Annotated in this window: 52 protein-coding genes (1 of these 52 running past the window's edge); 45 read left to right on the top strand and 7 right to left on the bottom strand. The window is 33.6% G+C overall.

The window, feature by feature from the left end; translation table 11 throughout:
• Together cydB and QO182_RS04520 are read right to left on the bottom strand one after the other, a co-directional pair.
• Nucleotides 1-986, bottom strand: the 5' portion of a protein-coding gene (gene cydB / locus QO182_RS04525; RefSeq protein WP_371560141.1) for a cytochrome d ubiquinol oxidase subunit II. Its footprint begins 91 nt before the window's first position; only the first 986 of its 1,077 coding nucleotides appear in the window; it begins with the start codon at nt 984-986; the stop codon falls past the left edge of the window.
• A gap of 6 nt (nt 987-992) precedes the next feature.
• Nucleotides 993-2,324 (bottom strand): cytochrome ubiquinol oxidase subunit I, encoded by a 1,332-nt coding sequence (locus QO182_RS04520; RefSeq protein ID WP_371560139.1) that lies wholly within the window; start codon nt 2,322-2,324, stop codon nt 993-995.
• 226 nt (nt 2,325-2,550) lie between these two features.
• On the opposite strand from QO182_RS04520, the gene QO182_RS04515 reads away from it, so the two are divergent.
• The 16 genes from QO182_RS04515 to QO182_RS04440 all read left to right on the top strand — a co-directional run bounded on the left by QO182_RS04515 (nt 2,551) and on the right by QO182_RS04440 (nt 14,190).
• On the top strand, nt 2,551-3,963 hold the full coding sequence (locus QO182_RS04515; RefSeq protein ID WP_371560137.1) for a rhodanese-like domain-containing protein: 1,413 nt from the start codon (nt 2,551-2,553) through the stop codon (nt 3,961-3,963).
• Between the two features lie 97 nt (nt 3,964-4,060).
• Nucleotides 4,061-4,264: a DUF2892 domain-containing protein gene (locus tag QO182_RS04510; protein WP_371560135.1), complete on the top strand. Its 204-nt coding sequence runs from the start codon at nt 4,061-4,063 to the stop codon at nt 4,262-4,264.
• Nucleotides 4,265-4,291: 27 nt separating this feature from the next.
• Nucleotides 4,292-5,128, top strand: a complete 837-nt coding sequence (locus QO182_RS04505) for a methyltransferase domain-containing protein (protein ID WP_371560133.1) — start codon at nt 4,292-4,294, stop codon at nt 5,126-5,128.
• The gene (locus tag QO182_RS04500; RefSeq protein WP_371560131.1) at nt 5,125-5,331 is read left to right on the top strand and encodes a hypothetical protein; all 207 of its coding nucleotides are present in this window, start codon (nt 5,125-5,127) and stop codon (nt 5,329-5,331) included. The genes QO182_RS04505 and QO182_RS04500 overlap by 4 nt, the downstream gene beginning before the upstream one ends.
• Complete coding sequence (gene trxA, locus QO182_RS04495) at nt 5,324-5,629, top strand: thioredoxin (RefSeq protein ID WP_371560129.1); 306 nt, start codon at nt 5,324-5,326, stop codon at nt 5,627-5,629. The genes QO182_RS04500 and trxA overlap by 8 nt, the downstream gene beginning before the upstream one ends.
• Nucleotides 5,626-5,820: a hypothetical protein gene (locus QO182_RS04490; protein ID WP_371560127.1), complete on the top strand. Its 195-nt coding sequence runs from the start codon at nt 5,626-5,628 to the stop codon at nt 5,818-5,820. Before trxA ends, QO182_RS04490 begins: the two co-directional genes overlap by 4 nt.
• Nucleotides 5,821-5,882: 62 nt before the next feature.
• Entirely contained in the window at nt 5,883-6,476 is a 594-nt protein-coding gene (locus QO182_RS04485) for a TetR/AcrR family transcriptional regulator (protein ID WP_371536254.1), read from the top strand.
• Nucleotides 6,473-7,729, top strand: a complete 1,257-nt coding sequence (locus QO182_RS04480; protein ID WP_371560125.1) for a TolC family protein — start codon at nt 6,473-6,475, stop codon at nt 7,727-7,729. Before QO182_RS04485 ends, QO182_RS04480 begins: the two co-directional genes overlap by 4 nt.
• A 46-nt stretch (nt 7,730-7,775) precedes the next feature.
• Nucleotides 7,776-8,651 carry an HlyD family secretion protein gene (locus QO182_RS04475; protein ID WP_371560123.1) on the top strand — a complete coding sequence of 292 codons (876 nt, stop codon included), beginning with the start codon at nt 7,776-7,778 and terminating at the stop codon, nt 8,649-8,651.
• 86 nt (nt 8,652-8,737) lie between these two features.
• Nucleotides 8,738-9,343, top strand: coding sequence for a DUF2202 domain-containing protein (locus QO182_RS04470; protein ID WP_371560121.1), 606 nt, complete (start codon nt 8,738-8,740; stop codon nt 9,341-9,343).
• An 8-nt stretch (nt 9,344-9,351) separates the two neighbouring features.
• A complete protein-coding gene (locus QO182_RS04465; protein ID WP_371560119.1) occupies nt 9,352-9,840 on the top strand; it encodes a c-type cytochrome in 489 nt (162 codons plus the stop codon).
• 11 nt (nt 9,841-9,851) lie between these two features.
• On the top strand, nt 9,852-10,139 hold the full coding sequence (locus QO182_RS04460; RefSeq protein ID WP_371560117.1) for a hypothetical protein: 288 nt from the start codon (nt 9,852-9,854) through the stop codon (nt 10,137-10,139).
• Nucleotides 10,139-11,050, top strand: coding sequence for an ABC transporter ATP-binding protein (locus QO182_RS04455; protein WP_371560115.1), 912 nt, complete (start codon nt 10,139-10,141; stop codon nt 11,048-11,050). The genes QO182_RS04460 and QO182_RS04455 overlap by 1 nt, the downstream gene beginning before the upstream one ends.
• 3 nt (nt 11,051-11,053) lie before the next feature.
• Complete coding sequence (locus QO182_RS04450; RefSeq protein ID WP_371560113.1) at nt 11,054-11,788, top strand: ABC transporter ATP-binding protein; 735 nt, start codon at nt 11,054-11,056, stop codon at nt 11,786-11,788.
• A gap of 75 nt (nt 11,789-11,863) precedes the next feature.
• The gene (locus QO182_RS04445) at nt 11,864-12,970 is read left to right on the top strand and encodes an ABC transporter permease (protein ID WP_371560111.1); all 1,107 of its coding nucleotides are present in this window, start codon (nt 11,864-11,866) and stop codon (nt 12,968-12,970) included.
• Between the two features lie 95 nt (nt 12,971-13,065).
• Nucleotides 13,066-14,190: an ABC transporter permease gene (locus tag QO182_RS04440; protein WP_371536233.1), complete on the top strand. Its 1,125-nt coding sequence runs from the start codon at nt 13,066-13,068 to the stop codon at nt 14,188-14,190.
• Between the two features lie 30 nt (nt 14,191-14,220).
• Here the strand turns inward: QO182_RS04440 and QO182_RS04435 are convergent, their stop codons facing one another.
• Nucleotides 14,221-16,365, bottom strand: a complete 2,145-nt coding sequence (locus tag QO182_RS04435) for a response regulator (protein ID WP_371536232.1) — start codon at nt 16,363-16,365, stop codon at nt 14,221-14,223.
• An 81-nt stretch (nt 16,366-16,446) separates the two neighbouring features.
• Nucleotides 16,447-19,782: a chemotaxis protein CheB gene (locus tag QO182_RS04430; RefSeq protein ID WP_371560108.1), complete on the bottom strand. Its 3,336-nt coding sequence runs from the start codon at nt 19,780-19,782 to the stop codon at nt 16,447-16,449.
• A gap of 193 nt (nt 19,783-19,975) precedes the next feature.
• Here QO182_RS04430 and QO182_RS04425 point away from each other — a divergent pair, with 193 nt between their 5' ends.
• Nucleotides 19,976-20,143 carry a hypothetical protein gene (locus QO182_RS04425; protein WP_371536228.1) on the top strand — a complete coding sequence of 56 codons (168 nt, stop codon included), beginning with the start codon at nt 19,976-19,978 and terminating at the stop codon, nt 20,141-20,143.
• Nucleotides 20,144-20,378: 235 nt separating this feature from the next.
• On the opposite strand, the gene QO182_RS04420 is transcribed toward QO182_RS04425, so the two are convergent.
• Entirely contained in the window at nt 20,379-22,103 is a 1,725-nt protein-coding gene (locus QO182_RS04420; protein ID WP_371536225.1) for a response regulator, read from the bottom strand.
• Nucleotides 22,104-22,236: 133 nt separating this feature from the next.
• Entirely contained in the window at nt 22,237-28,644 is a 6,408-nt protein-coding gene (locus QO182_RS04415) for a PAS domain S-box protein (protein ID WP_371560106.1), read from the bottom strand.
• 514 nt (nt 28,645-29,158) lie between these two features.
• On the opposite strand from QO182_RS04415, the gene QO182_RS04410 reads away from it, so the two are divergent.
• The 18 genes from QO182_RS04410 to QO182_RS04325 all read left to right on the top strand — a co-directional run bounded on the left by QO182_RS04410 (nt 29,159) and on the right by QO182_RS04325 (nt 46,564).
• Nucleotides 29,159-29,842 carry a DUF6799 domain-containing protein gene (locus QO182_RS04410; protein WP_371536219.1) on the top strand — a complete coding sequence of 228 codons (684 nt, stop codon included), beginning with the start codon at nt 29,159-29,161 and terminating at the stop codon, nt 29,840-29,842.
• Nucleotides 29,843-29,925: 83 nt separating this feature from the next.
• Nucleotides 29,926-30,813, top strand: a complete 888-nt coding sequence (locus tag QO182_RS04405; protein WP_371536217.1) for a hypothetical protein — start codon at nt 29,926-29,928, stop codon at nt 30,811-30,813.
• A 46-nt stretch (nt 30,814-30,859) separates the two neighbouring features.
• Nucleotides 30,860-32,320 (top strand): NAD(P)/FAD-dependent oxidoreductase, encoded by a 1,461-nt coding sequence (locus QO182_RS04400; RefSeq protein WP_371536214.1) that lies wholly within the window; start codon nt 30,860-30,862, stop codon nt 32,318-32,320.
• A 47-nt stretch (nt 32,321-32,367) separates the two neighbouring features.
• Nucleotides 32,368-32,499: a hypothetical protein gene (locus QO182_RS04395; protein ID WP_371536211.1), complete on the top strand. Its 132-nt coding sequence runs from the start codon at nt 32,368-32,370 to the stop codon at nt 32,497-32,499.
• Nucleotides 32,500-32,662: 163 nt separating this feature from the next.
• A complete protein-coding gene (locus QO182_RS04390; protein WP_371536208.1) occupies nt 32,663-33,976 on the top strand; it encodes a TolC family protein in 1,314 nt (437 codons plus the stop codon).
• A 52-nt stretch (nt 33,977-34,028) separates the two neighbouring features.
• Nucleotides 34,029-35,108, top strand: a complete 1,080-nt coding sequence (locus tag QO182_RS04385) for an efflux RND transporter periplasmic adaptor subunit (RefSeq protein ID WP_371536205.1) — start codon at nt 34,029-34,031, stop codon at nt 35,106-35,108.
• Between the two features lie 182 nt (nt 35,109-35,290).
• The gene (locus tag QO182_RS04380; protein WP_371536203.1) at nt 35,291-38,482 is read left to right on the top strand and encodes an efflux RND transporter permease subunit; all 3,192 of its coding nucleotides are present in this window, start codon (nt 35,291-35,293) and stop codon (nt 38,480-38,482) included.
• A 74-nt stretch (nt 38,483-38,556) separates the two neighbouring features.
• Complete coding sequence (locus tag QO182_RS04375; protein ID WP_371560104.1) at nt 38,557-38,862, top strand: hypothetical protein; 306 nt, start codon at nt 38,557-38,559, stop codon at nt 38,860-38,862.
• Nucleotides 38,863-38,877: 15 nt separating this feature from the next.
• Complete coding sequence (locus tag QO182_RS04370; protein WP_371536198.1) at nt 38,878-39,063, top strand: DUF2892 domain-containing protein; 186 nt, start codon at nt 38,878-38,880, stop codon at nt 39,061-39,063.
• A 234-nt stretch (nt 39,064-39,297) separates the two neighbouring features.
• Nucleotides 39,298-41,439 (top strand): P-loop NTPase fold protein, encoded by a 2,142-nt coding sequence (locus tag QO182_RS04365; RefSeq protein ID WP_371560102.1) that lies wholly within the window; start codon nt 39,298-39,300, stop codon nt 41,437-41,439.
• Between the two features lie 213 nt (nt 41,440-41,652).
• A complete protein-coding gene (locus QO182_RS04360) occupies nt 41,653-42,162 on the top strand; it encodes a hypothetical protein (protein WP_371536195.1) in 510 nt (169 codons plus the stop codon).
• A gap of 175 nt (nt 42,163-42,337) precedes the next feature.
• A complete protein-coding gene (locus tag QO182_RS04355; protein WP_371536192.1) occupies nt 42,338-42,532 on the top strand; it encodes a hypothetical protein in 195 nt (64 codons plus the stop codon).
• Between the two features lie 73 nt (nt 42,533-42,605).
• On the top strand, nt 42,606-42,998 hold the full coding sequence (locus QO182_RS04350) for a hypothetical protein (RefSeq protein ID WP_371560100.1): 393 nt from the start codon (nt 42,606-42,608) through the stop codon (nt 42,996-42,998).
• A gap of 333 nt (nt 42,999-43,331) precedes the next feature.
• Entirely contained in the window at nt 43,332-43,763 is a 432-nt protein-coding gene (locus QO182_RS04345; RefSeq protein WP_371560098.1) for a hypothetical protein, read from the top strand.
• A gap of 1 nt (nt 43,764) precedes the next feature.
• Nucleotides 43,765-44,223 carry a MarR family winged helix-turn-helix transcriptional regulator gene (locus QO182_RS04340; RefSeq protein WP_371536184.1) on the top strand — a complete coding sequence of 153 codons (459 nt, stop codon included), beginning with the start codon at nt 43,765-43,767 and terminating at the stop codon, nt 44,221-44,223.
• A gap of 24 nt (nt 44,224-44,247) precedes the next feature.
• A complete protein-coding gene (locus QO182_RS04335) occupies nt 44,248-44,880 on the top strand; it encodes a nitroreductase family protein (protein WP_371560096.1) in 633 nt (210 codons plus the stop codon).
• A 257-nt stretch (nt 44,881-45,137) separates the two neighbouring features.
• On the top strand, nt 45,138-45,677 hold the full coding sequence (locus QO182_RS04330) for a GNAT family N-acetyltransferase (protein WP_371560094.1): 540 nt from the start codon (nt 45,138-45,140) through the stop codon (nt 45,675-45,677).
• A gap of 83 nt (nt 45,678-45,760) precedes the next feature.
• Nucleotides 45,761-46,564: an O-methyltransferase gene (locus QO182_RS04325; protein WP_371560092.1), complete on the top strand. Its 804-nt coding sequence runs from the start codon at nt 45,761-45,763 to the stop codon at nt 46,562-46,564.
• A gap of 58 nt (nt 46,565-46,622) precedes the next feature.
• On the opposite strand, the gene QO182_RS04320 is transcribed toward QO182_RS04325, so the two are convergent.
• Nucleotides 46,623-47,282 carry a hypothetical protein gene (locus QO182_RS04320; protein WP_371536173.1) on the bottom strand — a complete coding sequence of 220 codons (660 nt, stop codon included), beginning with the start codon at nt 47,280-47,282 and terminating at the stop codon, nt 46,623-46,625.
• A gap of 418 nt (nt 47,283-47,700) precedes the next feature.
• Here QO182_RS04320 and QO182_RS04315 point away from each other — a divergent pair, with 418 nt between their 5' ends.
• From QO182_RS04315 to QO182_RS04270, 10 genes are all read left to right on the top strand, one after another.
• Nucleotides 47,701-48,387, top strand: a complete 687-nt coding sequence (locus tag QO182_RS04315; RefSeq protein WP_371536171.1) for an ABC transporter ATP-binding protein — start codon at nt 47,701-47,703, stop codon at nt 48,385-48,387.
• A 147-nt stretch (nt 48,388-48,534) separates the two neighbouring features.
• Nucleotides 48,535-49,392 carry a RimK family alpha-L-glutamate ligase gene (locus QO182_RS04310; RefSeq protein ID WP_371560090.1) on the top strand — a complete coding sequence of 286 codons (858 nt, stop codon included), beginning with the start codon at nt 48,535-48,537 and terminating at the stop codon, nt 49,390-49,392.
• Between the two features lie 54 nt (nt 49,393-49,446).
• Nucleotides 49,447-50,016, top strand: a complete 570-nt coding sequence (locus tag QO182_RS04305) for a cob(I)yrinic acid a,c-diamide adenosyltransferase (RefSeq protein WP_371536166.1) — start codon at nt 49,447-49,449, stop codon at nt 50,014-50,016.
• Between the two features lie 163 nt (nt 50,017-50,179).
• Nucleotides 50,180-50,401, top strand: coding sequence for a DUF2795 domain-containing protein (locus QO182_RS04300; RefSeq protein WP_007138072.1), 222 nt, complete (start codon nt 50,180-50,182; stop codon nt 50,399-50,401).
• Between the two features lie 84 nt (nt 50,402-50,485).
• Complete coding sequence (gene secA / locus QO182_RS04295) at nt 50,486-53,833, top strand: preprotein translocase subunit SecA (protein ID WP_371560088.1); 3,348 nt, start codon at nt 50,486-50,488, stop codon at nt 53,831-53,833.
• Between the two features lie 695 nt (nt 53,834-54,528).
• On the top strand, nt 54,529-54,963 hold the full coding sequence (locus QO182_RS04290) for a hypothetical protein (RefSeq protein ID WP_371560087.1): 435 nt from the start codon (nt 54,529-54,531) through the stop codon (nt 54,961-54,963).
• A gap of 177 nt (nt 54,964-55,140) precedes the next feature.
• On the top strand, nt 55,141-55,743 hold the full coding sequence (locus tag QO182_RS04285) for a transposase (protein WP_371560085.1): 603 nt from the start codon (nt 55,141-55,143) through the stop codon (nt 55,741-55,743).
• A 482-nt stretch (nt 55,744-56,225) separates the two neighbouring features.
• On the top strand, nt 56,226-56,420 hold the full coding sequence (locus QO182_RS04280; RefSeq protein ID WP_371560083.1) for a hypothetical protein: 195 nt from the start codon (nt 56,226-56,228) through the stop codon (nt 56,418-56,420).
• A gap of 292 nt (nt 56,421-56,712) precedes the next feature.
• Complete coding sequence (locus QO182_RS04275; RefSeq protein ID WP_371560081.1) at nt 56,713-57,027, top strand: hypothetical protein; 315 nt, start codon at nt 56,713-56,715, stop codon at nt 57,025-57,027.
• 239 nt (nt 57,028-57,266) lie between these two features.
• Nucleotides 57,267-57,461, top strand: a complete 195-nt coding sequence (locus QO182_RS04270; protein ID WP_371560079.1) for a hypothetical protein — start codon at nt 57,267-57,269, stop codon at nt 57,459-57,461.
• The last annotated feature ends 210 nt before the right edge of the window (nt 57,462-57,671 follow it).

Here is a 57,671-nt window from a genome sequence, read left to right as displayed (position 1 = left end):
ACAAACCAATAAACACCTACTGATAACCCATAATCACCTGCAGCAGCATTATAAATAGTTAAGGAAGGATTAACGCTATTTGTAGAAGGCAGAACATTAGGGAAAATTGATGCTGCAGTTGATGTAAACCCTCCTACTAAGAATAAGCTTGAAAACAAAAATCCAGCACCATCATGTTTAAAACTCTTTACTTTAAATAAACCAAAAATTCCTGTAAAACACAACAATGGAAAAACCCAAAGTATAGGATTATCTATATAATTATGGAAAGGCTGTGGCTCAATATTATGCCAAATTAATAATGAAATTATCACTAACGCCAGCAATACAAAATTGAGTTTAAATACCACCTGTTTTAACTTCGGATTCAAATCTGAATTAGTTTTGTAGATAATCCAATTGGCGCCATGAATCATCAAAGCGACCACACTTACCACCCCTAAAAATAAGGTAAACCAATCGATAATTCCTAATTGATCGGCTTTAGGACTAAATGTAGGGTTCCATAAAGGTAAAAAGAAAAAGTGCGCTTCCTGAGTAGAAACTCCGTTAGTCACCATTCCAAGATTTACGCCGCGAACCACATTTCCTAAGGCCACCCCAAAGAATAGTGCCAATAGTAAACTTGCTATTCCAAAGGCTTTATCCCATACTGCTTCCCACATCGGATGATGTATTTGTCCACGCAATTCTAAACCAATGGCTCGAAAAATGAGTAACCATAAAATCATCATTAAAGGCAAGTAAAAGCCACTAAAAGAAGAAGCATATAGCGTAGGAAAAGCAAAAAACAACACTCCTCCTGCAGCAATTAACCAAACTTCATTAGCGTCCCAAAAAGGACCAATGGCATTAGTTATTGCCTTTTTATCTTTCTCCGTTTCGGCAAAAAATAGATGAATAATTCCTGCCCCAAAATCATAGCCATCCAAAACGACATAAACCGCTAAAATTCCCATTAAAACAACATACCAAAAGAACTCCATAATTATTTATTTTTTTACAGTTTCAGGGCCATTTTTAATAACTTTTCCAACCAAGAGTAGAAACAACAAACCTAATAATAAATACAAACCAACAAATCCTAATAAGGTAAACAAGGTGTTCCCTGAAGAAACCGTAGGCGATATACCTTCTGATGTTCGTAATAAATTGTATACCAACCAAGGCTGCCTCCCCAGTTCTGAGGTGTACCATCCTGTTGTATTGGCGATATAAGGAAATGGCATCATGAAGAATAAAGCCCATAAAATCCATTTAGTTCCAAATAGTTTTTTTCTAAATAATTGTAAAACCGCCAAAGACATTAAACCAATAAATAGCGTTCCTAAACCTACCATAATATGATAAGCATAATACAGCGCTGAAATATTAGTAGGGTGTGTATTTTCATCAAATTGATCTAATCCCTTTACAGTAGTATTCCAATTCCCATAAGTCAAGAAACTTAAAACATTAGGCACTGCAATCTTATTATCCAGTTTTTTCTCTTTTACGTCAGGCTGGCCTATTAAAACAATCTCGGCTCCTTTTTGTTCAGTATGAAAAATTCCCTCCATTGCCGCAAAAGTAACGGGTTGGTATTTTACCACATTTTTAGCTAATAAATCTCCCGTAGGCACTGCTACAATTATACTGGATATTAATCCGAAAATCACCCCAGTTTTTAGAAATAACTTACCGTATTCCTCATTGCGCTTACTCAAAATATACAGAGCACCAATACCCGCTACTACAAAAGAGCTGGTTACCAGAGAAGCTGCCTGATTGTGCAAATAAGAGGGCCATAGCCAAGGATTTGTAAATAAAGCGCTGAAATTAGTAAGCACAAATTTACCGTTAGCCAAAATTTCATATCCTACAGGATTTTGCATCCAGGAATGGGTGGCAATAATTAGAAAACCACTCGCCCACGATCCTAAGAAAATGAGGAATCCCGTTACAAAATGCCATTTATGTCCGATAATTTTTTCTCCAAAGAGAAACATACCTAAAAAAGAAGATTCTAAAAAGAAGGAAAACATGCCTTCCATTGCTAATGTCTGCCCAATAATCCCTCCTGTCAACTCTGAAAATTTAGCCCAATTTGTTCCAAACTGAAACTCCATTGGAATTCCCGTGACCACACCCATAGCAAAATTTAAAGCGAAAATCTTCATCCAAAAATGAGTCGCTTTATTGTATTTTATATCGTCTGTTTTTAGAAACTTCCACTTAAAATAAACAATAATTAGGGACAAGCCCATTGTTAATTGAGGAAAAAGATAATGAAAAGTAATCGTGAATGCGAATTGCATTCTATCATAAAAAAGCATTTCTTCCATAATGAAGGTTTTTTGTAAAGATACCCGTAAATTTAAGCTGTTTAAGTAATCTAAGTCACATAAATTCTAATTTTCTCCCCTGATATTTATCATAGTTTTCAACAACTAGCATTAATAACTTTGATATGAGTAGTTTAGACTAACAAACATATATTATGTAACATTAGTCACTGTTAATTAGAAATACAAGAATTACCTTTGTATAAGAATCTTAAAAAACACGATCATGCAAATAGAACAAATATATACAGGATGTTTAGCACAAGGTGCTTACTATATAACTTCAAATGGTGAAGCGGCTATCATTGATCCGCTTCGTGAAGTACAACCCTATCTTGATAGATTAGAACGTGATAACGTAAAGCTTAAATATATTTTCGAGACGCATTTTCATGCTGATTTTGTTTCAGGACATCTCGATTTAAGCAAGGAGACTGGAGCGCCAATTGTATATGGACCTACAGCTAAACCAATATTTGAAGCAACTATAGCAACTGATGGTCAAGAATTTGCTCTTGGAAACATCAAAATAAAAGCATTGCACACTCCTGGGCATACCATGGAAAGCACTACTTATTTATTGATTGATGAAAATGGTAAAGATTATGCTATTTTCTCTGGAGACACTTTGTTTATTGGCGATGTAGGAAGACCTGATTTAGCACAAAAAGCAGCTTCTATGACGCAGGAACAATTAGCAGGAATATTATTTCATTCCCTAAGAGATAAAATCATGACTCTGCCTGACGAGGTTATTGTGTATCCAGCTCACGGTGCTGGTAGTGCTTGTGGTAAAAACATGAGTAAAGAAACAGTTTCAACCATTGGCAATCAAAAAGCGACTAATTATGCTTTGAGAGCAGATATGACTGAGGCTGAATTCATCAAAGAAGTTACAGATGGTTTGTTGCCACCCCCAGCCTATTTTGGTATGAATGTGGCCATGAATAAAGAAGGATATGAAAGTTTTGAGACTGTTTTAAACAATGGTATGAGAGCCATTGAAGTAAAAGATTTTGAAGCAGTAGTAGAAGAGACTGGAGCACTTATTTTAGATACCCGTAAAAATGGGGCTTTCGCCAAAGGATTTATTCCGCAATCGATAAACATAGGAATAGAAGGTGATTTTGCTCCATGGGTAGGCGCCTTAATTGGTGACGTAAAACAACCTATTATTCTAGTTACAGAAATTGGCCAGGAAGAAGAATCGGTAACCCGTTTAAGTCGTGTAGGATTTGACAACTTAATAGGTCATCTAGATGGTGGTTTTGAAGCTTGGAAAAAAGCAGCCAAAGAAATTGATACTATTGACAGAATCACCGCAGAAGAGTTTGCCAAAGAAGTAAAAATAGGAAAAAGTAACGTTATTGATATCCGTAAAGACAGTGAATATAGCGCAGAACATGTTGAAGATGCCTTTAGTAAACCATTAGCCTCTATAAATGATTGGATCAAAGACATCAACCCTAAAGAGCCGTTTTTCCTACATTGTGCAGGTGGATATCGCAGTATGATTGCCGCTTCTATCTTGCAGGCTCGTGGCTTTAGAAATTTTAAAGAAATTGAAGGTGGATTTAACGCTATTGCAAAAACAGAATTACCTAAAACCGATTTTGTTTGTCAAAGTAAAATTTTATAACCAACGTTTACTACAATAAATTTTAAGCAAATAATTGATTTTAAGCAAATTAAATAGTAGTTTTACTATTAGGTCATAATCATTTAAATTTCACACAATGAAAAAAAACATGGGTCAAGCCGATAAAATCTTTAGAGGTCTAATTGCTGCCGTTATAGCATTATTGTATTTAACTAATGTTATTAGCGGTACAGTTGCCATAGTTCTAGGCGCTCTTGCTGTCATATTTTTGATTACAAGCCTTGTTAGTTTTTGCCCGCTGTATGCGCCTTTCGGGATAAATACACGTTCAAAGAAATAAGAAACCCAGATTATAAATTATATTATTATGAGTAACGAATCCTGCTGTACCGTATCTTGTGACAAGCCTTTAGATCAAAACTATTGGGACGCACAGTACAAAGCAAATACTACGGGTTGGGATTTGGGTTTAGTGTCCCCCCCCATTAAAGCCTATATAGATACTTTAAAAGATAAAAACATCGCTATTTTAATTCCAGGTTGCGGGAACAACTATGAAGCTGCGTACCTATTAGAACAAGGTTTTACTAATGTTACAGTAATAGATATTGCTCCATCATTAGTAAAAATTATTGAGCAAAAATTTATTACCAATACCCGCATACAGGTGTTATTAGGTGATTTTTTTGACCATAAGGGTGAATATGATTTAATTATTGAGCAAACTTTTTTCTGTGCTTTACCGCCTGTTATGCGTCAAAAATACGTTTGGAAAATGCACGAGCTTTTAGCAAAAGACGGAAAAGTTTCTGGATTGTTATTTAATAGAAAATTTGAGGTAAGTCCTCCTTTTGGCGGAAGCCAAGAAGAATATAAGGCCCTTTTTAAAGATGCATTTGACTTTACCAAGTTAGAAATAAGTGCAAATTCTATTGCTCCCAGAAGCAATTCTGAATTGTTCTTTGAATTTAAAAAAAATAGTGCTGTTACAGTTAATCTGTACTCATTTGAAGGGATTGCATGCAGTGGCTGTATGGACACTGTTACTAAAAAGTTTACTGCAATTAAAGACGTGCTCAATGTAAGTATGAACAACAACTTTACAGAAGTCTTAATTGTAAGTACCATAGAAATTCCATTAGAAGAACTACAAAAAATAGTTTCTTATGATGATAATTATAAAATAAAGAAAATAACGCAATGAAACAATTACTATTAACAAACTGGCATAGCATGCGCTGGATTCGGCTTGCCATCGGAATTTTTTTAATACAACAAGCGATACAATATCAACAAGTATTATTTGGTTTCATGGCTGCATTTTTTCTATTCCAATCAATTTTCAATACAGGATGTAGTCTAAATGGATGCGAAGTATCAACTTTAAAAAAGAATAAAAATGAATAATAGTTTTGATAATCTAATAAAGTCAGAAAAACCGGTCCTGATCGATTTTTTTGCTACGTGGTGTGGGCCTTGCAAGACTCTTGGACCTATTTTAAAAGAAGTGAAAGACAATTTAGGAGACCGGATTTCAATTATAAAGATTGACGTAGATAAAAACCAACAAATAGCATCTCAGTATCAGGTGCGCGGTGTTCCCACCATGATTCTTTTTCAGGAAGGGAAACAGTTGTGGCGACAATCAGGCGTACTGGATAAAAGCGAGATTATCAAAGTCATATTGGAAAAAAGCAATAAATGATACAAAATGACATAGTTCTTAAAGGAACAGCTCTACTAATTAGTGCTATTGCCGGAAATGCACATTACCACTATGTATACTGTGTTCCAATAGGTCATGCCATTACATCTAAACCGCTTAACTTCAATATATATAGAAGTATGATGAGCGATGTAATTTTCAATTTGTTCGAAAAAAAAGAAAAAAAGTAACTGCGGTTCCTTTTTTTTCTACCTTTGTTAACCAAACGGTTAAACTATAAAGTTAATACCTAATGAATACAGAAGAAAAAATTTTTAATGCTGCCAGAACTGTGTTCCAAAAAAAGGGATTCGCGGGAGCACGCATGCAGGAAATTGCAGATGAAGCAGGAATAAATAAAGCTATGCTGCATTATTGTTTTAAAAATAAACAACTTCTTTTTGAAGCCGTTTTTATGAATGCTTTCACCCAATTAGCTCCACAAATCAATGCCATTTTTAATTCTGATGAATCCGTTTTTGAAAAAATAAAAAAGTTTACCCATAACTATATTTCATTCGTAATCGACAACCCTCATTTACCGCCCTTTATAATTCAGGAAATGAACAACAACCCTGAATTTGTAATGAAGTTTTTAAATCATGAGAACAGACCTAATCCTAGTATGTTAATCGCTCAAATCAAAGAAGAAATAACAGCCGGGATAATAAAGCCAGTGAATCCGAAGCAACTTTTAGTGGATATCTTTTCATTGACCGTTTTTCCATTTGCAGCTCACATGTTGACGAAAGGATTAATTCAAATTTCAGATTCGGAATTTAACGAAATGATGGAAGAAAGAAAAACCAGTATAGCTACACAAATTATAAATTCGATAAAAAAATGAGACGAATAAACATCCTATTTCTACTGCTGTTACCACTATTGTCTATAGGCCAGCAAACATTGTCTCTGGAGGAGTGTTATGCTTTATCTAATAAAAACTATCCTATTGCCAGACAAACTAATTTACTGCAACAAAAATCTGCTCTGGAAATTGAAGCCCTTAATAAAGCAAAACTACCCAAGGTGGACTTAAATGCACAAGCGACTTATCAGTCAGATGTAACATCCCTGCCAATTAGTTTACCAAATGTCGCAGTAAATCCACCCAACAAGGATCAATACCGTGCTACCTTAGATGTCAACCAACTAATCTATAACGGCGGACTGATTGATGCCAATGCTAAAATCAAAGAAGCGCAAACTAAAACGCTACAGCAACAAACTGCAGTCAACCTCTACCAACTCAAATCCAAAATTAACCAACTGTATTTCTCTACCTTTCTTCTACAAGAGCGCAGTACTATTTTGGTGTCAAAACAAGAACAATTAGATTCTAAAATTAAAGAAATCGCTTCCGGAATAAAATTTGGCGCTATCCTTCCCGCCTCTGAGAAAGTCCTTGAAGCAGAAAAACTAAAAATAAAACAACAGCTAACAGAAATTAAATTTGACAAGAAAAAAGCATTAGAGAGCCTTTCTTCTCTTACAATGTCTACTATAAACGAAGATGTAACTTTAGTAAAATCAGTGATTAATTGGGAAATCAGTACTGTAAACAATCGCCCGGAACTACAATTATTTGATTTACAAAATGAACAAATCGAAATTTCAAAAAACACGATTTCAAAAAATAATTTACCCAGAGTAAATGCTTTTGGCCAAGCAGGTTATGGAAACCCAGGATTAAACATGTTAGATAATTCATTTCAAACTTTTTACATGCTCGGTCTAAAAGCCAATTGGAATGTATTTGACTGGAATAAATCCAAAAAAGAGAAAGACGCTTTAGTTATTTCTGAGGCCATCGTGACTACAGAAAAAGAAATCTTTTTGCTTAATAATAATCTTCAATTACAGGAAATGGAAAACGAAGTAAATAAATTGAAGGAAGTTATCAGTACAGATACAGATATCATTTCCTTAAGAGAATATGTAGTGAAATCATCTGATGCACAACTAAGAAATGGCGTAATAACGTCCTCTGATTATTTGGTCGAATTAACAAATCTATACGAAGCCAAAACGAATCAGAAATTACATGAAATTCAATTGCTTTTGGCGAAAGCCAATTACCAAGTTATAAAAGGAAATTAAAAAAAACATTTCGGCTTCTAAAGCAAACATCAATAAACGAAGTATTATGAAAAAAATGATTATCGCTCTAATTATAGTAAGTCTGGCAGCTTGCAGTAAAAGTAACGAAAAAGCAGATGGCTACGGTAACTTTGAAGCTACTGAAGTTACAATTTCGGCGGAAGCCAACGGGAAAATTGAATTCTTAAATTTAGAAGAAGGAGAAGTTCTTGAGCCCAATGCTTCAGTAGGATTAATAGACACCATCCAATTGTACTTGAATAAACAACAAATGCTCGCTTCTAAAACTACCATTTTTTCGAAATCAAGAAATGTCCAGTCCCAAACTACTATTTTACAAGAGCAGCTCAAAACGACATTGATTGAGCAAAAAAGAATTCAGAATATGTTTGCTGAAAATGCAGCTACCAAACGCCAAGTGGACGAAGTAGAAGGCAAAATGAATGTCTTAAAAGAACAAATAAAGAGTGTCGCAACGCAAAATGCGCCAATCCTAAATGAAGCCAAATCGATAGATGTTCAAATCCAAAAAATTAACGATCAAATCCAGAAAAGTAAAATCACAAATCCCATTAAAGGGACGGTTTTGGCCAAGTACGTGGAGCCAAATGAAATAACGGCTTTTGGTAAACCGCTTTACAAAATTGCTGATATTTCTGAAATGACGTTGCGTGTATATGTAAGCGAAACCCAACTGTCCAAAATAAAAGTGGGACAACAGGTCAATGTCAAAATTGATACGGATACCGAAATGAAATCCTATCCTGGAACCATTTCTTGGATTGCATCCACGGCAGAATTCACGCCAAAAATCATTCAGACTAAAGAAGAACGAGTGAATCTCGTATATGCCGTGAAAATTGATGTGAAAAATGACGGCGGTCTAAAAATAGGAATGCCTGCTGAAATGTGGATTAAATAAATTAATTGTTGGTTATGTAACCTATGTCACTTCTGTCTGTTAACCAAATGGTTAATTTTACAGAACAACCATAAAAAACAATTATTATGAAAAAAATCTTATTGGCTACTGCAGTAACATTAATGATGTTCAGTAGCTGCTCTAACGACAATAATATCGCGTCTTTGGTTTCGCTAACACCAAATGAAGTTGCCGATTTAAAATTTTTAAGAGAAGAAGAAAAATTAGCTAGAGATGTCTATATGTATTCCTTTGACAAATACCAAATTAGCATTTTTAATTCTATTACTAAAAGCGAACAACAACACATGGATAGTGTCTTGAATTTACTGAACAAATACGGCATTACTGATCCAGCATCAATGCAAAGAGGCATTTTTCAGAGTACTGAATTGCAAGTATTATACAATAGCTTAACCGCTCAATCTGCTATTTCTTCTACTGAAGCATTAAAAGTAGGAGCTACAATTGAAGATTTAGACATTAAGGATATTGATGATTTTATAAATAACACGACAAAATCAGACTTGTTGAGTGTTTATGATAATTTAACCTGTGGTTCTAAAAATCACATTCGAGCTTTTACAAATCAGCTTGCATTAAGTGGAGTAAATTATATTCCACAATACATAACAATCGCATATTACAATACGATTTTAAGCGAGTCTAATGGTGGCTGCGGAAACAAATAAAAAAAAACATGAAATCAAGAATCCTAAAAATGCTCGTTTTGGCAATTGCTTTTAGCAGTTGCAATAAAAAAACAAAACTAGACATAGCTGAAAACCATAGTCCCTCTGAATCTATCATGCAAGATAATGAAGGATTACAATTAATGACCCAAAAATGTTATACTTGCCATAGCGTTACCACAAAATCGCATGATGCTATTATTGCTCCTCCTATGATTGCAATTAAGAAACGATATTCCATGCAATATAGTAACAGAAAAGATTTCATAAATGCATTAGTAGCCTACGCTAGTGATCCTAAAGAAGAAAATGCTTTAATGATGGGTGCAATAAATAAATTTAATGTTATGCCAAAACAGAATTTTAAAAAAGAAGATTTAACGAAAATTGCTGCCTATATTTATGACAATGAAATAGAAACCCCAAAATGGTTTGACGCTCATTTTAAGCAAAATCATAAAAATGGCCAAGGAATGAAAAATTTAAATAAAACATAAAAAAAATCATAATGAACTTAAAAAACCTCCACACCGAAAATAAACCTGTACAAACCAAAATCCTTTTCTCTACTGTCGAAGGCAAAGTGATTTCACTACAAATTGGTGCGGGAGAACATTTAAAAGAACACTTGAGTAAAGTTGCAGTTTTATTAGTTTGTGTTTCAGGAAATGCAATTTATAAAGAGGAGAATGGTACAACTATCGAATTAAAATCAGGTGACTTTGTCAATATAGAAGCTGATGTCAAACACAGTGTGGATGCCATAGCAGAAAGTAATTTTTTATTGATTAAATAATGAGTATTCAAGTCCAAAATATTTCCAAATCCTACAAAGACAATTTAGCCATTGCGTCTATTTCTTTTGATGTAAAAGAAATAGAAATATTTGGATTAATCGGTCCAGACGGCGCGGGAAAAACAACTCTTTTTCGGATATTGACTACCCTTTTACTGGCCAATGAAGGAACCGCAACGGTAGCCGGTTTTGATGTGGTTCGGGACTATAAATCCATTCGAAATAGTATTGGTTATATGCCCGGCAGGTTTTCATTGTATCAGGATCTAACCGTAGCCGAAAATTTAAAATTTTTCGCCACTATTTTTGGAACTACGCTAGAAGAAAACTATGATGTAATCAAAGAAATTTATGTTCAAATTGAACCTTTTAAAGACAGACGAGCTGGTGCTCTTTCTGGCGGAATGAAGCAAAAACTAGCCTTGTGCTGTGCCTTGATTCACAAACCGAAAGTTCTATTTCTAGATGAACCCACCACAGGGGTTGATCCTGTCTCCAGAAAAGAGTTTTGGGAAATGCTGAAAAGACTGCAACAACGAGGAATTACAATATTAGTTTCTACACCTTATATGGATGAAGCCGCTCTATGTGACCGGATTGCACTGATTCAAAAAGGGACTATTTTAAAGATTGACACGCCCGCCAATATCATCTCAAAATACGACAAAACGATTTACGATGTCCGCAGTAGGCAGACCCATCAATTGATTCAGGATTTAAAAGAGTACCCAAGTCAATACAGCGTATATGCCTTTGGTGAGTACATTCACTACATTGACAAAAAGGATGATTTTAATCCAAACGAATTGGAGAATTACCTAAAAGAACGAAACCATACCGCTATAGAAATTCGTGTTTCAAAAACTTCTATCGAAGATGTTTTCATGGATTTAACAAACTTAAATCAATAAATTTTGAGTCAGGAAAAAATCATAGAAGTAAAAAACCTCAGCAAGAAATTTGGCAGCTTCACTGCTGTTGACAACATTTCTTTTGAGGTCTATAAAGGGGAGATCTTTGGTTTTCTAGGAGCAAATGGCGCCGGAAAAACAACTGCTATGAAAATGCTCATCGGGATATCAAGGCCTAGTTCAGGAGAAGCGACTGTAGCCGGTTACGACGTAAAGACTGCGACAGAAATGGTTAAGAAAAGTATTGGCTATATGAGTCAAAGGTTCTCCATGTATGATGATCTGACCATCAAGGAAAACATCACTTTTTTTGGTGGAATTTATGGTTTAAGTCGAAATAAAATAAAGGAAAAAACAGCGCAGTTAGCTATCGAACTGGGACTTGAAAAGGCTCTTAACAAACTTGTAGGTGATTTGCCTCTGGGCTGGAAACAAAAACTATCCTTTTCAGTGGCTTTATTGCATGAACCAAAAATTGTGTTTTTGGACGAACCAACTGGTGGTGTGGATCCTATTACAAGAAGACAATTCTGGGAAATGATTTATGCTGAGGCTCATAAAGGAACTACCATTTTTGTAACGACTCATTATATGGATGAAGCTGAATATTGCGATCGGGTATCGATAATGGTGGAAGGGCATATTGAAGCCCTCGACACACCCAAGAACTTAAAACAACAATATAATGTAGATTCCATGAACGACGTATTTTTAAAACTGGCGCGGAATGTAGAATAGAAGTGTAAAAATAGAACAAAGAGAAAAGACTAAAAAAACACCTTTGCGAACCTTGCGGTTAAATTATAAGAAAACATGAAAAGATTTATCGGTTTTGTAACAAAAGAATTCTATCACATTTTTCGCGATAAGCGCTCGATGTTTATCCTTTTTGGTATGCCCATTGCTCAAATCATGTTGTTCGGTTTTGCCATTACTAATGAAATCAACAATGTCAATATTGCCATTCTAGACAAATCTAAAGACACTGAAACCAAAAAAATAATAAATAAAATTAGTGCTTCTAAGTATTTCCATATCGAACAGGAAGTAAGTTCAGAGGCGCAAATAGAACCCATATTCAAAAAAGGAAAAGTCAAAGCAGTATTGGTTTTTGAAAATAATTTTATAAAAAACCTGCAAACCCAAAAACAAGCCAAAGTACAAGTAATTACAGATGCTACAGATCCCAATATTGCCAATACAATAACGAATTACGTCAATGCTATTTTGCAAAATTATACGCAAGAATTAAATAACGTAAACCAGGCAAGCTATCAAATTCAAACACAAACACAATTGTATTACAATCCGGAACTCAAGAGTGTTTTTACCTTTGTACCTGGAGTAATGACCGTTATTTTAATGCTGGTTTCGGCAATGATGACCTCCATATCGATTACCCGTGAAAAAGAACTTGGTACCATGGAAGTACTGCTCGTATCGCCCTTAAACCCATTACAGGTTATTCTAGGAAAAGTATTTCCTTATATCTTCCTTTCTATAATCAATGCCACCGTAATTGTGGTTCTAGGTGTTTTTGTCTTTGGGATGCCCATTCAAGGAAGTATATTTTTACTCGCTCTGGAAAGCATCCTATTCATTATCACCGCACTTTCATTGGGAATACTAATTTCAACACTTTCTAATTCGCAGCAAACCGCCATGATGGCTTCCCTAATGGGATTAATGCTACCTGTAATTATCCTTTCTGGTTTCATTTTCCCAATTTCAAGCATGCCACTACCATTACAGCTAATCAGTAATATAATACCTGCAAAATGGTTTATAATCATCATTAAAGCCATCATGCTAAAAGGAGCTTCGATTGAAATTATTTGGAAAGAAACATTAATACTTATTGGTATGACAGTATTTTTTATTGCATTAAGCATCAAGAAATACAAAATAAGATTAGAATAAAGCAGATTGATAATGAAGAGTATAGAGAAAAGAATAGTGAGAGAGAGAAACTCCACATCAATCCATTATTTCTCCGTGCTAAATAAAAACGAAAAATGAAAACAATACTATTCATCATACAAAAAGAGTTCAGACAAATCTTTAGAAATAAAGCGATGCTGCCTATTATATTTGTTTTGCCCTTTATCCAGTTGTTAATCTTATCTAATGCAGCCAGTTTTGAAGTAAAAAACATAAAATTCTCGTATATAGACAACGACCATTCGGCGGCGTCAAGAGAATTAATCAGTAAATTTCAATCCTCAGACTATTTCAAAATAATTGACAATTTTGAATCAAAGAAGGAAGCCAATCTGCAAATGGAAAAAGGTAACGTGGATGTTATTCTAGAAATACCAAATCACTTTGAACGCAATTTATTGACTGATAAAAAGTCGACTCTTTCGATTAGTATCAATGCGATTGACGGTGCAGCAGCCGGAGTCACAAATGTATATATTACCCAAATCATTGCCACTTTCAATCAAAAAATTCAAAGCCAGCTCTCCCAATACAATGGTAGTTCTTTTGTACAGCCGCAAAACATAGTAACCATACCCTCCTTTTGGTACAACAATACCTTAAATTATAAAACCTTGATGGTTCCCGGTATTTTAGTGCTTTTAGTAACGATGCTTACCTTGTTTTTATCGGCCATGAATATTGTACGCGAGAAAGAAATTGGGACCTTAGAACAAATCAATGTTACGCCTATAAAAAAGCATCAATTCATAATTGGGAAATTATTTCCTTTTTGGGTATTGGGTTTAATGATTTTAACGGTTGGTCTAATTATTGCCAAACTCGTATTCAACATTCCAGTATTAGGAAATTTAGGACTGATTTACCTGTTTACTTCAGTATACTTACTAGATATACTTGGCATAGGCTTATTCATCTCAAACTATACTGAAACCCAGCAGCAGGCCATGTTTATTGCTTGGTTTTTTACGGTTATTTTTATACTGATGAGCGGATTGTTTACCCCTATTGAAAGCATGCCTACTTGGGCACAACAACTTACTTTGTTCAACCCCATTCGCTATTTTGTGGAAATCATTCGAATGGTTATGCTTAAAGGAGCGACCTTTTCTGATATTTCAAGACCGTTTTTTATAATTACCTTTTATGCCTTTGCAATCAATGGTTTTGCCGTTTGGAGTTATAAAAAAACGAATTAGCTTTTGAATAAAATCTCAAAAACAAACCTACTATTTTACCCACCTTTGAAGCACCGTTTCTAAATCTACGATATTAATGGGTTTAGAAATATAATCATTCATACCACTTTTTAAACACTTTTCTTTTTCTTCAATAAGAATTCCTGCTGTCAATGCTATAATGGGTAAAGATTGAGAATGACTCAATTTTCTAATTGCGGCCGTAGTTTCAAATCCATTTTTCTTAGGCATTTGGATATCCATTAAAATAATATCGAGTTTTTCTTTTTTATAAATCTTTATAGCTTCTTTTCCATCCACTGCTTCAAAAATGATGCAATTAGGAATGATTTTTTTTATCAGCTTTTTTACTAAAAGCATGTTAATTCTATTGTCCTCTACAATTAGTATTTTCGTACTATTAAGATATTCTTTGTGGGGTTCTTTGTTCTTATCTATCTGATGAAGAAATGGAATAGTATTCGATTTCTTCTTGTCTGACTTCTTAAAATCTATTGTAAAATAAAATTCACTTCCTTCCTTGTATTTACTTTTAAGCTGTAGTTTACTTTTCATTAACCCTAACAACTGATTTGAAATTGCTAAACCTAACCCTGTTCCACCAAATTTCTTTGTAGTGGAGAGATCCTCTTGCACGAAAGAATGAAATATTTTTTCTTGATTATGATGCTTAATTCCAATACCAGTATCCTTAACTGAAAAATGTATCGTAGAAATCAAATCGTCATGTGAGTCTACTTTACTAACATTTAACCGTATCGAACCATCAGTTGTAAATTTTAAAGCATTTCCTATTAAGTTTACAATGATCTGTTTAAGCCTTAGTGAATCAGCAAAAATAAATTGAGGCACGGCATCATCAATATTTAATACTAAATCAATACCCTTTAAATTTCCCTGGTACTTGAAAAGACTAATCACCTGATTTGTAAGCGAAAAAACATCAACTTCTTCTATATTTAATTCTAATTTCCCTGATTCAATTTTAGAAAAATCCAAAACGTCATTGACAATTTCCATCAATATGACTGCAGACTCATTTACAATGTTAATATATTCAGACTGGTTAACGTCAAGATCTGTTTTGGTCAACAAATAAGTAAAGCCTATTATTCCGTTTAAAGGAGTACGAATTTCATGACTCATGTTAGTCAAGAAACTAGACTTAGCTTCATTCGCTTTTACAGCCAAATTTTTCGCTTTTGTTAATTCTTTTTGCATTAGTTTTATCTCTGTTATATCAGTAAAACTAATTACAATTTCTGTTAAATTAGCCGTTGAGTCGAATACAGGAAATCCATTTACTAAAAGTAACATTATCTCTTTATAATGTGGTCTTTTAACCCCTACTGTAAAATTCTTAAGTGGTTTTTTGCTTGCTAAAATTTGCATAAATGGATATTCATCCTTATGCAACGGTACATAATTTTCGTCCAGAAGTTTCCAGTCATGGTGTGTCATTTGCTTTCCTTTCATCTGGCTTTCATTCAAACCAAGCAATTCAGAAGCTTTAGGATTACTTAGTAATATAGATGAGTCTGATGCATGAACAATAATACCTTCGTCTAAATTATTCAAAAGATTGCTGTATTTTTCCTTACTGCTACGCAGGGCAAACTCAGCCTCTTTAAGTTCTGTAATATCAATTAATGTTATGTTGCACTGCTCTGCATTTGCTGCAACGACACCTGATAGGTAACCAAAAAAGGTTTTCTTGTCTTTGGTTATAAGATTCACTTCACATGATTCTCTAACTTTAGTTTTAAATAACTTTTCTAAAAAAGCATTAAATATATTTTTTGTGTCATCAGTAATAAAAAAACCAAATTGACTATTAAGTATACTTGAATGCCGTTTTCCTAGCATATCATACCCAGTCCTATTAGCTTCAATAACTTTCCCATCCTGAGATAACGTAAAATATCCACAAGGTGCATAATCATACAATTCTGTGTATTTTTCAATTGCCTGTTCTGCTTGCTCTTTTGCTAAAAGAAGCTCTTCGTTCTGCATTTCAAGCTCCACTTGATAGACTTCTAATTCATGAATGAGTTTCAAAGTCGTCACGTCACAACGTTTCTCCTCAAATTTCAATTGATATTTGTTTTTTTGTAATTCTTCGGCTTTTTGCCTAAGAAGTCCACTAACTATTGAACTGTTTGTCTTATTTGCCATATGTACTAACTACTACAATTAGAATCCCATTACTAAAACGGATTTTTATTAATGTGGTATTTAATAATCAATTCGAAACACTTATTTCGAACCCTCTATAGCAAAGTTACGAATAAAACATTGTACTACCTCATGATTATCAACCATATACGTATTTAAAGTAAAGTCTACATTAATTTTTTGCCCATTAGCTGTTTCAATTTGGACATTTTCATAATTTACGGGTTTCTTCTTTTTTAATTGTTTGAACTTATCCTTATTGGATATTATATTTTTAAAAAAATTGATTTCCCAAATTGGTTTTTTAACAAACTCTTCTTTTGGATGCCCTAATAATTTTGTCAAAAATGGATTTATATCCGTTATTTTCCCAGTCATGGTATCAATAAAAAAGATTCCCTCTTTTGCTGATTCAAAAAGATGATGATAGCGCATCTCAGCAAAAGTTAGTGCTTCTTCGATTCGTTTACGGTCTGTAATATCTCGAATGATACATTGAATTACTTTTTTATTGTTCATCAAGTACATCGTACTTACAAACTCTACTTTAATCTCTTTTCCATCAGCTGTTTGAAGTGGTAAATTGGCATAACGGACAAATTCCTTTTTCTTTAACTCCGAGAATTTTTCTTTATTAGCCACTATGTCTTGAAGGGAGCCTATTTCCCAAATTGCTTTTTCAACAAATTGCTCATAAGAATAGCCTAACATTTCAATTAAAAATGGATTAACATCAATAATATTACCTGTTTCTCCATTGAGTATAAGAATACCATCTTTAGCCGATTCAAACAGTCGTCGGTACCTATTTTCCTTTAGTAATGTTTCTTCTGCTTTTTTTGAAACAGTTATGTCTGTAAATGTAATAACAAGGCCGTCAATGCGATCATCAAGGGTTCGATAGGGCATAATCCTAACGTTATACCACCTATCATCCTTTGTACTTATTGTATTTTGAACAGGGGTTAAGTTTTTAATTACGTTTCGTGCATCATTACCCATATCAGGATAATTCAAGTCATTAACTAGGTCCGTAAAAGGCCTACCGGCATCACCTGATCTGACTTTAAATATTTTCATTACAGGATCAGTAAACCTGCGTATGTTTAACTCTTTGTCTAGAAAAAGTGTTGCGATTTCAGTACTGTTAAGCAAATTCTTCATATCGTTATTTGCTTGTTCAAAGTCACTCAACTTATTTTGAAGTTCTGCGTTTACGGTCTGCAACTCTTCATTTAAGCTTTGCATCTCTTCTTTTGAAGTCGTCAATTCCTCATTTGTTGATTGCAATTCTTCGTTTGTTGATTGTAATTCTTCATTGATAGACTTCAGCTCTTCCTGCGAAGCTTGCATTTGTTCGCGTGAGTTCAGCAAGTCTTCTTTTGATTGCTGCAATTCAGACTCAAGTTCTTTCTGCCTCCCTGACAACTGTAGTTTGCTATTTTTCTGTTGCGATAAATGTGGTGGTACAATCTCTCGTTCCTCCTTAAAGACGATCAGGACCATCCCCTTTAACTGATCAGGACTTTCAATCTGTTTAATTGTTATGGTCGCATAGTTAAAATCTCCGTTATTATTTCGAATTTTAATATTTCTCAGCTCAACCGGCTCACTACTGCGCAGTGCTCTTTGAAAGCCGTTAGGTAGTTCATTACGCAAGCCATCTCTTGCCATTGCATGGATATTCCAATTTGCTTTACCGGCAACAGGTTCTAGATATTTACCAGTTCTTCCTGTGATGTATATAATGTCTCCTTTGTCATTTACGAGCACACTGGCTGGCGCAAATTGTTGAAGTACAATCTGATCTGCTAGATTTTGAATATTTTCGACCACTTTAGGGGTATTAGTTATTTCTTTATTTTCTGTTTTACTTCTTGAAAAAGAACTAGGAAAATCTGTTAATTCTGATGATAAAGAGATATTGGTACGCTTATAAAACTTTAATTTAGTATCTAAGACCTCAAACCCTTCATTATTATGAGATATGGCTTCAGCAGAGCCTAGTATCATGATACCTCCTGGGAGAAGGCTATAGTTAAATAATTCAATTAGCTTCTTTTGTAAAGGCGCCTCCATATAGATCAACATATTGCGACACATCACTATATTTAGCTTAGTAAAAGGAGGGTCTTTGATGACATTATGGGGTGCAAAAATAAGCATTTCTCGAATGCTTGAATTCACGCGATAACCACCAGCTTCTATATTGAAGAACTTACTGATTCTTTCCGGTGAAACATCTACAACAATATTAGAGGTAAAGAAACCACGGCGGGCTTTTTCTATAGCATCAATATCTAAATCCGTAGCAAAAATTTGTAACGTTAAATTTCTATGTTTACCTGTACTTTCTAGAACTTCCTTGAAAGCTATGGCAAGCGAGTATGCCTCTTCTCCTGTTGAGCAGGCGGCAATCCATGCCCGAAGTACATAGCCATCTGGTAAACCTTTAATAAGGTCAGGAAGAATAGTACTTCTTAGTTTGTTCCATACACTTGCGTCACGAAAAAAACTAGTTACCCCTATTAATAACTCTTTGAAAAGCAGCTGAATTTCATTAGGGTTCTCCTGCAAAAAACGAACATAATCTTGCGTGTTATCTAATTGATGGACTCCCTTACGCCTTTCGATACGACGCATTAAAGTCGTTTTTTTATACAGTAAAAAATCATGACCAGTCTCTTCTCGAAGTAAGATTATAATTTTTTCGAGACTAGTTCTGTTTTTGCTATCTATACTTGACTCATTTTCTAGTACTAGTGTGTGTTCAAAAAGTGCAATCAGTTTAGCGGGTAATTGTTCTACCGGCGCCACAATATCAACTAAAATTGCTTGAGTGGCATGCAGTGGCATCGAGTCAAATTTTGCCGTAGCTGGCTCCTGAACCAGAACAAATCCAAGCTGTTCTTTAATCGCCTTAATTCCTAGACTCCCATCAGACCCCATTCCTGAAAGAATAATCCCAGCACTTTTATTTAGCTTATCAAGTGCTAAGGAACGAAAGAATATATCGATTGGTAATCGCAACCACCTGCTTTGAATACGAGCAAACAGATGCAATACTCCATTTAATATTGTCAAACTTTTATTTGGGGGAATTACATAGATGTGATCAGGTAGCACTTTAAGTCTATCTGTTACCTGTAGCACTTCCATAGCAGTATTGCGTTGCAATAGTTCCGGTAAAATTCCAACATGAGTAGGATCGAGATGTTGAATAACAACGAACGCCATACCAGGATTTTGCGGCATGTTTTTAAAAAATAATTCCATTGCCTCTAGTCCTCCTGCAGAAGCTCCTATGCCAACTATGGGAAAGTCACGAGTCCGGTCCCTGCTAAGTACATTCTCGTTGGCTGTTTTAGAAACGGTACCTTCTGCTGGCACAATTTGCTTATGTTCTCTGTTTTTCATTATGATATTGCACTGTTATAAAGCACTCCTAATATTTAAAATAAAGCATTACGCTAATTCACGCTAAATATAATTTATTATTTCTTAAAGGTCTACTTTTACTTTCTAAAAACAGTTAATTATCATATTGATACCGATTGTAAATTTAATATAGTCCAATTGCATTGTACTATTTTCATATCATGCCGAAAAATTGGCACAGGCTATAGGAATGGGAGCGGAACGCTTTGGACTCAAACATAAATTCAATTGGTCTAATTTAACCCAAGAAAAATGCTTAACCCTATCATTAGAATTTAAAAAAGAGAAAATGATGATTATAGGTTTTAAAGAACATGCAAAAACTCCGCTCGCTGTATAGTAATTTAGGATGTCTCTGGTATAATTATATCCATTTCGCACAAGCTATACACTATTGAAAAAACAGCTATCACCTTGGAATTAAGTAATTCATACTCCTTAAATCAAAACCTATTAATAAATGCATCCGCCTCCTATTCAATTAACAGGCTTTTTCAATTAATTTAATGTTACAACTATTCATTGAAAACTACTTTAAGACGGTTTTTTTAGATTCAAAAGTCTGAAAATAGGTGTTATTTAGTTAACCATTTGAGTAATACTATTTCCAAATCTGATACGGTAATGGGCTTTGCTAGATAATCGCTCATTCCTGACTCAAAACATTTCTCTTTATCTTCAGTCATTATTCCGGCTGTTATGGCAACAATTGGAATTAGCTCACCATTAGTCAATCGGCGAATCTCTTTGGTTGCTTCGTGTCCATCTTTATTGGGCATCTGAATATCCATTAATATGATATCTAGTTTTTCTTTTTTAAATTGCAACACGGCTTCATTTCCATCGCCTGCTTCAAAAACACTAGCGTTTGGCAATATTTTTTTTACCAATATTCTTGCTAATAACATATTTGTTTTATTATTCTCAACTATTAAAACCTTCTTTTTAGAAAGCATTTTAAAAGGAATAATACGGTTACTAATAATTGAAGAGTAATTACTTTGATTAGCGTTTAGCTTCTTGAATTGAATGGCAAAAAAGAAATCACTTCCTTCACCTACTTTACTCTTTAATTGCAACTTACTATCCATTAAGACTAAAAGTCTATTTGATATGGATAGACCTAAACCATTGCTACCATATCGAAGACTTGTAGAATTATCGTCCTGAATAAAAGACTTAAATATTTTTTTATTATTACTCTCTTTTACACCAATACCTGTGTCTTTTAAAGAGAAATTAAGTATACAAGAATCCTTGTTAGTAGCAGGAGTTTCAGAGATATTAAAACTAATTTTCCCTGTATCAGTAAACTTCAAAGCATTGCCTATTAAGTTGACCAATATCTGCTTTAGCCGGGGCGCATCTGCTTGAATATAATGTGATACGTTGTAATCAATATTGAGTACTAAATCGATCTTCTTTACTATCGTTTGGCCTTTAAATAAATCTATAACCTGCTTAGCTAGTTCGTAAATATCTGTCTTTCCTATTTCAAGTTCTAATTTTCCCGCTTCAATTTTAGAAAGGTCTAAAAGATCATTCACAATATGCATTAATATGATAGATGACTCGTTAACCGTAGACATATACTCCTGATGATTCTTTTCCAAATTTGATTTCATTAACAAATCAGTAAAACCAATTATTCCATTTAAGGGTGTTCTAATTTCGTAACTCATATTAGCCAAGAAATTAGTTTTGGCCATGTTTGCGGCTTCTGCCTCTTCTTTTCCTTTAATTAATTCAATCTCCATCAACTTTCGTTCGGTAATATCAAGTACTGATATATGACAATGGTTTGTATTTTCCCCTACTCTAGCTGTAAGGTAAACATAAGTAGTTGCTCCTTCATCATTTATAATCGTAACTTCACAAGATTCTTTTTTCAAATGTTTAAATACGTTCTCTAAAAAAACATTGAAAATTGGTTTTGTATCATCTGAAACAAAAAAACCGAACCGGCTATTTATTAATTTAAATCGATTTTTCCCTAATAACTCAGCCCCAGCCCAATTAAGTTCGATTACATCGCCATCCCTATTTAAGGTAAAATAAGCCGAAGGTAAAAAATCATATAACTCCGTATATTTATGAGTAACTACTTCTGCCATTCCTTTAGCTAATAGAAGTTCTTCATTCTGCATTTCTAATTCAATCTGATGAACTTCCAATTCATGAACAAGCCTAAACACTTCATTATCAGATAAGTTAAATGCTGAATTTCCGTTTTTTTGTTTAGCCTCGGCTTTTTGACGTAGATTTATTACCCCTTGTATTTTGACTTTTTCATTTTTCATAAATACGTGCTTTATTTTCAACTAATTTAAACAAAAATTATCAAAAAAAAAAAAGAAACCTTTAGTCTTGCTCAATAAATGAGAACATATAACTGACTTTGATATATCGAAGAAATAATCATAAAAAAGCACTCTATTTATTCAGCCATTTAATTAATATTTGTTCTAAATCAACTTCAATAATTGGTTTTGATAAATAATCGTCCAACCCTGCCTCCAAACATTTTTCTTTATCACCACTCATTATACCTGCGGTTATTGCGATAATGGGCGTACTTGAACCACCTTCTAACTCCCTGATGTCATAGGTCGCTTCGTATCCATTTTTAGTAGGCATTTGAATATCCATTAGAATAATATCCGGTTTTTTCATTTTATATTGTTCGACTGCTTCATTCCCATCCTTAGCTTCATAAATCGTACAATTAGAAATTAATTTTTTGACAAGTGTTTTTGCTAAAAGCATATTTATTTTATTGTCCTCAACAATTAAAACTTTTTTATTTCTAATACTTTCCATTACCACAACTTCACTTGCAATAATGTTTTCAGCAGCTATCTCTTTCTTTATTTTGAATTTTTTAAATTTAATTTCAAAGAAAAAGTCACTTCCGTCTCCATATTTACTAATCAATTGCAATTTACTGTCCATCAATGCCAACAATTGATTTGAAATAGCTAATCCTAATCCTGTTCCTCCAAATTTTCTATTGGTTGAATTATCTTCTTGTACAAATGAATTAAATATTTTATCCTTGTTGGCTACTTTAATTCCAACACCAGTATCTTTTACGGAAAACCTCAAAGTTGTGATTTTCTTTTTTGGCACCACTACCTTATTGATATCAAGACATATTTCTCCAAAACTGGTAAATTTTATTGCATTACTCAGTAGGTTTACAAGAACCTGTTTTAGTCTCACAGAATCTCCAAATACATGCTTTGGAACATTCTCATTTAGATTCAATACTAAATCAACATTTTTTTGTTTTGCCTGATGACTGAATAAATCAATAACCTGACGTGTCAACTGATACAGATTTACTTGTTCCATATGCAGTTCTAGTTTCCCAGATTCAATTTTAGAGAAATCCAAAACATCATTTACAATCTGCATTAATGAAGCGGCCGACTCATTAATGGTGGCCATATATTCTGACTGATTCTTTTCCATTTTTGACTTCATCAACAAATGGGTAAATCCGATGATTCCATTCAATGGAGTTCTAATTTCATGACTCATATTTGCCAGAAAATCAGTTTTGGCTTTGTTTGCTGTTTCAGATTGTTCTTTTGATTTCAACAATTCTCTTTCCATCAATTTTCGCTCCGTAATATCTATAAAGCTGATTACAATTTCAGTAATTTCATCACTATGATTTAAAACTGGAAAACCATTTACTAAAACCCAGACTATTTTACCACTATTAGGGTGATTAATTCCTAGTGTAAAATTTTTGACAGCTTGTTTTGTTTTAAGGATAAGGCTAATCGGGTGTTTTTCAACATCGATAATCGAATTGTCTTCATTTAGATATTTCCAAATTGGATCTATAGCCTTTTTACCTAAAATTTGTTCGGTACTTAAACCCAATAATTCTGATGCCTTCTTATTACTCATAATTACAGAAGTATCTGCTGCATGGACTACAATCCCTGCGTCCAGATTATCTAACAAACCTCGGTATCTTTCTTCACTTTTCTGTAGTGACTCATCAATAAGTTTGACCTTTGTTATATCACGTGAAAGACAAATAAAATGGGTATCATGTTCATCCGTTTCCTTCATAGGTGCTATTGACAGTTCGTACCACCGTAATTCATTTTTCTTTTGTAAGTTGTATTGACGCCCAGTTGAAAAACCATTTTCAGCAGCTTCACGGAGTGCAGAGAAAGCTAAATTTGCTGCATCTGAAGGTACTATTTCTGAAATTTTCTTACCGATATATCGATCAGTAGATTCCATAAATGAATCTTTAAGATGCGAATGATAGTTATAAATCGTACCGTCTAAACCTACTTCAAGCATTAAATCTGGAATAGCATCAATTATTGCCTCCATCTTTTTATTGGCGTTCTTCAATTCTTGTTCAGCCTTTTTTAGATCAGTAACATCTAACATCGATCCAATAAAACGTGTCACTTTTCCTTGATCATCTCTTACAATTAAAGCACGTTCGTAAAAATTGCCATAAGTACCATCTACTCTTAAAAACCGGAATTCATCTGACCAGGAATTTGAAACTCCAGTATAACATTCTTTAATACTTTTAATAATTCTATCGCTATCGTCAGGATGTAGATTAGATCGCCACAATAATTTATTTTCCTCACTTGACAAATTTTCATTATAAGAATTTAGATTCTCATAAAACACTTTATTATGCCAGTTTTTACCGTTAATAAAATCCAATTCAAACAAAGCCTCATTTGTTGCCGATGAAATCATTTCAAATCGTTCATTTGCTTTCTTAATTGCTTCTTCGGCTTTTTTACGATCCGTTAAGTCTAAGCCCATGCCCAGAAGGCATTTTTTTCCTTCATATTCTATTGCTAAGGAATTGATATAATAGTATACTTTCTTTTTCGCTTTCGTATAAAACTCAACCTCAATTCCAGGAGATTCTTTTTCGAAAACAGTACGAATTCTTGTGCTGATCTTTTCCTTCTCATCTTCATCAAAAAGATCCAGTGGAGTCATTTGACTTATTTCATGGCCGCTGTACCCTGTAAGAAGCTCAAAATTTCTATTCCACTTTACAAATTTCCCAGCTTCATCATAGAGATAAAATATCCCTGGCAAATTATTGATTATCGTCTCTGAAAGTAGTTTTTCTTTAAAAATTCTACCTTCTGTCTCTTTACGTTCTGTAATATCTGTAATGGTTCCAATGTAGCCCACAATCTCATTATCACTATTTTTTTCTGGAATGGCTTGTCCCATTACCCAAGCAGTAGTGCCGTCAGGCCTTACAAAACGATATTCAATCAATGACTTTTCATTCTCTATCGTTGCATTTTCCCAACGATTAAGAATGGTTTTCCTGTCTTCTTCATGAACAGCATCTAACCAACCATTACCTAATGCTTTTTGATAGGACAACCCTGAAATTTGAGTCCAACTGGGATTAACATAAGTAGTATAACCTAAGGCATCCGTTCGAAAAATACCTACAGCTGCAACTTCAGTAAGTGTATGGTATCTTCTTTCACTCTGAAAAACAGCTTCTTCTGCTCTTTTATTTTGAATTTCCTTTTCAAAAACTTCAAGGGCAAATCCTACATCACCAGTTGCTTCTTCGAGTAAGGCAATTTCCTGATCATCAAAAAAGTTCTTTTCACCTGAGTAGAGCGTAAAAATACCTACTAACTTTCCAAACTTTTTAATAGGCAATGACATAAGTGAATGATAGCCACACGCCAAAGCTTCATTTTTCCACCTTTTCATTAAAACATCATTTTCAATATCATTACAAACGACATGTTTTTCATCTCTGAATACTAAAGCCCCCGGACCGCTGCCATTAACAACATCCGTTATAGAAATTGATTTAACAATATCAAAATATTCCGACTCTTCACCAGCAATCATTATTGGAGTTAGTTTTTTAGAATTTTCACAAAACAAACCAATCCAACTCATTTTAAACTGACCTACATTAACCGCTATATAGCAGGCTTCACGAAAAAGTGTTTGCTCATCAGTTACACGAACAATCATTTGATTTATCTGGCTAATAAAAAGATAAAGTCTATTAGCCTTCGCTATTTTTTGATCCGCAACTACTCTTTCAGTAATATCTGTAATAATTCCATGGCAAATCACAGTGCCCTCTGGTTCGACCACCGGTAACGAATTTACCTCATGCCATACTAACCCCTTAGTAGGATGAAAATAACGATAGGTCCCTTTTAGCGGGACTAGTTCCGTTTTAGTTTTAGTGATTTTTTCAATAACCCCTGCTAAATCATCAGGATGGATCAGTTTAAAAATGCAATTAACATCTTTTTCGACTTCTTCAAGTTCAAGGCCATAAATAGCTATAATAGCATCACTCGCATACGGATAAATTAGCGAACCATCCTTATTTTGACGCATTGAATAAATTAATCCTGGGGAAGTCTCAGCAATTTTAGCAAAAACATCACGCTCTTTTTCTAAAGTTTTATTTGCTTCAATTCTATCCGTAACATCTCTTAAATTAACCACAATTCCTTGTAGATTTTGGTCGTGAATCATGTTCTTTAAAAATCCTTCCACCCAAATATAATGACCCTTTTTATGCTTAACTTGAAATAGCGCTGGTATTGATGCACCCGGAGAGCTCAATACTTTTCGTTTTACATCCTGCCAATGCAACATGCAATCAGGGTGAATAAATTCATTTTCAAGAAGACCATCAAATTCTTCAGTCGTCCATTCCGTTAATCGCTTAGAAGACTCGCTGCGGAATAAGCTTTTCTTATCCTTATCCAATAATAAAACACTACCTTCATTATTTTCTAATAATGCATGAAAAAGCTGCTCTCTTTGTTTTAATTTTAGTTCCGTATTTTTTTGTGCTGTAACCTCCCTAAAATTTGCAATAATTCCTTTTATACTGCTGTCGTGAAACCTATTATTGATAACACCTTCAAGCCAGATATAATGTCCATCTTTATGTTTAACCTGAAATAATAAGGGACGTAATTTCCCTGGATTTGCTATAGCGTTTTGAATGTTTTGATATATATAATCTAAATAATCTGGGTGAAAATACTCTTTATCAGGTATAGCATTAAATTCTTCATCAGTGTAACCTGTTACTCGCTTTGAGGAAGGGCTACGGAATAAAACATTTAATTTTTCATCAATAACAGTGATAATCCCTTCGTTATTTTCAACCAAAGAACGGAAGCGTTTTTCGCTTTTTTCAATTAATTCTTGGGCAAGTTTACTCTCGGTGACATCCCTTAGATTGGCTACAATACCACTCATACTAGTATCATTAAGCAAATTATTTAACATTCCTTTCAACCAAATATAATTTCCGTTTTTGTGTTTCACCTGAAATAAAACTGGATTTTGGATACCGGGATTGTTAAATGTTTGCTGGATAATATCCTGCATGTAGTCCACGTAATCTGGATGATAATATTCTTTATCAGAAATTGAACTGAAATCTTTGTTACTATATCCAGTTATTCTTTCTGCTGAGGGGCTACGAAATAAAATTTTTAAGTTTTCATCAAGTACTGTAATAATATTTTCATTATTTTCAACCAAGGCACGAAAATATTTTTCGTTATGAGCGATGGAGTCAAATGCTTTTTTAGTTTCTGTTATATCTTTAACAAAGGCTACATAGCGATTCTCCAAAAGTTTTACAGCTTCAATAGAACACCATTTCAGCTCTCCTTTTTTTGTAGTAATTTTAAGTTCTTTCTTTCCTACTCCTTTCTCTACTAGATTATAGAATTCTTTAATGGAATCTTGGTTTAACTCGGCTCCTGACAAATCATCAAAGTTCATCTTTAAAAGTTCATCCTTTGAATAACCCGTCATAAAAATTGCGGCAGGATTCGCATCTAAATAGTTTCCTTCTTTATCTACAACGAATATTCCATCAGGTGCATTTTCAATATAGTTTTTAAACTTACGATTACTTTCTTCTTCTATTAATTTTAGTTTTAATTCCGTTTCTGTTTGTCTTCGTAAATCAAGTTCATCCCTACTTTGCCTTTTTTCAGTGATATCTTGCGTATTCCCTCGAAGCGCAATCACTTTTCCATTTCTATCAATTACTGGAACAACGATTACATGAAGCCATTTTATTCTATCGTCAGAAAAATGGCCTGACTTTTCAATTTCAAAAGACTTCTTATCCTGTATACATTGATTTATTTTATTTTGAAATTGAACAACTTCTTCGTCTGAAAAATACTTAAAATAGGATTGAAACAAATCCTCCTTCGGATTCTTTTTAATTTCATAGATGGAATATAATTCTTCCGACCAAATCATTTTATTATTGATTATATCGAATTCCCAACTTCCTATTTTAGCAGTTTTTTGAGCATCATTTAACAGTCTCTCGCTGGTAATTAAATTTTGTTGCGCTTCTCTTATTTGGGATATGTCTCTTCCAATTCCATAAATAAGTTTTCCGGCACGGTCGACACTAGTAGTCCATTGCATAATTACAATATCTCCATTTTTTTTAATACATCTGTTTTCGAAATTTAATGAACCCTCCCCTATCGACAATCGCTCTATTTCCAGGTTGGTTTTTAGAATATCTTCAGGATGAATAAATGAAATCAAACTAGTGCTGAATAACTCCTCTTTTGTATACCCTAATTTTTTGAAAAATGCTGGATTAACCTCTTTAAAAAATCCATCCATTCCCGCTACGCATAACAAATCTTCGGATTCTTTAATATAGAATTCAAAATCGGCTAAGGCACTACGTCCTTTACTTAGGCTATTTATCTCCTTTTTTTGATTTGCTATAATCTTGAGTAAGTCTTCGTAAGAAGGTTGGGGGGAATTCGTATTCATAAAAAATTAAACTAAACATTAAAAACTTCTATGCCTTTTAAATATAATTATTTACAGTCTTTAAACTAGTATACTTGAATATATTGCTATTCTATTTACTATTAATTTCCATAAAGGCAATTGAGTCTGGTTTGTGTTAGGCAACCAGCTCTTGATAATTGTGATTTAAAAATACTATTTAATTCTTTACAAATCGAAAAATTAAAATTTCTTTTATTCAAAACAAAGAAAATCGCAATTTCATCCCCAAAAAATAGTCAGACAAGTAATTCTGAATATTTAATTCAATAATTTCTTACACTGAAATACGCTACTATTTACACTTAATTAAATCCAATCGGATTATTTGTAAAATATTCATTTTAAATTAGTTACGTTTTAATGATTTTTTATAACTTTATGTAACTATAAATAAAATAGCAAATACAACTTATTGATTAACTGATATTTATCATATTCAAAATCTCAAAAAAAATATAAATTCACATAATTATTAATTACTAAATAAAACAAAATGAAAAGGATTCTTTTATTACTAGTTTTTGCAGTTTTAGGAAATACTGCATTATTCGCACAAGATCAAGACAAAGATCAAGATCGCGACCGAGATCGCTTAATGTTAGTTGATGGTGATCTTTTACAAATTAGAGATCGTGATCAAATAAAATTACAGGACAAAATTACATTAACAGATGGTACAATAGTTAATCCTGATGGTACCTATCAGAAAAAAGGCGGTGATAGATTGCGTTTACGTGATGGAGAATGTTTAAACATGGATGGAACTGTATTTTCTAATGAATATCAATACAGATCAAAAATAAAACAAGAAAACAAAAACCTTACACAAAGCCAAATGATGGAACGCAATCAAAACCGTTCCCATTTAACAGTACTAGATGGAAGTGTTTACCAAATACGGAATCAGGAACAAAAACGTGTACAACAAAAACTTAGCTTGGGTAATGGAGTTGTCGTTAATCCTGATGGTTCTTATCAAAAAGGAAACAGAAAACTAAAACGTCTTCAAGAAGGAGAGTGTTTGAATATGGATGGTAAAATGTTTAAAAACACCTACCAACAAAGAAAAATGAGTATTCAAAAAAACATGAAGATGAACAAAAACAGGAATAAAACAAAAATGCAAAAAAAACCAACAATGCAAAAAATGAATAAGAGTCAAAAAAGAGGATATTAATCCTTTGATAAAATAATATAAAGGAGCTTATGTATAAAGAATGCATTCGCTCCTTTTATTACTAATACTTAAATTTATTCAAAATGAAAAATCTAAAAACAGTATTTTTCTTGCTATGCATTAGTACTCCTTTTTTTATAATAGCACAGAATAATAAGAATATTGAGAAAGCCCAATCCTATATATTAACCGATATTAGTTTTCAAAATGACGCTGTATTTATGGGACGCCGTGATTCTATCACTGCACCCTATATTGTTCCTTCCTTAGGCTATTACGACGCCTCCGGTTTTTTTGCTGACGCGTCCTTATCCTATCTTACTAAATCAAATGAAAACAGAGTTGATCTATTTTTACTAACAGCAGGATATCATTTTGATTCTAATAAATTAAGTGGTGCTATTTCTGGAACAAAATATTTTTTTAATGATAATAGTTATAGTATTCAATCAGAAATAGAAGCAGATGTCTCAGCATTTATAAGTTATGATTTTGATATACTTGAAGCTTCCATACTGGCAAGCAGTTACTTCAGTAAAGACAGTAATACCGATTTTTTTGTAGGTGCACAACTCGCTAAATCATTATATACAACTGATAAAAGTCTAGAAATAACACCCACTATCGCTGCTCATGCAGGATCTCAATATTTTTATCAGGAATATTACCAGTACAATCGCGTAGGAAATAGAAAAGGTAATGGAACTAACGAAAATCAGCAAATTGGAACTACAATAGTAGGGATTGATGAAGTAAACAAGTTTAATTTATTAAATATAGAGCTGAGTTTGCCAATACATTACTATTCCAAATCATTTATATTTTCTTTTTCACCTCATTTAGCATTCCCTCAAGGTAATGCTACTATTGTAACTGAAGATGCAATTATAAAAGAAGATCTGAAAGAAGTATTCTATTTCTCAGCAGGTATTAGTTATTGGTTTAATACTTCCAAATCAAAAACAAATTAGAAGTTTAATTCAAAAGCAATTAGACCAACTAAAAACAAAATAAACTATGTCTAAAATAGTAGTATTAGGAGCCGGAATTGCCGGTCATACAGCTGCGGCTCATTTGAGGCGTAAACTTTCAAAGGAACATGAAGTATTAGTAGTTTCTCCTAACAGAAATTACCAATGGGTTCCTTCTAATATCTGGGTTGGTATTGGTAAAATGCATGCCAAAGATGTCATTTTTCCTTTAGAACCTTTATATGCAAAAAAAGGAATTGGTTACAAACAAGCCAAAGCTGTTGCCTTTTACCCCGAAGGAGATGCCGAAGAAAAGGATCCTTATATTCTAGTTGAACATATCTATGGCATAAATGAAGGAACTCAAGAAAAAGTGACCTATGATTATCTAATTAATGCTACTGGACCAAAACTGGCATTTAATTTAACCGAAGGCTTAGTACCCGAAACAAATAAAGTGTACTCCGTATGCACTTACGATCATGCAGGACAAGCTTCCATAGCATTACATGAGTTAATAAAGGAAGTGAAAACTTCCAATAAAAAGGCCAAAATACTAATTGGGACTGGCCATGCAAAAGCAACTTGTCAAGGTGCAGCTTTTGAATATATATTGAATGTAGAGCGAGAATTAGTGAAACTAGGAATTAGAGACAAATTCGAAGTTACTTGGATATCTAATGAATATGCATTGGGTGATTTTGGTATGGATGGAATGACGCTTTCTTTTGGGAAAAATGTTATGAAATCAAGCGAAATGGTCGAAATGGTTTTTAATGATAGAGGCATTAAATGGATTCTGGGTGCAGGAGTTACCAAAGTCGAAGACGGAAAAGCGCACTATGAAAACCTTGACGGGGAATACAAAACGGAAGAATATGATTTTGCTATGTTAATCCCTGCCTTCTCTGGTCATGGATTTAAAGCATTTGATAAAAACAATACTGATATTACTGATAAGCTGTTCAAAGGTTTTATGATTGTAGATGCTGATTATACCCCAAGACCTTATGAGGAATGGACAGTACAAGACTGGCCAGAAACGTATCAAAATCCAAGTTACTCAAATATTTTTGCGCCAGGAATTGCTTTTGCTCCGCCTCACAGCATTTCGAAACCCCGAAAAAGTAAAAACGGAACTGATATTTTTCCTTCACCGCCCAGAACTGGAATGCCATCAGGAATCACCGCAAAACTAGTTGCTGATAACATTATAGATACTATAAAATCAGGAAAAATGAGCTTGCATCATAAAGGATCTATGGGTAACATGGGAGCTGCTTGTATTGCTTCTGCAGGGTACGGAATGACCAAAGGAAACGGAATAAGTATGACTACCTTCCCTATTGTTCCTGATTATGTCAAGTTTGAAAATACTGGCGGTAGGGATTTAAAGAAAACGTTTGGTGACATGGGACTTGCAGGACATTGGGTAAAACTGACATTGCATTATGCCTTCCTTTATAAAGCTAAAATGCGACCTTTTTGGTGGTTAATTCCGGAGTAAATTCAGAATTAACTTCAAAAGTTTTCCTCTATAAAAATTAAAAAATTATGATGCCAAAAATAACCAAATCACAACGCGACAGAATGCAAAACATTGTCATACAGTTTTTTAAATATTTTTATCTAAACTTAAGAATATTAAAAATTGTTGCTGGTGGACATGGGAGCACCAGAGAATAAGATAAGGTATTTTTAAAAATGTTTAAATACTTAGTATTTAACCAGGAGCATTTTAGAGATTAATCTGAAATGCTTTTTTACTTTTTTCCTCGAGTGTGACATTTGTTACTGTGTAGCCCTTATTGCGAAAGTATCTTTGCCTTAATAATTAGAAATAAAAATTATGAAGAAAATAAATTTAATAGCACTCTTAGCAACCATTTCCATCTCTGCTTTTAGTTATGGTCAAGATACATTGGCTATTTCTAAAACTGATCTTTGGCAAAAGGTGGCCGACAAAAATTTACAAATTAAGATTGCAGATCAGGAGTTTAAATCGGCACAGGCAGATTACAGACAATCCAATTCTTTGTTTTTACCTAGTATCACCGCTTCACACACGGCTATTGCAACTACTAATCCTTTAATGGCTTTTGGTTCTAAATTGAATCAAGGTATTTTGACGGCCGCTGATTTTAATCCGGAACTATTAAATAATCCACATCGAACTACAAACTTTGCCACTAAAATTGAAATTCTGCAACCCATCATCAATATCGATGGATTGTATGAAAGACAGGCGGCAAGAGCAAAGATGAGTTCTTATTCGCTACAAACGGAACGCACCAAAGAGTACCTAGAACTAGAAGTCAATAAATCTTTTATGGAATTGCAACTTGCCTATAAAGCTGTTGCCGTTTTAGAAAAAGCGAATGTAACTGCTGCCGAAAACTTGAAATTAATAGAAAACTATTTTAAACAAGGAATACTTCAAAAAACAGATTTGCTATCTGTAAAGGTTCGTGTAAGTGAAATAAAAAACCAATTGCAATATGCAAAAAGTAATGTGCAAAATGCCTCTGATTACTTGGCTTTTTTATTGAATGAAGATCTTGGAGATAAAGTATACAAACCTGCAGAAGCATTAGAAAATAACATTAACATACAAACAATTAACACTACCCTTTCAGCAAACAGAAAAGATATTCAAGCGATGGATCAATCTACTGAAGCTTATCAAAAAATGTTGTTATCAAGCAAAATGACTTTCTTGCCTCGTTTAAATGCTTTTGGAAGTTATGAATTGTACGATGACACCCTTTTTGGGACTAACGCAAAAGGATATGTGGTAGGAGCGCAATTATCTTGGAATGTATTTGACGGTTATAAATCAATTGGAAAAATGGAAAAAGCGAAAGCGGATTTCCAAAAAGCGGAGATTGAAACACAACAGTATAAAGCTAAAAGCCAACTGGAATTGAATAAAGCAAATCGCCAGCTGAATGATGCCGAGAATAAGGTCAATCTTTCTAAGTTGGATCTTGAACAATCACAGGAAGCATACAGAATCAGAAGCAATCGTTTTGAACAAGGTTTAGAAAAAACAACAGACTTATTACAATCTGAAACTCAAATGTTCAAAAAAGAATTGGAATACTTACAAGCTGTTTTTGAATACAATTACACACAACAGTACTTACAATTCTTAACGAAATAAGAGTTCCGAAATAGAGTAAAGAATAAAGACAAAAATAATCAAACGAAAAACCATGAAAAAAATAATAACACTAATTTCAATTTCCCTTTTTATTTTAACATCCTGTAATGGAGAGAAAAAAGAAGCGGTAGCTGAATCTCCTGCAATTGCCGTTAAAGTAAGTGGCGTTTCTGAAAATGACAACAGTCCATTTGTAAGTGCAAGTGGGAAAATTGAAGCCGAAAATAGTGCTGATTTGAGTACTAGAATGATGGGGTATGTAACTAAAGTATATGTTCAGATAGGACAAAAAGTAAATGCAGGACAAACATTAGTAAGTATTAATAATTCTGATTTACTGGCTAAAAAAGCGCAAGCAGATGCCAATATTCTTCAAGCAACTGCAGGTTACAATAGTGCCAAAAAAGATTACGATCGTTTTGTGACCTTATTCAAGCAACAAAGTGCTTCACAAAAAGAATTAGATGATATGACCGCTCGTTATGAAATGGCCAAAGCGGGACTTGAAGGTGCTAAACAAATGCGTAATGAAGTTTTGGCACAGTTCAATTATTCTAATATTACAGCACCGTTTTCTGGTGTGGTGACTAATACTTTCGTAAAAGAAGGTGATATGGCTAATCCTGGAATGCCATTAGTAAGTATTGAAGGTGCATCTAAATTAGAGGTAAGCGCCATGGTTTCTGAAACTGATATTACTAGTATAAAAAAAGGAATGCCAGTAACCGTTTTAATAAAATCATCAAATGAAAAATTGACGGGTAAAGTAAGCGAAGTGAGTTTATCTGCAAAAAACACGGGTGGACAATATCTGGTGAAAATAAATTTAGATAAAACGGACAGTTCAGTCTTGTCAGGAATGTTTGTTAATGTACAGTTTCCTGTTGAAAACAAATCGAATATTTCCAAAAGTGATGTGATTTTAGTTCCAGAAAGTGCTTTGATAAGACAAGGTCAACTTACTGGAATATACACTATAGGAAATGAAAATGTAGCCCTTTTAAGATGGTTGCGTACTGGAAAAACTTATGGTGACCAAGTGGAAGTATTGTCTGGATTATCAGCTGATGAAAACTATATTATCTCTGCCGAAGGAAAATTATTCAACGGAGCGAAGGTAAGTGTTAAGTAAAAAAAGTTTAAAGTTTAAGGTTTAAAGTTCAAAAATCAGAACACCTAAACTGAAAATGAATAAAAAAGTAGTCCTTAATACTGCGTGAGGGATAGCAGTGGAAATCCTTTTTGTTTTTTTTAACAAAAAGATTGAAACGAATAGCCCGACCCTTGTGGTCACGCCCAAATAAATAAAATATTATGCAAGAAGGAATTTCAGGTAAAATTGCCAATTTTTTCATCAATTCAAAACTAACTATTTTGATGATGATCGGTTTGATGATCATTGGTGTGTATAGTTCTTTTCTTATTCCGAGAGAAGAAGAGCCACAAATTAATGTTCCGATGGCTGACGTCATGGTGGGTTATCCAGGAGCGAGCCCTACAGAGGTAGAAAGCCGTGTGGCCAAACCTTTAGAGAAAATCATCTCAAATATTAAAGGGGTTGAGCACGTGCATACAATGGCTATGAATGGTCAGGCGATGCTTATCGTTCAATTTTATGTAGGTCAGGATGTGGAGCGTTCGTATGTGAAATTATACGACGAACTGGCAAAGCACGAAGATATGTTCCCAAAAGGAGTGTACAAACCAATGGTAAAAACACGTTCTATTGATGACGTGCCTATGCTTGGAATCACGCTTTGGAGCGATAAAATGGACGATTTTCAATTGCGCCAAATTGCCGAAGAAGTAACATCTGAAGTAGAAAAAGTAAAAGATGTTGCGATTACCAAAGAAATTGGTGGAAGAAGCCGAGTGCTAAAAGTGATTTTGGACAAAGATAAAATGGCAGAGAATGGCATCGACCCTATGGGTATTATGCAAATGATTCAAGCGAATAACAGCAGTTCTCAATCAGGGAGTTTTGTCAATAACGATGAGGAATATTTAGTTACGACAGGGAAGTTCTTAACCTCAGCTGACGATTTAGAAAATCTGGTTATAGGGATTAATAAAAACATGCCTGTTTACTTAAAACAAGTGGCTACAGTTCAAGACGGTCCGTCTACCGCAAAAAGTTATGTATCCTTTGGGTATAGTAAATCAAACGAAAAATACAAAGACGCAAAATCTGAATATCCTGCTGTAACGATATCTGTAGGTAAGGTAAAAGGTGCGGATGCGATGAAAATATCAGAAAAAATCATTGACAAAGTAGAACATTTAAAAACGACTATCATACCTAATGATGTTCATGTTGAAGTAACTAGAAATTACGGTGAAACGGCATCAGATAAGGTGGGTGAATTATTACTACACTTGGGTATTGCTATTTTGGCGGTAACGTTTTTAGTGATGCTTGCCATGGGTTGGAGAGGTGGACTAGTTGTTTTCTTCTCGGTACCATTGACTTTTGCATTGACCTTATTCAGTTATTATATGCTGGATTATACATTAAACCGAATCACGCTTTTCGCCTTAGTTTTTGTGGTGGGAATTGTCGTCGATGACAGTATTATTATAGCCGAGAATATGCACAGGCATTTCAAGATGAAGCGATTACCATTTAAACAAGCCGCTATTTACGCGATAAATGAAGTAGGAAACCCAACGATTTTAGCAACATTTACGGTTATTGCCGCTATATTACCTATGGCGTTTGTATCTGGAATGATGGGACCTTATATGAGTCCGATGCCTATTGGTGCTTCGATTGCCATGATACTATCACTGTTTGTTGCCTTGACTGTTACGCCTTATTTAGGGTACCATTTATTACAAGAAAAAGATACGCAAGAACATAAAGAGAATGAAGGACTAGAAACTAGTTTCATCTATAGAATATACAGCAAGCTGGAGCGTCCTTTACTGGAAAGTAGCATGAAGCGAAGAGTACTTGTGGGAGTGACTGTGTTATTATTGTTTGTTTCTGTTGGTATGTTTTTTACCAAATCGGTTTTAGTAAAAATGTTGCCTTTTGATAATAAAAATGAATTTCAAGTAGTAATTGATATGCCTGAAGGAGCGACTCTGGAAAGAACATCAGCAGTTACTAAAGAAATTGCGCAGTATTTAACCACAATTCCAGAGGTTGTTGATTATCAAAACTACATTGGAACATCGGCACCAATCACTTTTAACGGATTAGTTCGTCATTATGATTTGCGTGGTGGAAGTAATATGGCTGATATTCAAGTGAATTTATTACACAAAGAAGATCGAAAATTACAAAGTCACGACATTGCTAAAAATGTGCGTCCGCAAATTCAGAAAATAGCTAAAAAATATGGTGCGAATGTAAAAATTGTAGAAGTTCCGCCTGGACCTCCAGTACTATCAACATTGGTTGCTGAGGTTTATGGACCAAATTATAAGGGCCAGATTAAAGTGGCCAAACAAGTAAAAGATATTCTACACAAAACGGATGGTATCGTAGATATTGACTGGACTGTAGAGGACAATCAAACAGAATACAAACTAGAAGTGGATAAAGAGAAAGCAATGCTTAACGGGATTGCACCACAACAAATAGTGGGAAATTTGACTTATTTATTGAAAGAACATCCTATTTCTAATTTGTATGCTGAGAATTCTAATGATAATGTAGGTATTGTTCTTTCGCTTGACGATAAAGACAAAACAAGCTTACAAGACATTCAGAATCTAAAAATAAAAGGAAGCCAAGGGAATATGATTCCGATAAGTGATTTAGTAAAAGTAAAAACAGATACTTTAGAAAAAACCATTTATAGAAAAGATCAAAAACGCGTGGTTTATGTAACAGCTGATATGGCTGGTGCAATGGAAAGTCCTGTGTATGCCATTTTAGGAATGACTGAAAAACTGGATAAAATAAATATCCCAAAAGGCTATAAACTCAATGAATTATACATGGACCAACCAACAGATGAAAGTGATTTTACCGTAAAATGGGATGGTGAATGGCAGATTACCTTGGATGTCTTCCGTGATTTAGGTATTGCCTTTGGGGTAGCCATAGTTATCATCTATATGTTGATCGTAGGCTGGTTCCAAAACTTTAAAACACCCATCGTGATGATGCTTGCTATTCCGCTTTCGTTAATCGGGATTGTGTTTGGACACTGGTTGTTAGGTGCTTATTTTACAGCAACTTCTTTCATTGGTATGATTGCCTTGGCAGGAGTTATGGTAAGAAACTCAGTTCTACTGATTGACTTTATAGAAATCCGACTGGATGATGGCGTACCGTTAAAACAAGCGATTATTGAGGCTGGAGCAGTAAGAACCTCTCCTATTCTATTGACAACCGGAGCAGTTGTAATAGGAGCTTCCATTATCTTATTTGATCCACTGTTTCAAGGATTGGCGATTTCATTAGTATTTGGAGCCATCGTTTCTACTATTCTAACATTGATTGTAGTGCCGTTGATCTATTATGTGACGGAGAGAAAGAAATGGGAAAAATAAAAATTGTTCAAAGTTTAAGGTTTAAAGTTACAGCACTAAAACCTTAAACTTCAAACCTTAAACAAAAAAAACAAATGAAACTACTTATCATAACAGCCATAGCGGCATTTGACCAAGACATCAAAAAAATGCTAAAACAAGCAGAGGTGAAAAACTTTAGCTACAAAGATGTAACAGGGTTTAAGGATATTTCTGAAATGTCAATGGAAGGGAATTGGTTTGGAAGTGAAATGAGCCAAAACGAATCCATACTGTATTACGCCTTTGTAGACAATAAAAATGTAGATACACTTATCGAAAAAGTAAACGAATTCAATACGCAGCAAGAAAGTTTATCAAACATTCATGTGGCAGTATTAAATATTGAAAAACACAATTAATAAAAATTATAAAAAATGAAAAATAAAGTTTTTAGAATTACAGTAGGCTCTTTTATCCTAATCAGTTTGTTATTGGCAATCTATGTAAATATAAATTGGTTGTGGTTTACCGCTTTTATAGGAGTTAATTTAATTCAATCTGGTTTTACTAAATGGTGTTTATTAGAGACTATTTTAACTAAATTAGGATTGAAAGACTAATTCTAGTTTTTATATAAAATTCAGAACCCGAGCTGCTTTTGCATCTCGGGTTTTTTTATGCTTTTGAGTGAAGTAAACTGGGGAAGCAATCCCACTTCATGAAGTAAAAAGTAAAATTAAATACTAAAGAAAATGATTACAAACCTTAAAATAAAAAAAGTTGTATATATTTGATGGTATGTAGTAGTTGTAAGCTATATTATCAGAACATTTCGTTAAAAATAAAAAATATAAATGAAACAAAATTTCTCATCTGACAAACCTGTTGAAAACGAAAGTCAAGATAGATTTCAACGATACAATTTTTCAAAAAGAATTGCAGAAACGATTAAAAGACGTGAGAGTTCTGATGGAATAGTAATTGGTATCTATGGTGCTTGGGGAGAAGGAAAAACATCCGTTCAAAATTTTATAGAACAAGAACTTAAAACAGATGAAACTGTTTTAATAATAAAATTAAATCCGTGGAGGTATAACGACGAAGATGCTTTAATTAGAAATTTTTTAAAAAAAATAGCCGACATTTTAGGTCAAGAATTAGAAAAGAAAAAAAATAAGTTAGGTAATTTTATAGAAAAATATGGCGCTTTGGGCGGTTTTATTGGCATAGATTTTACACAAATTGGAAAATCGTTATCCGAAATTAATTTAGAGGATTGGAAAAATGAGATTGATGATTTTTTAAAAGAAAGCACAAGTAAACTTGTAATATTTGTTGATGACATCGATAGATTAGATAAACAAGAAATTTATTCATTATTCAGATTAGTAAAATTAACGGGGGATTTTTCAAATACTACCTATATACTTTCATTTGATGAAATGATGGTTGCATCTGCAATTGGTGAAAGATTTGGAGCTGGTAATGAATTATCAGGCCAAAATTTTCTAGAAAAAATAATTCAAGTTCCTCTTAAAATTCCACAAGCGCAAATTAGTGCGTTAAAAACATATTGTTTCGAACTCGTTGACAAAGCAATTGATGAAAGTGAAATTAAATTAAGTCAGAGTGAAGAACAAAGATTTGTTTATCAATTTACGGATAGCATTTTAATACGCCTAAAAACTCCAAGATTAGCGGTTAGATATGGAAACTCTTTGTCATTTGCTTTACCATTGTTAAAAGGAGAAGTTAATCACATAGACTTAATGTTAATAGAAGCCTTAAAAATATTCTATCCTAGGCATTATGAATTTGTAAAGTCAAATCCACATTATTTTATAACGTCATACTCCACAAACGATAATTATGGAGCTGAACAAAATGTAAAAGATAAAAAGGATGAACTTAATCAACATTTGGAAATACTAGCATCCGACTTATCAAAAAAAGAAAAAGCCTCTGTACTTTCATTACTTAAATTCTTGTTTCCACGATTAAATGAAGCATTTCATAATACATTCCAACATAAAGGTGAAAAAACTTGGTTCAAAGAAAAAAGAATTGTTTCGACAGACTATTTTAAAAGATATTTTTCATACACAGTAATTGACGGAGAACTTTCTGATGTTGTATTTGAAGATTTTGTAAACTCGATAAAAACATTAGAAATAGAAAATATTGGAGAAAAATTAACAAGTATTTTAGCAGAAACAAAAGCAGATACTTTTATTTTTAAATTAAGGTCATATGAGGAAGATTTAGACTGGACAACCTCAAAAAAATTATCCTTAGCATTATGCTTAAAAAGCGAATCTTTTCCAACAAATTATTCGTTTTTTGGTTTTGGCTATGATGATACAAAAACTCAATCTTCAATTTTTATTTTTCAGTTATTAAAAAAACATATAATAATTGAGGAATCATTTGAATTTGCAAAATTACTCATGTTAGATCCTGTACCGATAGAATTTTCATTTTTAATAAATAGTTGGTTCCATAATGGTCGAACTGAAACAGAAAATATTTTTTCAGAAGAACAAAATGTTGAAATAGCAAGAATTTTACGAGAACGTTCATTAAGTGAAGCTGGCGATATTCCAATTTTTGAAAAATATGAAAAAAACAGTGCTTTTCTACTTTCTACTTGGTTAACATTTGATAAAATTACATATGGCGAATATTTAAATCAAATCTTTAGTAACCAGCCAGATAAAGTTAAAGAATTACTTTTCGCTTTTACACCAACAGCAACAAGTACAAGCAATCCAGAGCCTCATAAATCAAATTTCACCAAAGAAAATTATAACTTCGTCAAAACCTTGGTTGATAAAAATATAATACATGAAAAAATTAAACATGTTTATGATGAACAAATAGACAAAAAAGAGGTAGAGTATATTGAATTTAAGAATAAACAAACTGATATTAACATTATGAGACAATTTGAAGATTGGTTTAAAAAAGATACAGCAGAAATAGAAGCAACCGAATAAATACAGCTTACAACAGCTGTTTTGATATAGCTGGAATTTAGTGGAATTATCGTTTCGCATCTAGTTTTCGTTAAGCCGAAAATTGAGCGGTTACGAATTTCCAGCCATCTCAAAGCAGCGAAACGTTGGATACAATGATACAGTGGAATAATAAATATCATACAATTTTAAATCAAAGTTAACTACGAAAATTGAATCACTAAAAAAATTGAAATGACACATTGGCGAGAAATGGATTATAGAGTTGAAAGTTTGACTTTAATAATAACTGGACTTGAAAATTCAATTCAAACAATAGTTAAGAAAAATAAAGAATTTGATTGGTATGATGGAATTTGGATGAGAGAAGAAAGCGAACCAATTTATGGACTCGCTTTTATTGCTTTTCAAAATTATATAAATGGTAGTATCAACGATTTATTTGACAAGCCTGAAAATAAAGTACAATATTATAAAAAAGATAATAAGTATAAAGATTTTGAGAGAAATCAGATTGAATTAATAATTGGACTTGCTAATTACTACAAGCATAAAGATGCAAAATTTCATAATGGAACAGCTGAAATATTAAAATCATTTAATTTAGATATTAATAGTGAGAACGTCGTGGATAATTCTCCAATTTTTGAAGGTTTAGAACTTCTTAATTTTGAATGGAATCTATTTGAAATCAAAAAAATAGTTACAGATTACAGAAAAAAACTTTTAGAAATAGCTCCATAAAAACACAGCATAAACCAGCTATTACAACGGATTTGAGCAATAGGTTTAATGGAAAGATGGTTTGCATTTGGGATGATTGGACAAATCCGAAAATTGGGCTTAATTTAGTCCTAAACCCGCTCTATTATCAGAACGTTTTAGCCAATTTCAGGAAAAACCCTGTAAATAAATAGAAATGACAAAAGAGGAGATTTTAGAAAAAGTAAAAAAGGTAGATGGACTCGGAGGAATGACCGTCAACGAAAGATTATATGTGTCTGGATTAATGGAAACGTTTGATAAAGCAAAAAGGAAAGACAAAGAATTCGCACGATTTATTTTAGAAACTATTCGGCTTGACAAGCAATCAATCGATAAAATTTTAGGTTAATATGAGCCCTGACGTCCCCATAATAATATTGATACTGGCATTTCCAATTTATTTTCTAACTAATTGGTTTTTAATGCGATTTAAACTAGGAAATGAGAATAATAGAAAATATTTAGCCATCATTCCTACAGTTATATTAAGTCCTCTATTATATATTGGAATTATAATGATTTGGATTTTTTCAGTTTCTTATTATCCCAAGATCGACTTTAACAAGCAAGAATGGAATGAAAATAAGGAAGAGAGATACAAAATGTCAAATGACATCATTAAAAGCGAAATATTGATTGGAAAAACAAAGGAAGAAGTAATCGAACTTTTAGGTGATGATTTTTATTTTTACGATGAAAGCCATATTGCGTATGATTTAGGGTTTGTGCCTGGATTATTCAATATTGACCCAGATGTTTTGGACATCTATTTTGAAAAGGGTAAAGTAACTAAAGTTGGACAACATGAAACTTAAAAAAAAATTGGCTACAACCGCCGTTTGCCTATATGGCGGGTTTAGGCTTAACTTAAGCGTGGTCTTGTAATCTAAAAACTGACCAATAAACACCTACTCCATTCTTAAACTAAAATTTAATCTTTTTAAAAATTACGGAACGCAAATGCTCCTAAATATTACCAACTAAGCTAGAACAGATTTATAATCTTTATCAATACGGAGGAGGACCTCTAAATAAAAAACCTCCTTCGTCAAAATAATAAGTTTACCCGCAAATAAATCGCAAGCACAAAACAATTAACTACATTTGCATCGCACGCGACACAAACGCCTGCGATAAAAATAAAAACAATGAGTAAAACTATAGAAACTACGTTAACGCAAAATATTTTCAGAATTCTACTGGCTTTTTTTATGGTCTATGCTGGATTCAGTCACCTTACTTTTAATAGAGTCGACTTTCAAGCACAAGTACCAGACTGGCTGCCGCTAAGCAAAGACTTGGTGGTGGTACTATCAGGTATAGTAGAAATAGCATTGGGTCTCGGTTTGGCTTTTTGGAAAAAAGAACGAGCAACATTTGGTTGGGTACTAGCGCTCTTTTTCGTTTTAGTGTTTCCTGGTAATATTGCGCAATACCTCGACCACAAAGATGCCTTTGGAGCTTTAGATTCAGATAACGCACGTTTAATACGTCTGTTTTTCCAACCCGTACTGATTGTCTGGGCTTTATGGTCAGCAGGTTCGTATCAAGCTTGGAGAAATAGTAAAACAGCCGACTAATATGGATGATGCTCAATTAAAATTAAGCAGTCAAGTCTGTTTCCCGCTCTACTCTGCTTCCCGTTTGATTACTAAGGCCTATAAACCTTACTTAGACGAAATGGGGATTACCTATCCACAGTATTTGGTATTAATGGTTCTCTGGGAAAACGATACCCTTTCTGTAAATCAGATTACAGAAAAGCTCCTCCTGAATACCAACACTCTTTCGCCATTGCTAAAACGCATGGAAAAAATGGAACTGCTACAACGCAATCGCTCTGAAACAGATGAAAGAAGTGTTATTGTAACGCTTACAGAAAAAGGGAAAAACTTAAAAGACCAAGCAAAGCCCATTCCTGACAAACTCATCAAAGTATTACTTACGGAGAACGTCAACGTTGACGATGTGATTCAGTTAAAAGAGATGCTGAATAAATGGATTAAAGTACTCACAGAAGACAACAAAAATTTAGAATAAAACAATAAAATAAAAACAGACACTATGGAATTATTAGACAAATTAAAGTGGAGATACGCTGCTAAAGCGATGAATGGTAAAAAAGTACCACAAGAAAAAATTGATAACATAATTGAAGCAATATCGCTTGCTCCTACCTCAAGTGGTTTACAACCGTTTGAAGTAATTGTAATTACAAATCAAGAAGTAAAAGAAAAAATTAGACCTATCGCTTGGAATCAATCTGTAATCACTGATTGTTCCCACTTATTTGTATTTGCAGCTTGGGATACCTATACAGCAGAACGCATTAACAAAATGTTTGATTTGACAAACTCAGTTCGTGACATGAAAAACGAAGGATGGGAAAATTACCGCCAGATGTTATTAAACAGTTATCCGCAAAAGGATGCTGAAGAAAACTTTAACCATGCTGCTAAACAAGCTTACATTGCATTTTCTCAAGCTATTGCTGCTGCCGCTTTTGAAGGAGTTGACAGTACGCCATTAGAAGGTTTTGATGCTGATGCATTAGATGAAATATTAGGCTTAAGAGCTAAAGGACTTAGAAGTTGCGTTATGCTTCCTGTGGGCTATAGAGATACTGAAAATGACTGGTTAGTTAATCTTACTAAAGTGAGAAAAAGCAAGGAAGATTTGGTTACTTTAATTGATTAGTAATAGCAAATTTATCATAATAAAAAGCGGTGTGGGTATTAACTCAAACCGCTTTTTTTTTCGAACATTTGTACTTCCTAAACACAGTATCGCGGGAATACCATGGTGTAAAAATCGTAACGTACGATTTAAAAAATCCCTCTCAATACTTCGACGTCCTTTTACCTTCGTCAAAAAAGCAAGTCAATAGATAAATAAAATAGGGTTCTGTATAACCAAATTTTAATTATATTCGTTCATTACAAAACTAAATCAAAATGAACTTCAACCCATTTCCAGAAATAAAATCAGAACGCCTTTTACTAAGAGAGATTGAGGAATCAGATGCGGCAGTTATCTTATACTTACGCTCTGACGAAACGATTAATCAATTCATCGAAAGACCAGAAAATAGAAAAACGAAAACTATCGAACAAGCGCTTCAATTTATCGTAGGAATAAACGAAAACCTTCATAATACTAAGTCGGTTTCTTGGGGAATCAGTTATAAAAATGATCCCCAAATTATTGGAACAATCTGTTTGTGGAATTTCTCAGAAAACAACACAATAGCCGAAGTAGGCTATAATCTAATTCCTAATTTCCAAAATAAAGGAATTATGAGTGAAGCACTAAAATGCGTTATTGATTTTGGATTCAATGAGTTAAACCTTGATAAGATAGAAGCTTTTACGCACAACAAAAATGAGCATTCTAAAAAATTATTAGAAAAAAGTGGCTTTCATTTTATGGAACACAGAAAAGAGGAGGACAATGCTGCTAATAGCATTTATGAACTTAGTAATAACAATCGCTAACCAATTGCAATATAAAATTCCGCAATTATAAAATGCCTTTGTATCTTCGCGCTTCCTTTGTGACAATTTGTGTAATAAACGCTATGCTATTCCAAATCAAATCTTACCTAAAATTCCTTTGGCACTCTAAAAACGAGCATGCCGTGCACTCTCCTTTTGTATTCACTTTGATTACTAAATGTTTTTATGACCACAAGCCAAAACCGGAGTACCAAGTTTTAAAAGAATATAGGAAGGCACTTTTAGAAAATAAAAACACCATAGATGTAACTGATTTTGGGGCAGGTTCTAAAGTCTTTAAATCAAACACCAGAGAAATCGCTAGAATTGCTAAAACAGCAGGAATCACACAGAAACGAGGAGAACTATTATTGCGAATTATAACTTATTTCCAGCCTGACACTATTTTAGAAATCGGTACGTCTTTAGGACTGGCTACTTCTGCCCTAGCCTTAGGATCTCAAAACAGCGAAACGAAAACAAAAATAACAACGCTTGAAGGCTGTCCAGAAACATCAAAAATTGCCCAAGAGCAATTAGAAAAATTCGGCTTAACCAATGTCGAATTTGTAATAACTGAATTCAATAATTATTTCAAAAAATGGAATCAATCACTGAATACTGCAACGCAAAAAATTTCCTTAATCTACTTCGACGGAAACCATCAAAAAAAAGCTACACTAGATTACTTTGAGCAACTATTGCCCACAATAACAAATGACACGGTGTGGATTTTTGATGATATTCACTGGTCTCGACAAATGGAGGATACTTGGGAAACGATAAAAAAACACCCAAAGGTTACGGTAACTATTGATACTTTTCAATGGGGATTTGTTTTCTTTAGATACGAACAGCCAAAAGAACATTTCATCATCAGAGTTTAGTAAACAAAAAAAAGACAGCCATCTCTGACTGTCTTTTCTAACTTGAATAAGTAAAACCTTATTGTTTAGCTTTTTCCATTTCTTCTGTTTTTGCTCCCATTCTGTTCAATGTGTACATTGGTGCAAATTTCAATTTTAATCCTGCAATTTTTCTGTTATCTTCAGAAGAAAGTCCTTCTTTTTCAACAGTATTTTTTCTACTATCTAATGCTTCATACATCAATTTGATTTCATCCCAGTCTTCACGAGAATACTTGTCTTTATTATCTTCAACTGTATGAACAAATTGTTGGTATACACTATGAATGTTAGCAGCGTTTACCCAACCAAAATTCATATCCTCACCAATTTTTCCTTCACCAAACAATGAATTTCTCATTTGTTGTTTAGAACTTGGAGCTGATGCTGCCATTTCTGCTTGCATTCTAGCTTGTAATGCAGCATATTTTGCTTTACTTGCTTCTATTTTTGCTTTAGCTTCTTCATTTTCTTTTAAATCTGAAAGTGCCGTTTCAGCTTGACTGCTTCTTACTTCATACGTAGCCTCTATTGAAGACCAGTTTGCTTTAGCATCCATTGAAGCTACATTTTCTAATGAGTCAACATAAACAACATAAGACTCTACTGTTTTATTCGCTGCTTCTGTTTTCTCATCTTTACAAGATGTAAATCCTAAGGCTATAACCGCCATACCTAATACTAAATTTGTACTTTTCATAATGTTTGATTTTATATTTGTTAAATATTATGAAGCGAATGTACTGCGGATTGTATTGCATTCAATATAAACATGTTAATTATATAAACTATTTACACAATTATGAAATAAATCAAAACCAACAAGAGATTGAGACCAAATAAGCAGTATATCAGCCTGTAAATTCTAAACTATCCTTCAATCAAACAGCTACTATTATATAGAGCAAATAGTAGGGTAGTATCTAGTGCCTATTTAAAGAACAATTAGTACTAGTTAAAATTACCTTACCTATAAGGAGTGGTTCCCTTTAAAGATAAAGATTGCTATCTATTATTTTTTTTGTAACAAAAATGTATTTTAGGCAACTTACCTTTAATTCAAAAGTGTTTTGTACTTTTAAAATTCAAAAAACATAAATCATCAATTGCAAATAACAATGTCAGATCCATTAATAAAAATAACCAATATCAAAAGAGATTTTGTCCTTGGTAACGAGATTATTTATGTCCTAAAAGGTATTGATTTAAAAATTAATAAAGGCGAATATGTAGCACTGATGGGACCTTCTGGTTCTGGAAAGTCCACCTTGATGAATCTTTTAGGTTGTCTAGACACACCCACATCTGGTACTTATATTTTAAATGGTAAAGATGTAAGCAAGCTGAAAGATGATGAATTAGCCGAAATTAGAAATAAAGAGATTGGTTTTGTTTTTCAGACTTTTAATCTATTGCCTCGCACCACTGCGCTGGCTAATGTCGCTTTGCCTATGATTTATGCTGGATATTCTAAATCAGAACGAACTGCTCGCGCCGCCGAAGTGTTAGAGCAAGTCAACCTAGGGGACAGAATGGATCACCAACCCAATCAATTATCAGGTGGACAACGCCAGCGTGTAGCCATTGCCAGAGCCTTAGTCAACAAGCCCTCTATCATTCTCGCAGATGAACCTACAGGAAATCTAGACAGTAAAACCTCTGAAGAGATTATGAAGCTTTTTAATGACATTCATGAACAGGGCAATACCGTTATTTTAGTAACTCACGAAGAGGAAGTTGCCGCTTACGCCCATAGAATAATTCGTTTACGCGACGGTATGGTGGAAAGCGATATCACAAAATAGTTTTTTTTTCAGGAGCTTTTTCCGGCTATCCATTACAATCTTTTTTATCCTGAACTGCATTCAGGATAAAAAAGGATTTTCACTTCTATCCGGGCTAGGAGAATCATTTCCAAAATAGCATCCACTAACCCATTACACTATTCGAAAATGAAAATTGCCTTACTAACCTGCAAAAAACTGCCTGAATTAACGCCACAAGACCAACTTTTAATTCCAGAATTGGCTAAGCACGCTATTACTGCAACCGCTGAAATTTGGGATGATGCAAATATAAATTGGACTGATTTTGATTATCTAGTTTTTAGAAATACCTGGGATTATTTCGAAAAAGAAACCGAGTTCAACCTTTGGCTTGACCAAATAGAACAATTAGGAATTCAAACACTCAATCCTATTGCAATTATAAAACAGAACAAACACAAGTTTTATTTGCGTGAAATGGAAGAACAGGGAGTCAAAATACTTCCTACGGTATTTATAGACAAAACCAATACCCTCAATCTAAAAGAATTGATACCATCCCACTGGAAAAAAGCGGTACTAAAACCAGCCTTTTCTGCTGGATCCTATCTCACTGAAGTCTTTGAAACAGCCGAAGTTGATAAAATAAACACTCAATATAAAATCATAGCTTCTGAGAAAGAATTACTGTTACAGGAATTTATGCCTGAGATTCAAACCGTAGGCGAAACTTCTTTTGTATTCTTTAATAAAAAATTCTCGCACGCAGTCAATAAAAAACCCGTACCCGGTGATTTTAGAATTCAAGTACAGTTTGGAGGAATATATAGACTAAGATATCCTGATGCCAAATTGATCGCCAAAGCTCAAAAAATTGTAGACACGTTTAAAGGAAAATTATTATACGCCAGAGTCGACGGAATTGTAATTGACAATGAACTACATCTCATGGAGGTAGAATGCATTGAACCTGATTTATATTTTAACCTTAGTGAAGGTTCCTTAGAACGATTTGTTAACGCCATAGTGGAATTAATAAAGTAAATTTGGTGTTCCTTGGAAAACAAGAAAATCCACGAATAAACAAATAAACAACAAATGAAAGTATATACTAAAACTGGTGATAAAGGAACCACTTCCTTATTTGGCGGAACGAGAGTTCCAAAAGACCATATTAGAATTGAAAGTTATGGAACTGTAGACGAATTAAATTCACATATTGGATTAATTCGCGATCAAGATATGGATGCACACTATAAAAAGATACTAATCGAAATTCAAGATCGCCTTTTTACCGTAGGTGCTATTCTAGCCACTCCTCCAGAAAAGGAAGTGATGAAAAATGGCGAGTTACGCCTTAAAAATCTTGGTATTGCTGAAACTGATATCGAATTATTAGAAAATGAAATTGACTCAATGGAAGAGGCACTTCCGCAAATGACTCATTTTGTATTGCCCGGCGGACATACTACTGTGTCATATTGTCACATAGCAAGATGCGTCTGCCGTCGCGCAGAGCGACTTGCCGTTCATTTAAGCCATAATGAGCCGGTAGCTGAAATCGCAATTAAGTACCTGAACCGCCTTTCTGACTATCTTTTTGTATTGGCACGAAAATTGTCTCATGACTTGCAAGCTGAGGAAGTTAAATGGATTCCGCGCAAGTAATCAGTTAGCAAAAAAATAGTAATCAGTGACAAACTGAAGACTAAAAAACGATTACTGAACACTAAAAATAAAACGTTCTTAAATTTTTTTATAAAATAAATAGATTTTTACTTGCCTTTTTCGGTAAAATTTTTATTTTTGCACAAAACTAAACCGACAAAAAATGTATTGGACATTAGAATTAGCATCTTATTTAAGTGATGCACCGTGGCCTGCTAACAAAGACGAACTTATTGACTACGCTATACGTGCAGGAGCTCCGTTAGAAGTGGTAGAAAACCTACAGTCAATTGAAGACGAAGGTGAGATATATGAGTCGATGGAAGAAATTTGGCCGGATTACCCTACAGACGAAGACTATCTTTGGAATGAGGATGAATATTAAAAAATAATCAAAGAAAAAGTCTCAAAAGAGGCTTTTTTTTTGGTTAAGTTTACATTTTAAATAAATTAGAAATACAAATATATTATGAGTTTCATAAATAGCATTATTAAAGCCTTTGTTGGAGACAAGTCCGAGAAAGATGTTAAGGCTTTGCAACCTTACCTTGACAAAATCAAGTCTTTTGAAATTAGCCTTATCGCTCTTTCACATGACGAGTTAAGAGAGCGTACTTACTTTTTTAAGGAAAAAATAAAACTAAACCGTGCAGGAATCGATGCTAAAATAGCAGCGCTTAAATCTGATGTTGAAGCGGTTGAAGATATTGATAAAAGAGAAGATATCTATCTTGAAATCGATGCTTTAGAAAAAGAAGCTTACGAATTATCTGAAAAAACTTTAATGGAAATCCTTCCTGAAGCCTTTGCAGTAGTAAAGGAAACAGCAAGACGTTTCAAAGACAATTCAGAGATTACTGTAACAGCAACTGCTATGGACAGAGAGTTTTCTGCAACTAAAGCTTACGTTAGCCTTGAGGGTGACAAATCAGTTTGGCAAAACAAATGGAATGCTGCTGGGAAAGAAATTACCTGGGATATGATTCATTATGATGTTCAGTTAATTGGTGGTATGGTTCTTCACGAAGGAAAAGTAGCAGAGATGCAAACGGGTGAAGGAAAAACATTAGTAGCAACTTTACCAATATACTTGAATGCATTAACTGGAAACGGAGTGCATTTAGTAACGGTGAATGATTACTTAGCTAAACGTGATAGCACGTGGAAAGCACCTTTATTCGAATTTCACGGTATGACTGTGGATTGTATTGACAATCACCAACCAAGTTCTGAAGGAAGAAAAAAAGCATACAATTCTGATATTACATACGGTACAAATAACGAATTTGGTTTTGATTATCTTAGAGATAACATGACACATTCGCCAGATGATTTAGTACAAAGAAAACACAATTATGCTATTGTCGATGAGGTCGATTCTGTATTGATTGATGATGCAAGAACTCCGCTTATTATATCTGGTCCAGTACCACAAGGAGATCGTCATGAATTCAATGAATTGAAACCAAAAATTGAAAACTTAGTTAGTTTACAACGTCAATTAGCGAATGGTTTTTTATCTGAGGCTAAAAAATTACTTAAAGAAGGAAAAACTAAAGAAGGTGGGTTCTTACTTTTAAGAGCATACAGAAGTATACCTAGAAACAAAGCTTTAATTAAGTTTTTAAGTGAAGAAGGAATCAGACAATTGCTTCAAAAAACAGAGAACACTTACATGCAAGACAACAATCGCGAAATGCACAAGATTGATGAAGCCTTGTATTTTGTAATTGAAGAAAAAAACAACCAAGTAGAATTAACTGATAACGGAATTAAATTCCTTTCAGGAGATACGGATTCTGACTTTTTCGTTCTTCCAGATATCGGAACTGAAATTGCTGCGATCGAAAAGAAAAAATTAGACAAAGATGCTGAAGAAGAGGAAAAAGAAAAATTATTCCAAGACTTCGGTATAAAAAGTGAACGTATTCACACTTTGACTCAACTTTTAAAAGCCTACAGCCTTTTTGAAAAAGATGTAGAGTATGTAATCATGGACAATAAAATCATGATTGTTGATGAGCAAACAGGTCGTATCATGGATGGTCGTCGTTATTCTGATGGATTACACCAAGCGATTGAAGCTAAAGAAAATGTAAAAATCGAGGCTGCAACTCAAACTTTTGCTACCGTTACTTTACAGAATTACTTTAGAATGTACAACAAACTTGCTGGTATGACGGGTACTGCTGTTACTGAAGCAGGTGAGTTATGGACAATATACAAATTGGATGTAGTAGAAATTCCTACTAACAGACCAATGGCAAGACAAGACAAAGAGGATTTTATTTATAAAACGACTCGTGAAAAATTCAATGCTGTTATTGAAGATGTAACACAATTATCAAATGCAGGAAGACCAGTTCTTATTGGTACTACTTCTGTTGAGATCTCTGAATTATTAAGCCGTATGCTTAAAATGAGAGGTGTTACACACAATGTCTTGAATGCAAAAATGCACAAACAAGAAGCGCAAATCGTAGAAGAAGCAGGAAAAGCCGGAGTGGTAACCATTGCAACTAATATGGCTGGTCGTGGAACCGATATCAAATTAACTCCCGAAGTAAAAGCAGCTGGTGGACTTGCAATTGTGGGTACAGAGCGTCACGATTCACGTCGTGTTGACAGACAGTTGAGAGGTCGTGCTGGTCGTCAAGGAGATCCAGGAAGTTCTCAATTTTATGTTTCTCTTGAAGATAACTTAATGCGTTTGTTTGGTTCTGAAAAAGTAGCCAAAGTAATGGATAGAATGGGACTTGAAGAAGGTGAAGTAATTCAGCATTCTATGATGACTAAATCTATCGAGCGCGCACAGAAAAAAGTAGAAGAAAATAACTTTGGTGTTCGTAAACGTCTATTGGAATACGATGATGTTATGAACGCACAACGTGAGGTAGTTTACAAACGTCGTCGTCATGCTTTATTTGGAGAACGTTTGAAACTAGATATTGCTAACATGTTATACGATACATGTGAGTTAATTATTCAAAACGCAAAAGCAACTAATAACTTCAAAAACTTTGAATTTGATTTGATTCGTTACTTCTCCATCACATCTCCAGTTATTGAGGCTGATTTCATGAAAATGACTGAAATTGAATTGACAGGGAAAGTATATAAAGAAGCTTTAAAATACTATCAAGAGAAAACAGAACGTAGCGCAAGAGAAGCGTTTCCTATTATCAAGAATGTATACGAAGATAAAAACAACCAGTTTGAACGTATTGTAGTTCCATTTACTGATGGTGTAAAATCATTGAGCGTGGTTACTGATTTGAAAAAAGCATACGAGACTGAAGGAAAACAACTTATTGCTGATTTCGAGAAAAACATCACTTTATCAATTGTAGATGAAGCTTGGAAAAAGCATCTACGCAAAATGGATGAATTGAAACAATCAGTTCAACTTGCCGTTCACGAACAAAAAGATCCTTTACTTATCTATAAATTTGAAGCATTTAACTTATTCAACGCGATGTTGAACGGTGTAAATAAAGAAGTGATTTCCTTCTTATTCAAAGGAGATTTACCACAGCAAAGTGCTCCCGAAATTCAAGAAGCTAGAGAAGAAGTTCGTCCAAAAGAAAATTTGCAATTAAGCAAAGACGAAATTCCAAATAGCGAAAGTGCAAATCGTGAAGCTGGTGAAACGCAACAACGTCAAGTTACAGAAACTATCGTGAGAGATATGCCAAAAATTAATCGTAATGACACCATTACCATTCAAAATGTGGCTAACGGTCAAACACAAGAAATGAAATACAAAAAAGCCGAAAGCTTAATTGCTACTGGCCAATGGGTTGTTGTAAACGGATAACAACACTATTTCATCATAAAATTAAATTCCTCAATTACGAAAGTAGTTGGGGATTTTTTTTATCCTGAATTTATCCTGAATTTATTTCAGGATCTCTTTCAGGATCTCTTTAAGGATCTCTTTTATGAGCTATTCCCGCCATTCGTTACAAGCTATTTGGCTTCAAACCCTTTTTCTAAGCGCTGGCAGGAGCTTCCTTTGGTCGCTCTGCCGCCACAAGAAAAAAGTGGTTTTCAACCTGCATAGGCTTTTCACTACTGTCAGGGCTAAATGTTATGTGCTAAAATGAACTTGATTGTGGTTTCCCGTAATAATACTGCTGTCAAAGAATATATCTTTGAGTATAACTTATTTACAAGATGTATTTTCCCACTGATTAAGTTATATATTTGATAATAGATAAAGTCTAACTCTAGCCAGACATATCTACCCAAATTAGGGTGGATTAGAGCCATTTTATGGCTAGCATATACAAGTTAGTAGTAATAAGCCCCCTCCGCAAAGTGTAGCTGCTGCGCAAATGTCTCTGACTTTGCGCAATTTTACTGTTTTATTATAAACGTAAATACCCTAAAAGTCTCCTGACTTTTACACAAAAACAAGCTGCGACAGGTTCAGGAAATCTAGATCTTGAAGAAAAATTTTGTTTTATAATTATGAAAATATAAACTAATAATGTTGTGAAAACCCTTGGAATGAAAAATGTTATTTACATATTATTCTTACTCTTGAGCCTATCTATAATTGGGCAAACTAAAAACATAAAAAAGAATTTTAGAGTTGAATTATTAACTATTGAGAAAAAGACTAAAGACACTTTAATTGGAACATTTACTGAAATATATTCGGGTAATAAAAGAATTGAAGCAAAATGTTGCACTGATTTTTATGGGGTTGACATTTTTTATATTGATCCTGAAAAAATTGTCGACAATAGAATTTATATGAAATTTTATGGACGAAGATGCAAAACATACAAAAAGAAATTTATAATCAAAGGTGACCTAAAAGCAACAATTTATCTTAAATATGGAAAAACATTATATAATAGTAAAATAGAGGACTTTGAAATGATGTTTAAAAAGTTAAAAATAGAACCTTACACTTTTAAGTGCGGAACAATTGATTAACTCTCCGCCCCCGCTCCGCAAAGTGTAGCTGCTGCGCAAAGTCAGAGACTTTGCGCAATTTTAGAATCTTATTGTATACGAAATCGTCTTAAAAGTCTCCTGACTTTTACATAAAAACGTTCTTATTAAAAGTCAAGACAATCCATTTTTAATGTAATTTTATTAAAAATTTCACAAATGAAAGAAGGTTACGTGATTAGAGACCAGACATTACCACATTTCATAACTGCGACCGTAGTGGACTGGATAGATGTATTTACTAGACCAACATACAAAAATTATGTTATTGAATGTCTAGATTTTTGTATAAAAAATAAAGGAATGATTTTATATGGTTATGTAATTATGAGCAATCATATTCATCTCATTGTACAGTCAGAAAACGGTCATTTATCTGACTTGATACGAGATTTTAAAAAATTTATTGCCAAATCAATTTTAGATAAAATTCAAACAGAACCAGAAAGTCGTAGGGAATGGATGTTAGAACGATTTAAACTAGCAGCCGAAAAACATACTCGCAATAAAAATTACCAGTTTTGGCAATATGGCAATCACGCTGAAGAAATATATTCAAATCCATTTATGTGGTCAAAGTTAGATTATATCCATCTTAACCCTGTTAGAGCAAGAATTGTGGAAAAAGCATCTCATTACATTTATTCAAGTGCTACTAATTATGTAAATGATGAGGGACTAATAGTAATAGAAAAAGCGACTAACCCTGTTGTTGACGTTTTGAATCCTAACGCATTTACAAAGTATAATCAACAATATTAGAATAAAGTCAGGAGACTTAGTGACGTTTTATTTCATAAGAACATTTTTAGAATTTCGCAAAGTCAGGAGACTTTGCGAAGCGGGGAAAATTAGACTAAATTAAGAATTAATCATAAAAATAATTAATATATGGGATGGGTAGCAATAGGTTTAACAATTGTTTTCATAGGTTGGATTTTGTATCGACTTTTTATTAAAAAGGACTTAAGTAAAAATTTAAACAATTTATATTTTGGGCTATTTTTTATAGCAATATGGTTGTCATATTATTTGTTTATTATTACTTTTTTTTAAAGTCTTTTTAATTAATCGCTAAATACTTTAAGAAAATAAATTATTATCCACAGCTCCGCAAAGTGTAGCTGCTGCGCAAACGTCTCTGACTTTGCGCAATTTTACTGTTTTAATATAAATGAAATCGTCTTAAAAGTCTCCTGACTTTTACATAAAACGTTATTATTAAAAGCCAAGACAATCCATTTATGTGGTCAAAGTTAGATTATATCCATCTTAACCCTGTTAGAGCAAGAATTGTGGAAAAAGCATCTCATTACATTTATTCAAGTGCTACTAATTATGTAAATGATGAGGGACTAATAGTAATAGAAAAAGCGACTAACCCTGTTGTTGACGTTTTGAATCCTAACGCATTTACAAAGTATAATCAACAATATTAGAATAAAGTCAGGAGACTTAGTGACGTTTTATTTCATAAGAACATTTTTAGAATTTCGCAAAGTCAGGAGACTTTGCGAAGCGGAGTACACAATTTTAAGAAATCACCTACAATAATTATTAACTTAAAAAAAAATAAAAAAATATATTTTAATACTAATTATAGCTTTAGGTCTAAAATCAACCGCACAAAACTCTATTCCAAGATTTGTCAAACTAACAACAACTGAAAAAAAGTCTATTGCACAAAAACTTGATTGGCATGATGGTACTATCTTAATAATAAATTTCATAATGCCTTTAGAGTCATCAGCTACCAGCACAATAGAAGAAACTACTGTTGCCTACTGGAATGATTTTTACAAAAATTTCGATTCTGAAAAAATTAAAATAAAATTAGTCTATTCAGACTGTACGGGAAGGAAACAAATAAAAAACAGCAAAATCATCAACATCGATGAAGATGAAATTATTCGTTCGACTTTTTTTCCAAGGGACAAAACGTGTTCGGGAGTAGCTATTCTAAATAAAAAAGGTGACTTTAAAATAAAAAGTGGCAAATACACTCAAGAGAATGTTAGCGAATTAATATCTCAATTGGAGAATTAATAATAATAATAATTACTCTGCGACGACAACCTACTTAAACTAGAAATCAAATCGTAGCGTTTGTAACGCGGTCTATTAAAACATAGATTTCCTGCTTCCCCCGCTCAGCAAAGTGTAGCTGCTGCGCAAATGTATCTGACTTTGCGCAATTTTACTGTTTTATTATAAACGAAATCGTCTTAAAAGTCTCCTGACTTTTACATAAAAACGTTCTTATTAAAAGCCAAGACAATCCATTTATGTGGTCAAAGTTAGATTATATCCATCTTAACCCTGTCAGAGCAAGAATTGTCGAAAAAGCATCTCATTACATGTATTCAAGTGCCACTAATTATGTAAATGATGAGGGACTAATACTAACAGAAAAAGCGACTAATCCTGTTGTTGACGTTTTGGATCCTAACGCATTTACAAAGTATAATCAACAACATTAAAATAAAGTCAGGAGACTTAGTGACGCTTTTATTTCATAAGAACATTTTTAAAATTTCGCAAAGTCAGGAGACTTTGCGAAGCGGGAAAAAATTTAGAGACTTTAGTCTACAACGTAGTTGCGGATTTTTTTATGGTACCATCTCATAAAGTGTGTAAGTTAAAAAGTTATTCTGAAAATTTGAGCTAACTCAAAAGCTCAAAAATTTTCG

The sequence above is a fragment of the Flavobacterium sp. Arc2 genome (assembly GCF_041431385.1).
Taxonomy (GTDB): domain Bacteria; phylum Bacteroidota; class Bacteroidia; order Flavobacteriales; family Flavobacteriaceae; genus Flavobacterium.
The sequence above is the reverse complement of the archived record's forward strand: the minus strand, read 5'-3'. Positions and strand labels throughout refer to the sequence as shown.

What these genes read in the sequence shown, in the direction of transcription:
- QO182_RS04520 (WP_371560139.1), bottom strand. Translation starts at nt 2,324, where the DNA reads ATGGAAGAAATGCTTTTTTATGATAGAATGCAATTCGCATTCACGATT.
- QO182_RS04515 (WP_371560137.1), top strand. Translation starts at nt 2,551, where the DNA reads ATGCAAATAGAACAAATATATACAGGATGTTTAGCACAAGGTGCTTAC.
- QO182_RS04510 (WP_371560135.1), top strand. Translation starts at nt 4,061, where the DNA reads ATGAAAAAAAACATGGGTCAAGCCGATAAAATCTTTAGAGGTCTAATT.
- QO182_RS04505 (WP_371560133.1), top strand. Translation starts at nt 4,292, where the DNA reads ATGAGTAACGAATCCTGCTGTACCGTATCTTGTGACAAGCCTTTAGAT.
- QO182_RS04500 (WP_371560131.1), top strand. Translation starts at nt 5,125, where the DNA reads ATGAAACAATTACTATTAACAAACTGGCATAGCATGCGCTGGATTCGG.
- trxA (WP_371560129.1), top strand. Translation starts at nt 5,324, where the DNA reads ATGAATAATAGTTTTGATAATCTAATAAAGTCAGAAAAACCGGTCCTG.
- QO182_RS04490 (WP_371560127.1), top strand. Translation starts at nt 5,626, where the DNA reads ATGATACAAAATGACATAGTTCTTAAAGGAACAGCTCTACTAATTAGT.
- QO182_RS04485 (WP_371536254.1), top strand. Translation starts at nt 5,883, where the DNA reads ATGAATACAGAAGAAAAAATTTTTAATGCTGCCAGAACTGTGTTCCAA.
- QO182_RS04480 (WP_371560125.1), top strand. Translation starts at nt 6,473, where the DNA reads ATGAGACGAATAAACATCCTATTTCTACTGCTGTTACCACTATTGTCT.
- QO182_RS04475 (WP_371560123.1), top strand. Translation starts at nt 7,776, where the DNA reads ATGAAAAAAATGATTATCGCTCTAATTATAGTAAGTCTGGCAGCTTGC.
- QO182_RS04470 (WP_371560121.1), top strand. Translation starts at nt 8,738, where the DNA reads ATGAAAAAAATCTTATTGGCTACTGCAGTAACATTAATGATGTTCAGT.
- QO182_RS04465 (WP_371560119.1), top strand. Translation starts at nt 9,352, where the DNA reads ATGAAATCAAGAATCCTAAAAATGCTCGTTTTGGCAATTGCTTTTAGC.
- QO182_RS04460 (WP_371560117.1), top strand. Translation starts at nt 9,852, where the DNA reads ATGAACTTAAAAAACCTCCACACCGAAAATAAACCTGTACAAACCAAA.
- QO182_RS04455 (WP_371560115.1), top strand. Translation starts at nt 10,139, where the DNA reads ATGAGTATTCAAGTCCAAAATATTTCCAAATCCTACAAAGACAATTTA.
- QO182_RS04445 (WP_371560111.1), top strand. Translation starts at nt 11,864, where the DNA reads ATGAAAAGATTTATCGGTTTTGTAACAAAAGAATTCTATCACATTTTT.
- QO182_RS04440 (WP_371536233.1), top strand. Translation starts at nt 13,066, where the DNA reads ATGAAAACAATACTATTCATCATACAAAAAGAGTTCAGACAAATCTTT.
- QO182_RS04435 (WP_371536232.1), bottom strand. Translation starts at nt 16,365, where the DNA reads ATGGCAAATAAGACAAACAGTTCAATAGTTAGTGGACTTCTTAGGCAA.
- QO182_RS04430 (WP_371560108.1), bottom strand. Translation starts at nt 19,782, where the DNA reads ATGAAAAACAGAGAACATAAGCAAATTGTGCCAGCAGAAGGTACCGTT.
- QO182_RS04420 (WP_371536225.1), bottom strand. Translation starts at nt 22,103, where the DNA reads ATGAAAAATGAAAAAGTCAAAATACAAGGGGTAATAAATCTACGTCAA.
- QO182_RS04415 (WP_371560106.1), bottom strand. Translation starts at nt 28,644, where the DNA reads ATGAATACGAATTCCCCCCAACCTTCTTACGAAGACTTACTCAAGATT.
- QO182_RS04410 (WP_371536219.1), top strand. Translation starts at nt 29,159, where the DNA reads ATGAAAAGGATTCTTTTATTACTAGTTTTTGCAGTTTTAGGAAATACT.
- QO182_RS04405 (WP_371536217.1), top strand. Translation starts at nt 29,926, where the DNA reads ATGAAAAATCTAAAAACAGTATTTTTCTTGCTATGCATTAGTACTCCT.
- QO182_RS04400 (WP_371536214.1), top strand. Translation starts at nt 30,860, where the DNA reads ATGTCTAAAATAGTAGTATTAGGAGCCGGAATTGCCGGTCATACAGCT.
- QO182_RS04395 (WP_371536211.1), top strand. Translation starts at nt 32,368, where the DNA reads ATGATGCCAAAAATAACCAAATCACAACGCGACAGAATGCAAAACATT.
- QO182_RS04390 (WP_371536208.1), top strand. Translation starts at nt 32,663, where the DNA reads ATGAAGAAAATAAATTTAATAGCACTCTTAGCAACCATTTCCATCTCT.
- QO182_RS04385 (WP_371536205.1), top strand. Translation starts at nt 34,029, where the DNA reads ATGAAAAAAATAATAACACTAATTTCAATTTCCCTTTTTATTTTAACA.
- QO182_RS04380 (WP_371536203.1), top strand. Translation starts at nt 35,291, where the DNA reads ATGCAAGAAGGAATTTCAGGTAAAATTGCCAATTTTTTCATCAATTCA.
- QO182_RS04375 (WP_371560104.1), top strand. Translation starts at nt 38,557, where the DNA reads ATGAAACTACTTATCATAACAGCCATAGCGGCATTTGACCAAGACATC.
- QO182_RS04370 (WP_371536198.1), top strand. Translation starts at nt 38,878, where the DNA reads ATGAAAAATAAAGTTTTTAGAATTACAGTAGGCTCTTTTATCCTAATC.
- QO182_RS04365 (WP_371560102.1), top strand. Translation starts at nt 39,298, where the DNA reads ATGAAACAAAATTTCTCATCTGACAAACCTGTTGAAAACGAAAGTCAA.
- QO182_RS04360 (WP_371536195.1), top strand. Translation starts at nt 41,653, where the DNA reads ATGACACATTGGCGAGAAATGGATTATAGAGTTGAAAGTTTGACTTTA.
- QO182_RS04355 (WP_371536192.1), top strand. Translation starts at nt 42,338, where the DNA reads ATGACAAAAGAGGAGATTTTAGAAAAAGTAAAAAAGGTAGATGGACTC.
- QO182_RS04350 (WP_371560100.1), top strand. Translation starts at nt 42,606, where the DNA reads ATGCGATTTAAACTAGGAAATGAGAATAATAGAAAATATTTAGCCATC.
- QO182_RS04345 (WP_371560098.1), top strand. Translation starts at nt 43,332, where the DNA reads ATGAGTAAAACTATAGAAACTACGTTAACGCAAAATATTTTCAGAATT.
- QO182_RS04340 (WP_371536184.1), top strand. Translation starts at nt 43,765, where the DNA reads ATGGATGATGCTCAATTAAAATTAAGCAGTCAAGTCTGTTTCCCGCTC.
- QO182_RS04335 (WP_371560096.1), top strand. Translation starts at nt 44,248, where the DNA reads ATGGAATTATTAGACAAATTAAAGTGGAGATACGCTGCTAAAGCGATG.
- QO182_RS04330 (WP_371560094.1), top strand. Translation starts at nt 45,138, where the DNA reads ATGAACTTCAACCCATTTCCAGAAATAAAATCAGAACGCCTTTTACTA.
- QO182_RS04325 (WP_371560092.1), top strand. Translation starts at nt 45,761, where the DNA reads ATGCTATTCCAAATCAAATCTTACCTAAAATTCCTTTGGCACTCTAAA.
- QO182_RS04320 (WP_371536173.1), bottom strand. Translation starts at nt 47,282, where the DNA reads ATGAAAAGTACAAATTTAGTATTAGGTATGGCGGTTATAGCCTTAGGA.
- QO182_RS04315 (WP_371536171.1), top strand. Translation starts at nt 47,701, where the DNA reads ATGTCAGATCCATTAATAAAAATAACCAATATCAAAAGAGATTTTGTC.
- QO182_RS04310 (WP_371560090.1), top strand. Translation starts at nt 48,535, where the DNA reads ATGAAAATTGCCTTACTAACCTGCAAAAAACTGCCTGAATTAACGCCA.
- QO182_RS04305 (WP_371536166.1), top strand. Translation starts at nt 49,447, where the DNA reads ATGAAAGTATATACTAAAACTGGTGATAAAGGAACCACTTCCTTATTT.
- QO182_RS04300 (WP_007138072.1), top strand. Translation starts at nt 50,180, where the DNA reads ATGTATTGGACATTAGAATTAGCATCTTATTTAAGTGATGCACCGTGG.
- secA (WP_371560088.1), top strand. Translation starts at nt 50,486, where the DNA reads ATGAGTTTCATAAATAGCATTATTAAAGCCTTTGTTGGAGACAAGTCC.
- QO182_RS04290 (WP_371560087.1), top strand. Translation starts at nt 54,529, where the DNA reads ATGAAAAATGTTATTTACATATTATTCTTACTCTTGAGCCTATCTATA.
- QO182_RS04285 (WP_371560085.1), top strand. Translation starts at nt 55,141, where the DNA reads ATGAAAGAAGGTTACGTGATTAGAGACCAGACATTACCACATTTCATA.
- QO182_RS04280 (WP_371560083.1), top strand. Translation starts at nt 56,226, where the DNA reads ATGTGGTCAAAGTTAGATTATATCCATCTTAACCCTGTTAGAGCAAGA.
- QO182_RS04275 (WP_371560081.1), top strand. Translation starts at nt 56,713, where the DNA reads ATGCCTTTAGAGTCATCAGCTACCAGCACAATAGAAGAAACTACTGTT.
- QO182_RS04270 (WP_371560079.1), top strand. Translation starts at nt 57,267, where the DNA reads ATGTGGTCAAAGTTAGATTATATCCATCTTAACCCTGTCAGAGCAAGA.